Source organism: Streptomyces sp. 2-1 (assembly GCF_048564895.1).
Classification (GTDB): Bacteria; Actinomycetota; Actinomycetes; order Streptomycetales; family Streptomycetaceae; genus Streptomyces; species Streptomyces phaeochromogenes.
Window position 1 is genome coordinate 7,320,170 of record NZ_CP183383.1, and the last position, 55,372, is coordinate 7,375,541.

The 55,372-nt window shown below is 69.6% G+C and carries 55 protein-coding genes and 1 riboswitch (2 of these 56 cut by a window edge); of the genes, 26 read left to right on the plus strand and 29 right to left on the minus strand.

Translation table 11 applies throughout. The features are described from left to right. Positions 1–751, plus strand: the 3' portion of a protein-coding gene (locus tag ACN20J_RS32320; protein WP_190229740.1) for a tetratricopeptide repeat protein. 230 nt of this gene lie to the left of the window's left edge; 751 of the gene's 981 nt are visible here — the last part of the coding sequence; the start codon falls outside the window, past its left edge; its stop codon occupies positions 749–751. 150 nt (positions 752–901) lie between these two features. Next, entirely contained in the window at positions 902–1,555 is a 654-nt protein-coding gene (gene def, locus ACN20J_RS32325) for a peptide deformylase (RefSeq protein ID WP_055617767.1), read from the plus strand. 32 nt (positions 1,556–1,587) lie between these two features. Here the strand turns inward: def and ACN20J_RS32330 are convergent, their stop codons facing one another. Then, positions 1,588–2,550 (minus strand): helix-turn-helix domain-containing protein, encoded by a 963-nt coding sequence (locus tag ACN20J_RS32330; protein ID WP_189837537.1) that lies wholly within the window; start codon positions 2,548–2,550, stop codon positions 1,588–1,590. A gap of 93 nt (positions 2,551–2,643) precedes the next feature. Here ACN20J_RS32330 and ACN20J_RS32335 point away from each other — a divergent pair, with 93 nt between their 5' ends. Continuing rightward, positions 2,644–2,880, plus strand: coding sequence for a hypothetical protein (locus tag ACN20J_RS32335; RefSeq protein WP_189837538.1), 237 nt, complete (start codon positions 2,644–2,646; stop codon positions 2,878–2,880). Here ACN20J_RS32335 and ACN20J_RS32340 read toward each other — a convergent pair. The 9 genes from ACN20J_RS32340 to ACN20J_RS32380 all read right to left on the minus strand — a co-directional run bounded on the left by ACN20J_RS32340 (position 2,793) and on the right by ACN20J_RS32380 (position 14,025). After that, entirely contained in the window at positions 2,793–3,827 is a 1,035-nt protein-coding gene (locus ACN20J_RS32340; RefSeq protein WP_189837539.1) for a ribonucleotide-diphosphate reductase subunit beta, read from the minus strand. The genes ACN20J_RS32335 and ACN20J_RS32340 overlap by 88 nt on opposite strands. Beyond that, the gene (locus tag ACN20J_RS32345) at positions 3,827–6,241 is read right to left on the minus strand and encodes a ribonucleoside-diphosphate reductase subunit alpha (protein WP_189837540.1); all 2,415 of its coding nucleotides are present in this window, start codon (positions 6,239–6,241) and stop codon (positions 3,827–3,829) included. The genes ACN20J_RS32340 and ACN20J_RS32345 overlap by 1 nt, the downstream gene beginning before the upstream one ends. Before the next feature lie 138 nt (positions 6,242–6,379). Further along, positions 6,380–6,551, minus strand: a riboswitch (cobalamin riboswitch). Positions 6,552–6,583: 32 nt separating this feature from the next. Beyond that, complete coding sequence (locus ACN20J_RS32350; protein ID WP_361904178.1) at positions 6,584–7,102, minus strand: GNAT family N-acetyltransferase; 519 nt, start codon at positions 7,100–7,102, stop codon at positions 6,584–6,586. A 92-nt stretch (positions 7,103–7,194) separates the two neighbouring features. Next, entirely contained in the window at positions 7,195–8,184 is a 990-nt protein-coding gene (locus tag ACN20J_RS32355; protein WP_362001426.1) for a nucleoside hydrolase, read from the minus strand. A gap of 323 nt (positions 8,185–8,507) precedes the next feature. After that, positions 8,508–10,133 (minus strand): monocarboxylate uptake permease MctP, encoded by a 1,626-nt coding sequence (gene mctP / locus ACN20J_RS32360; protein WP_419667378.1) that lies wholly within the window; start codon positions 10,131–10,133, stop codon positions 8,508–8,510. Further along, positions 10,130–10,441, minus strand: coding sequence for a DUF3311 domain-containing protein (locus ACN20J_RS32365; RefSeq protein WP_419667379.1), 312 nt, complete (start codon positions 10,439–10,441; stop codon positions 10,130–10,132). The genes mctP and ACN20J_RS32365 overlap by 4 nt, the downstream gene beginning before the upstream one ends. A 169-nt stretch (positions 10,442–10,610) precedes the next feature. Beyond that, positions 10,611–10,823, minus strand: coding sequence for a YbdD/YjiX family protein (locus ACN20J_RS32370; RefSeq protein WP_190232205.1), 213 nt, complete (start codon positions 10,821–10,823; stop codon positions 10,611–10,613). Next, a complete protein-coding gene (locus ACN20J_RS32375) occupies positions 10,795–12,972 on the minus strand; it encodes a carbon starvation CstA family protein (protein ID WP_419667380.1) in 2,178 nt (725 codons plus the stop codon). Before ACN20J_RS32375 ends, ACN20J_RS32370 begins: the two co-directional genes overlap by 29 nt. Before the next feature lie 288 nt (positions 12,973–13,260). Then, on the minus strand, positions 13,261–14,025 hold the full coding sequence (locus tag ACN20J_RS32380; protein WP_189837546.1) for a GntR family transcriptional regulator: 765 nt from the start codon (positions 14,023–14,025) through the stop codon (positions 13,261–13,263). Positions 14,026–14,455: 430 nt separating this feature from the next. On the opposite strand from ACN20J_RS32380, the gene ACN20J_RS32385 reads away from it, so the two are divergent. The 4 genes from ACN20J_RS32385 (at position 14,456) to ACN20J_RS32400 (ending at position 19,179) form a co-directional block, all read left to right on the plus strand. After that, the gene (locus tag ACN20J_RS32385) at positions 14,456–15,733 is read left to right on the plus strand and encodes an extracellular solute-binding protein (RefSeq protein WP_189837547.1); all 1,278 of its coding nucleotides are present in this window, start codon (positions 14,456–14,458) and stop codon (positions 15,731–15,733) included. 91 nt (positions 15,734–15,824) lie between these two features. Next, entirely contained in the window at positions 15,825–16,817 is a 993-nt protein-coding gene (locus ACN20J_RS32390) for a carbohydrate ABC transporter permease (protein ID WP_189837548.1), read from the plus strand. Beyond that, entirely contained in the window at positions 16,814–17,644 is an 831-nt protein-coding gene (locus ACN20J_RS32395; RefSeq protein ID WP_189837549.1) for a carbohydrate ABC transporter permease, read from the plus strand. The genes ACN20J_RS32390 and ACN20J_RS32395 overlap by 4 nt, the downstream gene beginning before the upstream one ends. Positions 17,645–17,652: 8 nt before the next feature. Beyond that, positions 17,653–19,179 (plus strand): glycoside hydrolase family 3 protein, encoded by a 1,527-nt coding sequence (locus ACN20J_RS32400; protein WP_419667381.1) that lies wholly within the window; start codon positions 17,653–17,655, stop codon positions 19,177–19,179. 154 nt (positions 19,180–19,333) lie between these two features. Here ACN20J_RS32400 and nagB read toward each other — a convergent pair whose 3' ends face one another. Next, positions 19,334–20,119, minus strand: coding sequence for a glucosamine-6-phosphate deaminase (gene nagB / locus ACN20J_RS32405; RefSeq protein ID WP_189837551.1), 786 nt, complete (start codon positions 20,117–20,119; stop codon positions 19,334–19,336). A gap of 559 nt (positions 20,120–20,678) precedes the next feature. Between nagB and ACN20J_RS32410 the strand changes: the two genes are divergently transcribed. After that, entirely contained in the window at positions 20,679–21,776 is a 1,098-nt protein-coding gene (locus ACN20J_RS32410) for an SIS domain-containing protein (protein ID WP_419667382.1), read from the plus strand. 164 nt (positions 21,777–21,940) lie between these two features. Here ACN20J_RS32410 and ACN20J_RS32415 read toward each other — a convergent pair whose 3' ends face one another. Beyond that, complete coding sequence (locus ACN20J_RS32415; protein ID WP_189837552.1) at positions 21,941–22,693, minus strand: SDR family oxidoreductase; 753 nt, start codon at positions 22,691–22,693, stop codon at positions 21,941–21,943. A gap of 96 nt (positions 22,694–22,789) precedes the next feature. Here ACN20J_RS32415 and ACN20J_RS32420 point away from each other — a divergent pair, with 96 nt between their 5' ends. Together ACN20J_RS32420 and ACN20J_RS32425 are read left to right on the plus strand one after the other, a co-directional pair. After that, positions 22,790–23,422 (plus strand): TetR/AcrR family transcriptional regulator, encoded by a 633-nt coding sequence (locus tag ACN20J_RS32420; RefSeq protein WP_419667383.1) that lies wholly within the window; start codon positions 22,790–22,792, stop codon positions 23,420–23,422. Between the two features lie 401 nt (positions 23,423–23,823). Beyond that, positions 23,824–25,299, plus strand: a complete 1,476-nt coding sequence (locus tag ACN20J_RS32425; RefSeq protein WP_055615668.1) for a sensor histidine kinase — start codon at positions 23,824–23,826, stop codon at positions 25,297–25,299. A gap of 256 nt (positions 25,300–25,555) precedes the next feature. Here ACN20J_RS32425 and ACN20J_RS32430 read toward each other — a convergent pair whose 3' ends face one another. Together ACN20J_RS32430 and ACN20J_RS32435 are read right to left on the minus strand one after the other, a co-directional pair. Continuing rightward, entirely contained in the window at positions 25,556–25,813 is a 258-nt protein-coding gene (locus ACN20J_RS32430; RefSeq protein ID WP_016639615.1) for a WhiB family transcriptional regulator, read from the minus strand. A gap of 318 nt (positions 25,814–26,131) precedes the next feature. Then, positions 26,132–27,100, minus strand: a complete 969-nt coding sequence (locus ACN20J_RS32435; protein WP_189837554.1) for a diacylglycerol/lipid kinase family protein — start codon at positions 27,098–27,100, stop codon at positions 26,132–26,134. Positions 27,101–27,235: 135 nt separating this feature from the next. On the opposite strand from ACN20J_RS32435, the gene ACN20J_RS32440 reads away from it, so the two are divergent. After that, the gene (locus ACN20J_RS32440) at positions 27,236–27,685 is read left to right on the plus strand and encodes a hypothetical protein (protein ID WP_055615662.1); all 450 of its coding nucleotides are present in this window, start codon (positions 27,236–27,238) and stop codon (positions 27,683–27,685) included. A 169-nt stretch (positions 27,686–27,854) separates the two neighbouring features. Here the strand turns inward: ACN20J_RS32440 and ACN20J_RS32445 are convergent, their stop codons facing one another. From ACN20J_RS32445 to ACN20J_RS32455, 3 genes are all read right to left on the minus strand, one after another. Further along, positions 27,855–29,006: an RNA polymerase sigma factor SigF gene (locus tag ACN20J_RS32445; RefSeq protein ID WP_189837556.1), complete on the minus strand. Its 1,152-nt coding sequence runs from the start codon at positions 29,004–29,006 to the stop codon at positions 27,855–27,857. Then, the gene (locus tag ACN20J_RS32450) at positions 29,003–29,416 is read right to left on the minus strand and encodes an anti-sigma regulatory factor (protein WP_055512819.1); all 414 of its coding nucleotides are present in this window, start codon (positions 29,414–29,416) and stop codon (positions 29,003–29,005) included. Before ACN20J_RS32450 ends, ACN20J_RS32445 begins: the two co-directional genes overlap by 4 nt. A gap of 252 nt (positions 29,417–29,668) precedes the next feature. Then, complete coding sequence (locus ACN20J_RS32455; RefSeq protein ID WP_189837557.1) at positions 29,669–29,929, minus strand: UBP-type zinc finger domain-containing protein; 261 nt, start codon at positions 29,927–29,929, stop codon at positions 29,669–29,671. 61 nt (positions 29,930–29,990) lie between these two features. Between ACN20J_RS32455 and ACN20J_RS32460 the strand changes: the two genes are divergently transcribed. Continuing rightward, positions 29,991–31,586 (plus strand): Na+/H+ antiporter, encoded by a 1,596-nt coding sequence (locus ACN20J_RS32460; protein WP_189837558.1) that lies wholly within the window; start codon positions 29,991–29,993, stop codon positions 31,584–31,586. Between the two features lie 30 nt (positions 31,587–31,616). Here ACN20J_RS32460 and ACN20J_RS32465 read toward each other — a convergent pair whose 3' ends face one another. The 3 genes from ACN20J_RS32465 to ACN20J_RS32475 form a co-directional block, all read right to left on the minus strand. Beyond that, positions 31,617–32,552, minus strand: a complete 936-nt coding sequence (locus ACN20J_RS32465; protein WP_419667384.1) for a 1-aminocyclopropane-1-carboxylate deaminase/D-cysteine desulfhydrase — start codon at positions 32,550–32,552, stop codon at positions 31,617–31,619. 67 nt (positions 32,553–32,619) lie between these two features. Further along, the gene (locus tag ACN20J_RS32470; protein WP_189837560.1) at positions 32,620–33,210 is read right to left on the minus strand and encodes an N-acetylmuramoyl-L-alanine amidase; all 591 of its coding nucleotides are present in this window, start codon (positions 33,208–33,210) and stop codon (positions 32,620–32,622) included. Positions 33,211–33,355: 145 nt separating this feature from the next. Further along, on the minus strand, positions 33,356–33,589 hold the full coding sequence (locus ACN20J_RS32475) for a hypothetical protein (protein ID WP_189837561.1): 234 nt from the start codon (positions 33,587–33,589) through the stop codon (positions 33,356–33,358). 327 nt (positions 33,590–33,916) lie between these two features. Here ACN20J_RS32475 and ACN20J_RS32480 point away from each other — a divergent pair, with 327 nt between their 5' ends. From ACN20J_RS32480 to ACN20J_RS32490, 3 genes are all read left to right on the plus strand, one after another. After that, positions 33,917–35,323, plus strand: a complete 1,407-nt coding sequence (locus ACN20J_RS32480) for a family 2B encapsulin nanocompartment shell protein (protein WP_189837562.1) — start codon at positions 33,917–33,919, stop codon at positions 35,321–35,323. Between the two features lie 142 nt (positions 35,324–35,465). Beyond that, complete coding sequence (locus ACN20J_RS32485) at positions 35,466–36,596, plus strand: family 2 encapsulin nanocompartment cargo protein polyprenyl transferase (RefSeq protein WP_419667385.1); 1,131 nt, start codon at positions 35,466–35,468, stop codon at positions 36,594–36,596. Between the two features lie 1,005 nt (positions 36,597–37,601). After that, positions 37,602–38,210 (plus strand): GNAT family N-acetyltransferase, encoded by a 609-nt coding sequence (locus tag ACN20J_RS32490; protein ID WP_419667386.1) that lies wholly within the window; start codon positions 37,602–37,604, stop codon positions 38,208–38,210. Positions 38,211–38,294: 84 nt separating this feature from the next. Here ACN20J_RS32490 and ACN20J_RS32495 read toward each other — a convergent pair whose 3' ends face one another. Next, positions 38,295–38,891, minus strand: a complete 597-nt coding sequence (locus tag ACN20J_RS32495) for a TetR/AcrR family transcriptional regulator (RefSeq protein ID WP_190232197.1) — start codon at positions 38,889–38,891, stop codon at positions 38,295–38,297. Between the two features lie 119 nt (positions 38,892–39,010). On the opposite strand from ACN20J_RS32495, the gene ACN20J_RS32500 reads away from it, so the two are divergent. The 4 genes from ACN20J_RS32500 (at position 39,011) to ACN20J_RS32515 (ending at position 41,703) form a co-directional block, all read left to right on the plus strand. Further along, positions 39,011–39,595 (plus strand): dihydrofolate reductase family protein, encoded by a 585-nt coding sequence (locus tag ACN20J_RS32500; RefSeq protein ID WP_361988877.1) that lies wholly within the window; start codon positions 39,011–39,013, stop codon positions 39,593–39,595. A gap of 60 nt (positions 39,596–39,655) precedes the next feature. Further along, positions 39,656–39,916: a hypothetical protein gene (locus tag ACN20J_RS32505; RefSeq protein ID WP_361988880.1), complete on the plus strand. Its 261-nt coding sequence runs from the start codon at positions 39,656–39,658 to the stop codon at positions 39,914–39,916. 126 nt (positions 39,917–40,042) lie between these two features. Continuing rightward, complete coding sequence (locus ACN20J_RS32510; protein WP_419667387.1) at positions 40,043–40,456, plus strand: YciI family protein; 414 nt, start codon at positions 40,043–40,045, stop codon at positions 40,454–40,456. Beyond that, positions 40,453–41,703 carry an RNA polymerase sigma factor gene (locus ACN20J_RS32515; protein ID WP_419667388.1) on the plus strand — a complete coding sequence of 417 codons (1,251 nt, stop codon included), beginning with the start codon at positions 40,453–40,455 and terminating at the stop codon, positions 41,701–41,703. Before ACN20J_RS32510 ends, ACN20J_RS32515 begins: the two co-directional genes overlap by 4 nt. A gap of 16 nt (positions 41,704–41,719) precedes the next feature. Here ACN20J_RS32515 and ACN20J_RS32520 read toward each other — a convergent pair whose 3' ends face one another. Next, on the minus strand, positions 41,720–42,133 hold the full coding sequence (locus ACN20J_RS32520; RefSeq protein WP_189837569.1) for a helix-turn-helix transcriptional regulator: 414 nt from the start codon (positions 42,131–42,133) through the stop codon (positions 41,720–41,722). A gap of 111 nt (positions 42,134–42,244) precedes the next feature. Further along, a complete protein-coding gene (gene sodN / locus ACN20J_RS32525; protein ID WP_007491258.1) occupies positions 42,245–42,640 on the minus strand; it encodes a superoxide dismutase, Ni in 396 nt (131 codons plus the stop codon). 145 nt (positions 42,641–42,785) lie between these two features. Here sodN and sodX point away from each other — a divergent pair, with 145 nt between their 5' ends. After that, positions 42,786–43,220, plus strand: a complete 435-nt coding sequence (gene sodX / locus ACN20J_RS32530) for a nickel-type superoxide dismutase maturation protease (protein ID WP_189838441.1) — start codon at positions 42,786–42,788, stop codon at positions 43,218–43,220. On the opposite strand, the gene ACN20J_RS32535 is transcribed toward sodX, so the two are convergent. Continuing rightward, a complete protein-coding gene (locus ACN20J_RS32535) occupies positions 43,124–43,753 on the minus strand; it encodes a CGNR zinc finger domain-containing protein (RefSeq protein ID WP_189837570.1) in 630 nt (209 codons plus the stop codon). The two genes, sodX and ACN20J_RS32535, sit on opposite strands and share 97 nt — an antisense overlap. Before the next feature lie 98 nt (positions 43,754–43,851). On the opposite strand from ACN20J_RS32535, the gene ACN20J_RS32540 reads away from it, so the two are divergent. Then, a complete protein-coding gene (locus tag ACN20J_RS32540) occupies positions 43,852–44,610 on the plus strand; it encodes a class I SAM-dependent methyltransferase (protein WP_419667389.1) in 759 nt (252 codons plus the stop codon). 533 nt (positions 44,611–45,143) lie between these two features. On the opposite strand, the gene ACN20J_RS32545 is transcribed toward ACN20J_RS32540, so the two are convergent. Genes ACN20J_RS32545 through ACN20J_RS32555 form a run of 3 tightly spaced genes read right to left on the minus strand, consistent with a single transcriptional unit; the run spans position 45,144 to position 47,872 of the window. Beyond that, positions 45,144–45,935 (minus strand): amino acid ABC transporter ATP-binding protein, encoded by a 792-nt coding sequence (locus ACN20J_RS32545; RefSeq protein WP_281402278.1) that lies wholly within the window; start codon positions 45,933–45,935, stop codon positions 45,144–45,146. Continuing rightward, entirely contained in the window at positions 45,932–46,876 is a 945-nt protein-coding gene (locus ACN20J_RS32550) for an amino acid ABC transporter permease (protein WP_419667390.1), read from the minus strand. The genes ACN20J_RS32545 and ACN20J_RS32550 overlap by 4 nt, the downstream gene beginning before the upstream one ends. Positions 46,877–46,909: 33 nt before the next feature. Further along, a complete protein-coding gene (locus ACN20J_RS32555; RefSeq protein WP_189837573.1) occupies positions 46,910–47,872 on the minus strand; it encodes an ABC transporter substrate-binding protein in 963 nt (320 codons plus the stop codon). Between the two features lie 691 nt (positions 47,873–48,563). Between ACN20J_RS32555 and ACN20J_RS32560 the strand changes: the two genes are divergently transcribed. The 4 genes from ACN20J_RS32560 to ACN20J_RS32575 all read left to right on the plus strand — a co-directional run bounded on the left by ACN20J_RS32560 (position 48,564) and on the right by ACN20J_RS32575 (position 51,969). After that, positions 48,564–49,787 carry an NAD(P)-dependent malic enzyme gene (locus tag ACN20J_RS32560; protein ID WP_189837574.1) on the plus strand — a complete coding sequence of 408 codons (1,224 nt, stop codon included), beginning with the start codon at positions 48,564–48,566 and terminating at the stop codon, positions 49,785–49,787. A gap of 313 nt (positions 49,788–50,100) precedes the next feature. After that, positions 50,101–51,066: a zinc-binding dehydrogenase gene (locus tag ACN20J_RS32565; protein WP_189837575.1), complete on the plus strand. Its 966-nt coding sequence runs from the start codon at positions 50,101–50,103 to the stop codon at positions 51,064–51,066. 106 nt (positions 51,067–51,172) lie between these two features. Next, positions 51,173–51,382, plus strand: coding sequence for a helix-turn-helix domain-containing protein (locus ACN20J_RS32570; RefSeq protein WP_010984411.1), 210 nt, complete (start codon positions 51,173–51,175; stop codon positions 51,380–51,382). Next, a complete protein-coding gene (locus ACN20J_RS32575) occupies positions 51,382–51,969 on the plus strand; it encodes a Clp protease N-terminal domain-containing protein (RefSeq protein WP_361921098.1) in 588 nt (195 codons plus the stop codon). Before ACN20J_RS32570 ends, ACN20J_RS32575 begins: the two co-directional genes overlap by 1 nt. Before the next feature lie 296 nt (positions 51,970–52,265). Here the strand turns inward: ACN20J_RS32575 and ACN20J_RS32580 are convergent, their stop codons facing one another. Both ACN20J_RS32580 and ACN20J_RS32585 read right to left on the minus strand, forming a co-directional pair. Further along, complete coding sequence (locus ACN20J_RS32580; protein WP_419667391.1) at positions 52,266–53,402, minus strand: helix-turn-helix transcriptional regulator; 1,137 nt, start codon at positions 53,400–53,402, stop codon at positions 52,266–52,268. A 1-nt stretch (position 53,403) separates the two neighbouring features. Next, positions 53,404–54,516, minus strand: coding sequence for a DUF4097 family beta strand repeat-containing protein (locus ACN20J_RS32585; RefSeq protein ID WP_419667392.1), 1,113 nt, complete (start codon positions 54,514–54,516; stop codon positions 53,404–53,406). Positions 54,517–54,664: 148 nt separating this feature from the next. On the opposite strand from ACN20J_RS32585, the gene ACN20J_RS32590 reads away from it, so the two are divergent. Next, positions 54,665–55,372, plus strand: partial view of a hypothetical protein gene (locus tag ACN20J_RS32590; protein WP_419667393.1) — the 5' portion only. The gene runs 156 nt beyond the window's last position; 708 of the gene's 864 nt are visible here — the first part of the coding sequence; the start codon lies at positions 54,665–54,667; its stop codon lies off the right edge, out of view.

Sequence of the window (55,372 nt, forward strand, 5' to 3'; positions counted from 1 at the left end):
ACTGCTCGACCGGGAGACCGGGGCCCCTGATTGGTGGAACGTCGGCATCGCGGCCACCGCCCTTCAGGACTGGCCGCTCGCGCGGCGCGCCTGGCAGGCCTACGGACTGCGGGTGCCCGGCGGTGCCACCGCATCGGGCGAACCGATGGGCATGGACCTCGGCAGCGCGGCCGTACGGCTGTCGCCCGAGGGCGAGGCCGAGGTCGTGTGGGGGCGGCGGCTGGACCCCGCCCGCATCGAGGTCCTCTCCATTCCGCTGCCGTCCTCCGGGCGGCGCTGGGGCGAGGTCGTGCTGCACGACGGGGTTCCGCACGGTGAGCGGACGACCGCCGCCGGCCACTCCTACCCCGTGTTCGACGAGATCGAGCTGTGGGCGCCCTCTCCCGTGCCGACCTGGGTGGTGCTCCTGGAGGCGGAGACCGAGGACGACCGGAACGCCCTGGAGCGGCTGGCGGCAGACGCCGGGTTCGCCGCGGAGGACTGGTCGTCGTCCGTTCGGCTGCTCTGCCGGATGTGTTCCGAGTCCCGGATGCCGTCCGACGAGGGGGACGGAGAGCATCTCGATCCGCACGACCACAGTGAGCCGGGGCATCCGGGGCCCCTCGGGCACCGGACCGACGGGCAGCTGTGGGTGCCCGAGCGGGAGTGCGGGCTCGCCGCCCCCGCGTCGTTGGTGCGGGGGTTGCTGGACGGGTGGGTTGCCGACAGCCCGGATTCCAGGGACTGGCGGGATCTTGAAGAGGTTTGTTAGGGGCAGCGTCGGGGGTTTGTAGGTGGCGGCTTGCCGTGGCTGGTCGCGCAGTTCCCCGCGCCCCTAAAGGGGCGCCCCCTGTCGGGGGGCGTGCCACCGTACCCTGTTCAGCATCACAACCCTGTTTTCCGAGGAAGGCTTACGTCGGTCATGGCGCAGCAGGACACCGATCAGCAGCACGTGGGCGTGCTCCCCGTGGACGACGAGGGCTTCGTCATCGACAGCGAGGACGACGCGGGGGAGCGTGAGGCGGCCTATCGCGGGCGCGGCAGCTCGCGGCCCATCACGGTCGTCGGGAACCCCGTACTGCACAAGGAGTGCAAGGACGTCACGGAGTTCGGCGACGACCTCGCCAAGCTGGTCGACGACATGTTCGCCAGCCAGCACACCGCCGAGGGTGTGGGCCTGGCCGCCAACCAGGTCGGCGTCGACCTGAAGGTCTTCGTCTACGACTGCCCGGACGACGAGGGCAAGCGGCACGTGGGCGTGGTCTGCAACCCCGTGCTCGTCGAGCTGCCCGCCGAGCGGCGCCAGCTGGACGAGAGCAACGAGGGCTGCCTCTCCGTGCCGACCGCGTACGCGCCGCTGGCCCGGCCCGACTACGCCGAGGTCACCGGGCAGGACGAGAAGGGCAACCCGATCAAGGTGCGCGGCACCGGCTACTTCGCGCGCTGCCTGCAGCACGAGACGGACCACCTGTACGGGTACCTCTACATCGACCGGCTCTCCAAGCGCGAGCGCAAGGACGCGCTGCGGCAGATGGCCGAGAACGAGCCGCGGTACCCCGTCGTCGCGAACGACTGAACCACCGCCGCATCACGCGTACCGGCGCACGTTCAGGCGGCCTGTGTGCCCCTGAACGTGCGCCGGTACGCGTTCGGGGTCGTCCCGAGCGAGCGGACGAACTGGTGGCGCAGCGCGGCCGCGGTCCCGAATCCCGTGCGGTCCGCGATGAAGTCCATGGTCTCGTCCGTGGCCTCCAGCAACTCCTGTGCCAGCAGCACCCGTTGACGCAGCAGCCAGCGGTACGGGGTCGTGCCCGTCTCCTGCTGGAAGCGGCGGGCGAAGGTGCGCGGCGACATGTGCGCGCGAGCGGCGAGCTGTTCGACGGTCACCTCCTCGTCGAGGTGGCGCTCCATCCAGGCGAGCACCTCGCCGACCGTGTCGCACTGTGAGCGCGGCAGTGGCCGCTCGATGTACTGGGCCTGGCCGCCGTCCCGGTGCGGCGGCACCACCATACGGCGGGCGATGGCGTTGGCGACCTCGGGCCCGTGCGCCTCACGCACGATGTGCAGACAGGCGTCGATGCCCGCGGCGGTGCCGGCGGAGGTGATCACCGGGCCCTCGTCGACGTACAGGACGTCCGGCTCGACGTGGATGCGCGGATACCGCTGGGCGAGTTCCTCGGCGTGCCGCCAGTGCGCGGCGCACCGCCGCCCGTCGAGGAGTCCCGCGGCGGCGAGCACGAACACTCCGGAGCAGACGCTGAGCACCCGGGCGCCCCGATCGACGCCCCGTCGCAGGGCGTCGAGCAGCTCCGGCGGATACTCCCGGGTCGCATAGGTGTTCCCGGCCGGTACGGCGATCAGGTCGGCGCTCTCCAGCCGTTCGAGCCCGTGCTCGGTGTGCACGGAGAAGCCGGCGTGCGTGCGAAGCGTCGACCCCTCGGCGGAGGCGACCGCGAAGTCGTACACGGGCAGGCCCTGGTCGCTGCGGTCGAGGCCGAACACCTCGCAGACCACACCGAGTTCGAAGGGATGCACGCCGTTGAGCAGGACGACGGCCACGTTGGTGAGCATGCTGCCAGTGTGCATCAGATCTGGCAGGAAATCGAGGGTGTGCGGCAGTACTGCCACTCACGGTAAGGAGCATTCGGCGCGACAGTGGTGTCCATGGAAACGACACAGCTGGAAGGCCTGATCTCAATGCTCTTCGTCCTCGGAATCCTGGTCCTGCTCGTCCTCCCCTCGGTGATCGGCATCGTGCGCGACCGGCGCATCGACCGTCAGCTCAGGGAGGCCGAGCAGGGACACCGCAAGGATCAGAAGTCCTCGTCGAAGCCGACCGAACCCTCCACGGCCACCTGGTACGCCGAGGGCCGGCGCTCGAAGAAGTTGGTCAGCTCCTGAACACCCTGCAGCTCCATGAAGGAGAACGGGTTCTCGGAGCCGTACACCGGAGCGAAGCCGAGGCGCGCCAGGCGCTGGTCGGCGACACACTCCAGGTACTGCCTCATCGAGTCGGTGTTCATGCCCGGAAGGCCGTCACCGCACAGGTCGCGCGCGAACTGCAGCTCGGCCTCGACGGCCTCCCGGAGCATGTCGGTGACCTGCTCCTGGAGCAGGTCGTCGAAGAGCTCCGGCTCCTCCTTGCGGACGGTGTCCACGACCTCGAAGGCGAAGCTCATGTGCATCGACTCGTCGCGGAACACCCAGTTGGTGCCCGTCGCCAGACCGTGCAGCAGACCCCGGCTGCGGAACCAGTAGACGTACGCGAAGGCACCGTAGAAGAACAGCCCCTCGATGCACGCGGCGAAGCAGATGAGGTTCAGCAGGAAACGGCGGCGGTCGGCCTTCGTCTCCAGCCGGTCCAGCTTCTCGACCTCGTTGATCCACTTGAAGCAGAACTCGGCCTTCTCGCGGATGGACGGGATGGACTCCACCGCGTCGAAGGCCGCGGCCCTGTCCTCCGGGTCGGGGAGGTAGGTGTCCAGCAGCGTCAGATAGAACTGGACGTGCACGGCCTCCTCGAAGAGCTGACGGCTCAAGTACAGCCGCGCCTCGGGGGAGTTGATGTGCTTGTAGAGCGTCAGCACCAGGTTGTTCGACACGATCGAGTCGCCCGTCGCGAAGAACGCGACCAGCCGGCCGATCATGTGCTGCTCGCCCGGTGACAGCTTCGCCAGATCGGTGACGTCCGAGTGGAGGTCGACCTCCTCGACGGTCCAGGTGTTCTTGATCGCGTCCCGGTAGCGCTCGTAGAAGTCCGGGTAGCGCATGGGACGCAGGGTCAGCTCGAAGCCCGGGTCGAGCAGGTTCTTCTGCGCCTTTTCGGTGTTCTCGGGAGCGGTGGTCATTACTGGCAGGCCTCGCAGGACTCGGGGTTCTCAAGGGAGCAGGCGACGGCGTCCTCGTCGGGAGTCGCGGGAGTCGCCTGTACGGGGATGGGGGCGGCCGCGGCAGCGGAGGAGCCCGCGGCACGGGCGATGCGCGTCGCCGGGCGCGAGCGCAGGTAGTACGTCGTCTTCAGCCCCGACTTCCAGGCGTACGCGTACATCGAGGAGAGCTTGCCGATGGTCGGTGTCTCCAGGAACAGGTTCAGCGACTGGGACTGGTCCAGGAACGGGGTCCGGGCGGCGGCCATGTCGATCAGGTCGCGCTGCGGGATCTCCCACGCCGTGCGGTACAGATCGCGCACGTCCTGCGGCACCCAGGTGAATCCCTGCACAGAGCCGTTCGACTCGCGCAGCGCCTCCCGGGTCTGCGCGTCCCACACGCCGAGCTTCTTCAGCTCCGCCACCAGGTAGGAGTTGACCTGGAGGAACTCGCCGGAGAGGGTCTCGCGCTTGAAGAGGTTGGAGACCTGCGGCTCGATGCACTCGTAGACGCCCGCGATGGACGCGATCGTCGCGGTGGGCGCGATCGCGAGCAGCAGCGAGTTGCGCATGCCGACCGAGGTGATCCGCTCCCGCAGCGCGGCCCAGCGCTCCGGCCAGTTCAGTTCCACGTCGTAGTGGTCGGGGTGCAGCACGCCCTGCGCCGTACGGGTCTTCTCCCAGGCGGGCAGCGGGCCGTTGCGCTCGGCGAGGTCGGCGGACGCCTCGTACGCGGCGAGCATGACGCGCTCGGCGATCTTGGTGGAGAGCGCCTTGGCCTCGGCGGAGTCGAAGGGCAGCCGCAGCTTGAAGAAGACGTCCTGCAGACCCATCGCGCCCAGGCCCACCGGCCGCCACTTGGCGTTGGAGCGGCCCGCCTGCTCGGTCGGGTAGAAGTTGATGTCGACGACCCGGTCGAGGAAGGTGACGGCGGTACGGACGGTCGCGTCCAGCCGCTCCCAGTCGATGTCACCGGTGGCCGTGTCCACGAACGCGCCGAGGTTGACCGACCCGAGGTTGCAGACCGCCGTCTCCCCGTCGTCCGTGACCTCCAGGATCTCCGTGCAGAGGTTGGAGGAGTGGACCGTGTGGCCGGGCAGCGCGGTCTGGTTGGCCGTGCGGTTGGCGGCGTCCTTGAAGGTCATCCAGCCGTTGCCGGTCTGCGCGAGGGTGCGCATCATGCGGCCGTACAGGTCGCGGGCCGGGATGGTCTTCTTGGCGAGGCCCTGGTCCTCCGCCTTGCGGTAGGCGGCGTCGAACTCCTCGCCCCACAGGTCGACCAGCTCGGGCACGTCGGCCGGCGAGAACAGCGACCACACGCGGTCCTCGTTCACCCGGCGCATGAACTCGTCCGGGATCCAGTGCGCGAGGTTCAGGTTGTGCGTACGCCGGGCGTCCTCACCGGTGTTGTCGCGCAGCTCCAGGAACTCCTCGATGTCGGAGTGCCACGTCTCCAGGTAGACCGCCGCCGCGCCCTTGCGCCGGCCGCCCTGGTTCACTGCCGCGACCGAGGCGTCGAGCGTCTTCAGGAACGGGACGATGCCGTTGGAGTGCCCGTTCGTGCCGCGGATCAGCGAACCCCTGGAACGGACCCGGGAGTACGCGATGCCGATGCCGCCCGCGTGCTTCGAGAGCCGGGCCACCTGGTGGTAGCGGTCGTAGATGGAGTCCAGCTCGTCCAGCGGGGAGTCGAGGAGGTAGCAGGACGACATCTGGGGGTGCCGCGTACCGGAGTTGAAGAGCGTGGGGGAGGACGGCAGGTAGTCGAGGCGGCTCATCAGCCGGTACAGCGCGGCCACTTCGTCGAGGGCGCGGGTCGTGTCGTCCTCGGCGAGGCCGCTCGCCACGCGCAGCATGAAGTGCTGGGGCGTCTCGATGACGGACCGCGTGATCGGGTGCCGCAGCAGATACCGGCTGTGCAGCGTGCGCAGGCCGAAGTAGCCGAAGCGGTCGTCGCCCTCGAGGTCGATCAGCGCGTCCAGACGGGCCGCGTGGGTCCGTACGAACTCGGCGGTGCGGTCGGCGATCAGGCCCTCGCGGTGGCCGACCGCGACGGACTCGGAGAAGGACCTGACCCCCTGTGAGGCGGCCTCCTCGGCGATGCCGATCGTCAGCAGGCGGGCGGCCAGCTTCGAGTACACGGGGTCCTCGGAGATGAGGCCCGCGGCCGACTCCGTGGCCAGCTCGCGCAGCTCCGCGGTGATCCCGTCGGCCCCCACGGAGGACCGGCCGCGCAGCGCGGCGGCGGCGACCCTGCCGGGATCGGCGTCGGGAAGGTCGGCGGTGAGGTCGGTCAGGGTCCGCAGCAACACGGTTCCCGGTCCGTCGGCCTCGGCCCTGTCCTGCTGGTACTGGGGCGCTTTCGCTGAGACCGGATCGGCTGGCGCGATGGTCACGTGGGGCTCTCCCTCGCTCGGCACGGGGCCTGCGGGGAGGGGGGATCGGGGCACACGGGGGTACACGCTCTGCGCAGCGGTACGCCGCGTCCACCGGCCCACTCCGCGAGGCCCGGACGTCATGGCACCCGGGCCGGGCGGCCTGGGCACGCTGTCGGCAGGTCCTCGGACTGACCAGGCGCACGGCTCTCCTCTGGGGACAGACATGCACAAGTACACCGTTGCGGGACAGTTCCGGATTCGCACCGGATTCCCCTGCGGCGACAGCGAGCATGAGCATACATCTTGTGCCGGGCTCGGGAAGCACCCCCACATGTTGTGTCGTGTCGGCTTCGGAGGGTGTCAGAGTGTCAACTCGTAGGTGAGCAGCATGATGTCGTCGAGGTCCGGGATCGGGTTCCAGTCGCGGTCGGGGGCGCGGGTGAAGCCGAGGCGTCCGTAGATGCGATGGGCGCTGTGCATGGTGCGCTGGGTGGAGAGCACGACGCGTACGCAGCCGTCCGTGGCCCGGGCGCGGTCGACACAGGCGCGTACGAGAGCCTCGCCCGCCCCGTGTCCGCGGGCCTCCGTGGCGACCGCCAGCATCCGTATCTCGGCCTCGCCCTCGCGCGCGATGTCGGCCATCGGCCCGCCGGACGGGACGAAGGTCACGCCGCCGACGACCCGCTCGCCCGTGCCCGTCCCCAGGACGGCCACGAGTACGTCGGCGGCGGCGGCCCGCTTCGCCACGTCCCGCAGCTCGCCCAGATACTCGTCGCTCTCCCCGAAGTCGAGGAGCCCGTCCCCCAGATAGGCCTGCGCGGTGATCTCGCCCACAGCCTCGTACTCCTCGGGCCTCGCCCGCCTGATCACGATGTCCATGCCTGGCAGTGTGCCCGAGGGGTACGGCGTGGAGCGCCGAGTTTTTCCCGCACCCCGGCCGGGGGCATCCAGCCGGGGTCGTCCAAGGGGGCTCAGCCCACGGCCGGCCACTGCGGGAGGGTCGTGACGAAGTCCTTCGTGAAGTCGCGTGGGCCCGGGCCGAGGGCCACGCGGCCGGTGTGGCGGGTGCGGGCGGTCAGGGCGGGCGACTCGGTGTAGTAGTTCCGCTGGGCGGCCGAGGGGACGAACACGGTCTGGCCGCGGGTGAGTTCGCTGGAGCACTCGACGACGACGGCTCCCTCCGCGAGCGTCACGAACGACTCGTCCGCGCACACGCCCACGGCGAGCGGGTCGTGCAGCGGGCAGGTGTCGCCTCCGCCGTGGCGGCGGTAGGAGTCGATGTAGACCCGCAGCAGCCGGGCCGCGAGCGCCGCGCCCTCCCCGGCCGCCTCCAGCGCGGCGAGGTCGGCGGGGCCGAAGAGCCAGCGGTGCGAGGCGTCCAGGTCGACCATGGTGAACGGGATGCCGGAGGAGAGCACCACCTCGGCGGCGTCCGGGTCCGCCCACATGTTGAACTCGGCGACCGGGGTGATGTTTCCGGGCACCTGCGCGTTGCCGCCCATGAACACGAACTTCTTCACACGGCGGGCGAAGGCCGGGTCCTCCAGGAGCGCGATCGCCACGTTGGTGAGCGGGCCGGTCGCGCACACGGTCAGCTCGCCCTCGTGCTCCCGGGAGAGCCGCAGCAGCGCCTGTGCGGAGGACTCCGTCGGGTGTGCGGCGGTCGAGTCGGGCAGCGTCTCGTGGCCGAGGCCCGCGGGGCCGTGGAAGTGGTCTGCGGCCGTGTACGGGAGGCGGGTCAGCGGGCGGCCCGCTCCGCGGTGGACCGGGACGTCCGTGTCGATGCGGAGGGCTCTCGCCAGGGCGCGGGCGTTGCGGTACGTCTGCTCGACGGGGAGGTTGCCGCCCACGGAGGTGTAGGCCCTGAGGTCCCACCTGCCCGTGCCGAGCAGGTACTGGAGGGCCACGGCGTCGTCTATCCCGGGATCACTGTCAAGGACGATCGGATCGCGAACGGTCACACGGACCAGCGTAACGGCGGACTCCCGTGCCGCCAGGGGCAGTTGTCGCCCCCGCCGCCCTTACCCATTCCCGTCCCTTTCGGGGGCCAGCCCCCGAACCCCCGCTCCTCAAACGCCGGAGAGGCTGCTGAGGGTGGGTGGGGTTTGCGGGGTGGGATGTGTGCGGGTGAGTCGTGGCTGGGTGCGCAGTTCCCCGCGCCCCTTTTAGGGGCGCGGGGAACTGCGCAATCTTTTGGGGGTTCGGGGGCGGAGCCCCTGAGTAAGGGACGGGAATGGGTAAGGGCGGCGGGGGCGATAAAGCCCGGCCGCCCCCGCCCGCGGGGCTAGTGCCCGGCCCCCGCCGTCGCCGACGGCAGCTCGACCTGGACGCCCTTGTCGCCCGCGTCGGCCGTGTAGTCCTCGGGGGACGTCTCGTCGATGCCGTCAGGGGCCTTGAAGGCCCTGAGGGCGAAGGTCAGCACGACCGTCACGACCACGTTCAGGACGAACGCCGTCAGACCGATGTACCCGATCTCCCCGATCCCGGGAATCTCCTTGGCGGAACCACCGAAGTGCTTCTGGGTCGGCGAGGCGACACCGTACGCGGCGACGGTCCCGTACAGCATGCCGACCGCCCACCCGCCGAGCAGTGCCCAGCGGTGGAACCACCGGGTGAACAGCCCACCGACCAGCGCGGGGAACGTCTGCAGGATCCAGATCCCGCCCAGCAGCTGGAAGTTGATGGCCACCGTCTTGTCCATGGTGAGGACGAAGACCAGCGCACCCACCTTCACGAGCAGCGAGACCAGCTTGGAGACCTTGGTCTCCTGGGCCGGCGTCGCGTCGGGCCGGATGAAGTCCTTGTAGATGTTGCGGGTGAAGAGGTTCGCCGCGGCGATGGACATGATCGCCGCAGGCACCAGCGCACCGATACCGATCGCCGCGAAGGCAACTCCCGCGAACCACGCCGGGAACATGTCCTCGAAGAGCTGCGGGATCGCCAACTGCCCGTTGCTGACCTTGACTCCGGCCGCGATCGCCATGAAGCCGAGCAGCGCGAGCAGGCCCAGCATCAGCGAGTACAGCGGCAGGATCGTGGTGTTGCGCCGGATCACCTCACGGCTGCGCGAGGACAGCGTGGCCGTGATCGAGTGCGGGTACATGAAGAGGGCCAGGGCGGAGCCCAACGCCAGCGTGGCGTACGTCCATTGGCCCGCCTCGCCCGGTGCCAGCGCACCACGCGGCGCGCCCGTCGCCGGGTTGGTCTGGCTGTAGGCCTCGCCCGCCTTGGCGAAGATCTCGTCGAAGCCGCCCAGCTTGATCGGGATGTAGATGATCGCCACCGCGATGACGATGTAGATCAGCGTGTCCTTCACGAACGCGATCAGGGCGGGCGCGCGGAGACCGGACGAGTACGTGTACGCGGCCAGCACACCGAAGGCGATGAGCAGCGGCAGGTCCTTGACGAACCAGTTGGTGTCCTCGCCGCCGCCGACGCCCATCACGTCCAGGACGGCCTGGATGCCGACCAGTTGGAGCGCGATGTACGGCATCGTCGCGAGGATGCCCGTCACCGCGACGGCCAGCGACAGCCCCTTCGAGCCGAAGCGTCCGCGCACGAAGTCGGACGTCGTCACGTACCCGTGCTTGTGCGAGACCGACCAAAGGCGCGGCAGGAACGTGAAGATCAGCGGGTAGACGAGGATCGTGTACGGCACGGCGAAGAAGCCGGCCGCGCCCGCCGCGTAGATCGCCGCCGGGACCGCCACGAACGTATACGCCGTGTAGAGGTCACCGCCGAGCAGGAACCAGGTGACCCAGGTGCCGAACGACCGTCCGCCCAGGCCCCATTCGTCGAGACTGTCGGTCTCGGCCCGGCGCCAGCGAGCGGCCAGGAAGCCCATGACCGTGACGGCCGCGAAGAAGAAGATGAAGACGGCGAGTGCCACGCCGTTCACGCCGTCGTTCATGCGGACGCGCCCTCCTTCTGGGACTTGCGGGCGCGCTGGTCACGGTTCCACAGCTTGTACGCGATCAGCGTGAGCGCGGTCGAGATGAACACCCACAGCATCTGGTACCAGTAGAAGAACGGGATGCCGATGAAGGCCGGGTCGACCTTCGCGTACGAGCCCACCCAGAGCATCGCCACGAACGGCGCGACCAGGCAGACGGCGATCACCACGCGGACCGGTGTGACGACAGGTGGTGTCACGACCGGCGGGGTCACCGCCGGCGTTTTCCCCTCGGGCGCTCTTGGCGCATCCGGCGCTTCAGACATACGACGGCTCCGTCCCCTTGCTGATCACCTGTGCAACGCGCAGGAAATCTAAGGGACGGTTCCGCTTTATGGAACCCCTGTCCGCATAACGGATACGACGTTCCGCTCACTGCTGCTCACCGCCGCTCGCTGCCGAGCGCGGGGGCCCGACAGCGAGCGGCCATCGCGCTCAGCAGCAGCGGAAGCCCTGCCGGGGATCCTCCTCCTGACGGTCCGTGCGCATCCGCTCGAACTCCCGCCGCGACGGCACGGCCGCGTCGGGGTGCCCCTTGCGTACATGCGTGACATAGCGGTCGTACGCCGACTCGTCGGTGAGCTCCCGTACGTACCAGCGCACGCCCCTGACCGCCCGGCTAGCCGCCCGGTGCAGCGCCGACCGCATCGCGGGCCTCCTCCTTCTCCTCCTTGGTCGGGATCAGCCCGGCCGGGGCGACGATCTTCGACTCGACGTACGGCGACTCGCTGAGCGTGGAGAGCGCGGGACGGCGTACGTGCCGGATGCACACCCTCGTGGCGTCCGCGATCACGATGACGATGAGCAGGGCGAGGACCGCCGCCAGGACGCCGTCGACTGTGGAGTTCGTGACGATCGTGTGCATGTCGTCCATGCTCTTGGCCGGTGCGATGAGCTCGCCCCGGTCGATGCCGTCCTGGTAGACCGAGCGCTGCTTGAAGAAGCCGACGCGCGGGTCGCTGGAGAAGACCTTCTGCCAGCTCGCGGTGAGCGTCACCGTGGCGTCCCAGGCGAGCGGAATCCCCGTGATCCAGGCCCACTTGAGGCGTCCGGACTTCACCAGCAGGGTCGTGCAGACGGCCAGGGCGACCGCCGCGAGGAGTTGGTTGGAGATGCCGAAGATCGGGAACAGCTGGTTGATCCCGCCGAGCGGTTCATGGACGCCGACCCACAGGAAGTAGCCCCAGAGGCCGCAGACGATGCCGCTCGTGATGACCAGTCCGGGCTTCCAGCTCACATTCTTGAAGGGTTTGTAGAGATTGCCGAGCGTGTCCTGGAGCATGAAGCGGCCCACGCGGGTGCCCGCGTCGAGCGCGGTCAGGATGAACAGCGCCTCGAACATGATCGCGAAGTGATACCAGAACGCGCGCAGACCGCCCCCGGTGACCTCGGAGAAGATCTCCGAGACGCCGATCGCGAGGGTGGGCGCGCCACCGGTCCGCGACAGCAGGGACGCCTCCTCGACGTTCTTCGCCGCGGCGGCCAGGTCCTCGGGGGATATCTGGTACCCCCAACTCCCCACCACCTGCGAGGCGTTCTGGACCGTGTCCCCGATGACACCGGCCGGCGCGTTCATCGCGAAGTACAGGCCCGGGTCGATGATGGACGCCGCGATCAGCGCCATCACGGCGACGGACGACTCCATGAGCATGGAGCCGTACCCGATCATCCGGACCTGCGTCTCCTTCTGGATCATCTTCGGCGTCGTACCGGAGGCGATGAGGGAGTGGAAGCCGGACAGGGCCCCGCACGCGATGGTGATGAAGACGAACGGGAAGAGCGAACCGGCGAAGACCGGCCCGTCCCCGCGCGTGGCGAAGTCCGTGACCGGGTCCATCTTCAGCGTCGGCATCGAGATGATGACGCCGATAGCCAGCAGCGCGATGGTGCCGATCTTCATGAAGGTGGAGAGGTAGTCGCGGGGCGCGAGCAGCATCCACACCGGCAGGATCGACGCGACGAAGCCGTACGCCACCAGCCAGATCACCAGCGTCGAGGGCGCGAGCGTGAACGTGTCGGCCCACGAGGACTCGGCGACCCAGCGCCCCGCGACCAGCGCGAGCAGCAGCAGGGCGACACCGATCAGCGAGACCTCGCTGACCCGGCCGGGCCGCAGGACCCGTAGGTAGAAGCCCATCAGCAGGGCGATCGGGATCGTCATCGCGATGGAGAAGGTGCCCCACGGAGACTGGGCGAGCGCGTTCACGATGACCAGCGCGAGCACCCCGAGCAGGATGATCATGATGGCGAAGGCGGCGAGCAGGGCCGCCGCGCCGCCGAACGGGCCGATCTCCTCGCGTGCCATCTGTCCGAGGGACCTGCCGTCCCGGCGGGTGGAGAAGAACAGGACGACCATGTCCTGGACCGCTCCCGCGAAGATCACGCCGACGATGATCCAGATGGTGCCGGGCAGATATCCCATCTGCGCGGCCAGTACGGGTCCGACCAGGGGTCCGGCCCCCGCGATCGCCGCGAAGTGGTGGCCGAGCAGGACGCGCCGGTCGGTGGGGTGGAAGTCGATGCCGTTGTCGAGCCGCTCGGCGGGCGTGGCCCGGGTCCTGTCGACCTTCAGGACCTTGTAGGCGATGAACTTCGAGTAGAAGCGATAGGCGATGGCGTACGAGCCGAGGGCGGCGGCCACCATCCAGACGGCCGACACCTCCTCGCCCCGGGACAACGCGAGGACGGACCAACCGGCCGCGCACACCAGCGCGACGACGGTCCAGATGACGATGGTTTGCGGACTTGCCTTGCGAGGGCTTTCAGGAGATGCCGTCTGTGGGCTGTCGGTGCGCACGGGTCGTCCTCCCGTCCATGGGTGACGGGAGGACGGTAGAACAGGAAGAGGACCAGCGCTACACCATGCGCACCAGTCTGTGTGCGCCGGGTGAACTCCCTCGGCCTGGTTGGTGCGTCCTGGTTGGTGCCTGGGCCGGTGTGCATTGTGCGGGTGGGTGGGGCCGGAGTGCGCGGTTCCCCGCGCCCCTGAAAGCAGGGGGTTACGCCTGGCCTTTGTCTTTTGTTTTTAGGGGCGCGGGGAACTGCGCACTCCGGCCACGACTCACCCGCAGCCGCTCACCCACCCCTACTCCACAGGCCTCTTGAGCCGAGCAACGAACTTGTACCGGTCCCCCCGGTACACCGACCGCACCCACTCCACCGGCAACCCACCCCGGTCCAACGAGTGCCGGGACAGCATCAGCATCGGCAACCCCACATCCGTACCGAGAAGCCCCGCCTCCCGAGGAGTCGCCAGCGACGTCTCGATCGTCTCCTCGGCCTCGGCGAGATGAACGTCGTAGACCTCGGCCAACGCCGTATACAGCGAGGTGTACTTCACGAGCGACCGCCGCAGCGCGGGAAACCGCTTCGCGGAGAGATGCGTCGTCTCGATCGCCATCGGCTCCCCGCTGGCGAGCCGCAGCCGCTCGATGCGCAGCACCCGCCCGCCGGCGGTGATGTCGAGCAGCTCGGCGAGCGTGTCGTCCGCGGTGATGTAGCCGATGTCCAGGAGCTGCGAGGTGGGTTCGAGGCCCTGGGCCCTCATGTCCTCGGTGTACGAGGTGAGTTGGAGCGCCTGCGAGACCTTCGGCTTGGCGACGAACGTGCCCTTGCCCTGGATGCGCTCCAGGCGCCCCTCGACGACCAGTTCCTGGAGGGCCTGCCGCACGGTCGTGCGCGAGGTGTCGAACTCGGCGGCGAGGGTGCGCTCGGGCGGTACGGGTGTGCCGGGCGGCAGCGTCTCCGTCATGTCGAGCAGATGCTTCTTGAGGCGGTAGTACTTGGGCACGCGCGCGGTACGGATGGGTGCCCCACCCTCGTTCTCCGCACTGCTGACGTCGGTGCTCATACTCTGCCTTCCCGGCTCCAGGTGCCGATGGGCCGACGTGCGCGTCGGCCGCGGCTCACATCGTGGCACGGCTTCCCGTGCGAGTGTCCCCCCGCACGCTGCGTGATCCTCTCTATATACAGTCGGGGTCTCTTTTGGTCTAGTCCAAAGGGTCGGAGAGCGGTTGCTGCGGGCGCTCCGCAGGGGCTGCCGAGGTGCCCGTCGAGGCATGCCCGTTCTGTTCCCCGTGTAGTGAAAGGTCCCTGCATATGTAGGTCGCGTAACGGACGGCCGGGGGCGGCTTTTCAGCCCTTGACACCCCTCTAGGTCTAGGCCAAGCTCCCCCCTACTGGTCTAAACCATTGAGGACCAGGTCCCAGCCCCACGGGCAGTACTCGTCGTAAGTCACGCGGTGGGCAGGGGGGTTGCTGGCATCCCTGAGGAGGGTGACGTGAAGCGCAAGCTCATTGCGGCTGTCGGTGTCGCGGGCATGTTGATGTCTGTCGCGGCGTGTGGCGGCGACGACGGTGACGGTGGCGAGAAGACGGGGGCCGACGGTTTCAAGGGGCAGACCCTGACCGTCTGGGCCATGGACGGCTCGACGCCGCCCGGCTGGACCAAGGACCTCACGGCCGCCTTCGAGAAGCAGACGAAGGCCAAGCTGAAGTTCGAGACCCAGCAGTGGAACGGCATCCAGCAGAAGATCACCACCTCGCTCTCCGAGGACAACCCGCCGGACGTCCTGGAGGTCGGCAACACCCAGACCCCGGCGTACGCGGCCACCGGCGGTCTCGCCGACCTGTCGGACCTCAAGTCGGAGATAGGCGCCGACTGGACCGAGGCCCTCAACGCGTCCTCCGTCTTCGACGGCAAGCAGTACGCGGCCCCGTGGTACTTCGCCAACCGTGTCGTCGTCTACAACAAGAAGGTCTGGGCCGACGCGGGCATCAAGGACACCCCCAAGACGCGGGCCGAGTTCTTCGACGCCCTCAAGACCATCGACAAGAAGACCGACGCCGAGCCGCTCTACCTGCCCGGCCAGAACTGGTACTTCTTCGACGGTCTGACCATCGGCCAGGGCGCAGACCTGGTGAAGAAGGACGGCGACAAGTACGTCTCCAACCTCGCGGACCCGAAGGTCGGCAAGGCCATGGAGATCTACAAGGAGTACCAGGCCTTCTCCAAGGCCCCCAAGGACAAGGACGAGGCGACCCCGCAGCAGGCCGAGGTCTTCGCCAAGGGCAACGTCGGTGCCTTCATCGGCATGGGCTGGGAGGCCGGCACGGCCATCGCCGCCAACAAGAAGATCGAGAAGGACATCGGCTACTTCACCATCCCCGGTGAGACGGCCGACAAGCCCGAGGGCGTCTTCCTCGGCGGCTCCAACTTCGCGGTCGCCGCGGGCAGCAAGAAGCAGGAGCTCGCCAAGGAGTTCCTGAAGCTCGCGCTGTCCGACAAGTTCGAGGGCGCGCTCGCCAAGGAGAACGGCGTCATCCCGAACAAGGAGTCGCTGCAGACCAACCTGTCGGCCAACCCCGCCGCGGTGGCCGCCGCCCCGGCCGCGGCCGGCGGTGGCACCACGCCGCTGATCCCCGAGTGGGCCGCGGTGGAGAACGACCCGAACCCGATCAAGAGCTACATGACCGCGGTTCTGAAGGGCAAGTCGCCCGCCGAGGCCGCCAAGCAGGTCGAGGCCGAGATCAACAAGCGGCTCGCACAGAGCAGCTGATCACCAGCGCGCCGGGGGCGGCCCCTTCCGTCCCCGGCGCGCCGGCGTATCGAACGATCTGCGACTCCCGAACCTGGAAGAGATGGCGAGCATGTCAGTGCAGACCGAACGCACGGACACAGGCACGGCCGCGGCGCCCGGTGTCCGTAAAACCGACGTAACCCCGCCCGGCGACACGGGCCCGGCGAGACGGCGCGGCGGCGCGTCCGCCCCGTATCTGCTCCTGCTGCCCGCCCTGCTCGCCACGGTGATCCTGCTCGGCTGGCCGCTGGTCAAGAACGGCGTGCTGTCGTTCCAGAACCTCAACCCGCGCCAGCTGATCCTGCACCTCACCGAGTGGCGGGGGTTCGACAACTACACGGAGGTCCTGAGCGGTTCGGACTTCTGGAAGGTCGTCCAGCGGACGGTCGTCTTCACCGCCGTGAACGTCGCCCTCATCATGCTGCTCGGCACGCTCGTCGGCCTGCTCCTCGCCCGCCTCGGCAAGCGCATGCGGCTGGTGCTGATGCTCGGCCTGGTGCTGGCCTGGGCGATGCCGGTGGTCGCCGCGACCACGGTCTACCAGTGGCTGTTCGCCCAGCGCTTCGGCGTCGTCAACTGGCTGCTCGCCAAGGCGGGCTGGACGTCGATGGCCGACTACAACTGGTTCGGCACCCAGCTCTCCACCTTCTCCGTGATCACCCTGCTGATCGTCTGGCAGTCGATCCCGTTCGTGGCGATCAACCTGTACGCCGCCACGACCACCATCCCGAAAGAGCTGTACGAGGCCGCCTCGATCGACGGGGCCGGCACGTGGAAGAGCTTCACCTCGGTGACCTTTCCCTTCATGCGGCCGTTCCTGTGGGCGACGACCTTCCTCGAGGTCATCTGGGTGTTCAAGGCGTTCCCGCAGATCTTCGCCATCAACAGGGGCGGTCCCGACCGGCTCACCGAGACCCTGCCGATCTACGCGTTCGTCGAGGGCCCCGGCAACCAGCACTACGGGATGGGAGCGGCGATCTCGTTCCTGACGATCCTCATCCTGCTCGGCCTGACGGCCTACTACCTGCGTACCGTTCTCAAGCAAGAGGAGGACGAGCTGTGAAGCGCTCCCTGATGGCCCGGCTGTGGCCCAACGCGACGGCCCTCGTGCTCTTCGTGGTCTTCGCGTTCCCCGTCTACTGGATGTTCGCGACCTCGCTGAAGCCGACCAACGACATCATCGCGGACGACCCGGTCTTCGTGCCGACGAACATCACCTTCGACCACTTCCAGAAGGCGCTCGACGCCGACCACTTCTGGACGCTCGTCGGCAACTCCCTGACGGTGACCGTCCTCGCGGTGGTCTTCTCCCTCGTCATCGCGCTGCTCGCGTCCTTCGCGCTGGCCCGGATGCGGTTCAAGGGCCGTCGCGGATTCATCCTGACCTTCATGATCGCGCAGATGGCGCCCTGGGAGGTCATGGTCATCGCGATCTACATCATCGTGCGTGACGCCGACCTGCTGAACAGCCTCGTCCCGCTCACCGTCTTCTACATGATCATGGTGCTGCCCTTCACCGTCCTGACGCTGCGCGGTTACGTCGCCGCCGTGCCGAAGGAGCTGGAGGAGTCGGCGATGGTGGACGGCTGCACCCGCAGGCAGGCCTTCGTGAAGGTCATCTTCCCGCTGCTCGCCCCGGGACTGATGGCGACCTCGCTCTTCGGCTTCATCACGGCGTGGAACGAGTTCCCGCTGGTCCTGATCCTCAACAAGGACGCCGAGAAGCAGACGCTCCCGCTGTGGCTCTCCAGCTTCCAGACGACGTTCGGCGACGACTGGGGGGCGACCATGGCCGCGGCCTCGCTCTTCGCCGTCCCGATCCTGGTCCTCTTCGTCTTCCTCCAGCGCAAGGCCGTCAGCGGACTCACCTCCGGCGCGGTGAAGGGATAACGCCCCCGATGACCACCATCGCCTCCGGCACGGACACGCTGACCCGTGACGCCCTCGCCGTCCTGCAGCCCGGATTCACCGGGACCTCGGCCCCTTCCTGGCTGCTGCGGCGGCTGGGCGAAGGCCTCGCCTCCGTCGGCCTGTTCGGCCGCAACATCGCCACGCCCGCCCAAGTGGCCGCCCTGACCGCCCAGTTGCGCGCGGAACGCGACGACGTCCTGGTCGCCATCGACGAGGAGGGCGGTGACGTCACCCGCCTGGAGGTCCGTACGGGATCCTCCTTCCCCGGCAACCACGCGCTGGGCGCGGTCGACGACACCGCACTGACCGAGGCGGTCGCCCACGAGCTGGGCCGCCGCCTGGCCGCCTGCGGAGTGAACCTCAACTGGGCGCCGTCCGCCGACATCAACTCCAACGTCGACAACCCCGTCATCGGCGTACGGTCCTTCGGCGCCGACACCTCACTGGTGGCCCGGCACACGGCCGCGTACGTCTCCGGGCTGCAGTCCGCCGGGGTCGCCGCCTGCACCAAGCACTTCCCGGGGCACGGCGACACGGCGGTCGACTCGCACCACGCGATGCCGCGCATCGACGCGGAGCTTTCGGTCCTGGAGTCCCGCGAACTGGTGCCGTTCCGCGCGGCCATCGAGGCGGGCACGCGTGCCGTGATGAGCGCGCACATCCTGGTCCCGGCCCTGGACCCCGTCCACCCCGCGACCCTCTCGCGCCGCATCCTCACCGGCCTGCTCCGCGAGGAACTGGGCTACGACGGCCTGATCGTCACCGACGGCATGGAGATGCAGGCCATCTCGGCGACCTACGGCATCGAACGCGGCAGCGTCCTCGCGATCGCCGCCGGCGCCGACGCCATCTGCGTGGGCGGCGGCCTCTCCGACGAGCCGACGGTCCTGCGCCTGCGCGACGCCCTCGTCGCGGCGGTCCGCTCGGGCGAACTCCCCGAGGAACGCCTGGCGGACGCGGCGACCCGGGTGAGGGCACTGGCGGCCTGGACGGCCTCGACACAGACGACGCCTTCAACACCTTCGTCCGCACTTTCGTCAGCAGGTTCTGCAGCGGGGTCCGATGCGAGCACCGACGTCGGGCTGGTGGCGGCCCGGCGCGCGCTGAAGGTCACGCGCGGAGCGCACTTCGCACCGGTCACCGAGGCTCCGTACGTCGCCGCCTTCACGCCCGTCGCGAATATCGCCGTCGGTGACGAGACCCCCTGGGGCGTCGCCGCCGAACTGCGGCGCCTGTTGCCGGGCGCCGAGACCGGAAGCTTCACGGGGGAGCGGGCCGGGGCCGAGGCCCTCGCGGCGGCCGGCTCCCGCCGCGTGGTCGCGGTGGTGCGCGACGCCCACCGCCACACCTGGATGGCCGAGGCCCTCGACATCCTGCTCGCCGCCCGCCCCGACACCGTCGTGGTCGAGATGGGCGTCCCGCAGTCACCGCCCCGGGGCGCTCTCCACATCGCCACACACGGCGCGGCCCGCGTCTGCGGCCTCGCGGCGGCGGAGGCCATCGCGGGGGCGTGATCCGCTGGGGCCCGAGCCGACGGAACGAAGGCCCGGGTCACCCTGCGAATGACGGTGCCGGGTCCACCACGAGGGGACCCGGCACCTTCGTATTCGCGAGCACTGGTGCGTAGCCGTGGCTACCAGTGCGCATTCGTATCGTGAAGCGAGTCGGCTAAATGCCCTGCCAGTCCGGCTTGTTGGCGTACGTGTGCCGGAAGTAGTCCGCGAGCTTCAGCTTGGACGCGGCCGCCTCGTCCACGACGACCGTGGCATGCGGGTGCAACTGGAGTGCCGACGCCGGGCACACCGCGGCGACGGGCCCCTCGACGGTCGCCGCCACGGCATCGGCCTTGCCCTCACCCGTGGCGAGCAGCACCAGATGCCGGGCCTCCAGAATCGTCCCGATCCCCTGGGTGATCACGTGATGCGGCACCTGCTCGATGTCGCCCTCGAAGAACCGCGCGTTGTCCACCCGCGTCTGCTCGGTCAGGGTTTTGATCCGCGTACGCGAGGCGAGCGACGAGCACGGCTCGTTGAACCCTATGTGCCCGTCGGTCCCGATCCCGAGGAGCTGCAGATCGACCCCGCCGGCCTCGGCGAGCGCCTTGTCGTACGCCTCGCACGCGGCCCGCACGTCCTCAGCGGTCCCGTCAGGTCCTATGAACGCGTCGACGTCCAACCCCAACGGCTTCAGCACCTCGCGCCGCAGCACCGACCGGTACGACTCGGGATGCTCGGCCGGCAGTCCCACGTACTCGTCGAGCTGCGCGACCCGCGCCCGCGAGGCGTCCACGGCACCGGAATCCACCTTCGCCGCCAGCGCCTGGTAGATGGGCAGCGGCGTCGAGCCGGTGGCCACCCCGAGCAGCGCGTCGGGCTTGTGCCGGAGCAGCTCCGCCATGGCCTCGGCAATGAGCTCGCCACCCGCCTTGGCGTCCGAAACGATGACAACTTCCACGCTGGGCCTGCCGTTCTGAAAGGTGAAGGGGACACAACCGAACATGTGGTATAGACCAATCTAGCAGAACGGCCCTCCCAGGTCGCCCCTCAACCGCCCTCGACCGCCCCGCCCCAGACCGCCCGCACAACGGCATGCGAACGTCGCCCCGATCGCCCGCACCCTAGAGACGTGCCGACAAGCCGCACCCGAGAGACGCGTCGACAGGCCGCACCCGCGAACCGTGCCGACAGGACGCACCTGGAGGCGCGTAGACGAGCCGTACCCGAGAGACACGTCGACGAGCTGCACCGGGAAGCACGTCAACGGACCGCACCCGAGTGGCACCCCGACCGACGGCACCCGACCGACGGCACCGATCGCCCGCCCGACCGACGGCACCCCGACCCACGCCCCCAACCGGCACCCCGACCCACGGCAGGCGCCCGCCCCCCACCCCGAGCGGGCGCCGCGCGCCCCGGGGGAGTGGAATGGAACCTGCGCACGCGCAGCCAAGCCCCGCCACCCCCTCCCGCGGACGCAGCTCCGCCCGCCACGCAACAGCCCCAGGAGGAACGCCATGACCGCCACCCCGCCGGACCCCCAGTCCGACGCGCAGCCGGCACCCGTCGAGTCCGACCGCCCGGGCCGGATCATGGCCCGCGAGATGGCCGAGCAGCCCGCCGTCCTACGGCGGATCCTGGAGGAGGGCGCCCCGCGCATCCAGGACGTGGCCCAGCGGGTGGCCGCCCGCAAGCCCCGCTTCGTACTGCTCACCGCCCGGGGGACCTCCGACAACGCGGCCCTCTACGCCAAGTACCTCCTGGAGATCCGCCTCGGCCTGCCATGCGGCCTCGCCTCCATGTCGACCACGACGGCCTACGGCGCCAGCCCTGATCTCACCGACGTCCTGATGATCACGGTCAGCCAGTCCGGCGGCTCCCCGGACCTGGTGGCCTCGACCCGGGCCGCCCGCGAGGCCGGTGCCATCACGCTCGCGGTGACCAACAACCCGGACTCACCCCTGGCCGCCGTCTCCGAATACCACCTCGACATCATGGCCGGGCCGGAGAAGGCACTCCCCGCCACCAAGACCTACACCGCCTCCCTCCTCGCCCTCTATCTCTTCGTCGAAGGACTGCGCGGCGGCGACGGCGCCCAGGCCAAGGTGCTCCCCGACCTCGCCGAGCAACTGCTCGCCCGCCAGGACGAGATCCGCACCCTCGCCTCGCGCTACCGCTTCGCCGAGCGCATGGTGATCACCTCCCGCGGCTACGGCTACCCCACCGCCAAGGAAGCCGCCCTCAAGCTCATGGAGACCAGCTACATCCCCGCCCTCTCCTACTCCGGCGCGGACCTGCTGCACGGCCCGCTCGCCATGGTCGACAACATCTCCCCGGTCATCGCGGTCGTCACCGACGGCAGGGGCGGCGAGGCACTCCAGCCCGTGCTCGACCGGCTGCGCGGACGCGGCGCCGACCTCGTCGTCATCGGCCCCCGCCGCCAGGTCGAACAGGCCTCCGCCGGCTTCGTCCTGCCCACCGAGGGCGTGGCCGAAGAGGTCCAGCCGATCCTGGAGATCCTCCCGCTCCAACTCCTCGCCTATGAGGTCACCATCGCCCGCGGCCAGGACCCGGACGCACCCCGCGCCCTCGCGAAGGTCACGGAAACCCGCTGATCCCGAGCTGCCCCCCCCCGGCGGATCCCAAGCCCCCCGGCGGATCCCGAGCCGCCTGGCCGACCCGAAGCCGCCCCGCCGATCCGAAGACGCCCCGCCCGGCCCGGGGCGTCCGCCCGGCCCGGGTCGCCCGGACGGCCCGGGTCGCCCGGACGGCCGAGGGCTCAGGTCAGCGATCCCCCCGTCGCATCCATCCAGTGCCCGGTCACCCACCGCCCCTGGTCCGAGGCGAGGAACGCCACCACGTCGGCGATGTCGGCGGTCTCGCCCACTCTGCCGAGCGCCGATACCGCCGCGGCATTCGCCCATCCGTCGGCGCTGCCGTGCAGCAGCTCGGCCGTGTTGTCGGTGTCGACGATGCCCGGCGCCAGCGAGTTCACGGTGATGCCGCGGGCGCCCAGCACCTTGGACAGGTCCCGGGAGAAGACGTCCAGGGCGCCCTTCGTCATCGCGTAGGCGATCAGGTGGGGGAAGACCGCGGTCCGTGCCAGCCCCGAGGAGATGTTGACGACCCGGCCGCCGTCACGCAGGCGCTCCAGGCCGTGCCGGACGACGAAGAACGGCGCCTTCACATTCACCGCGAAGACCTGGTCGTACGTCTCCTCGTCGATCTCCTCTATCGGTGGCGTCGAACCGATCCCTGCGTTGTTCACCAGGATGTCCACCCCGTCCGCGTGCCGGTCGAACTCCTCCCACAGGGCCGCCGCGTCCCCCGGCAGCCCGAGCTCCGCGCGGATCGCGAACGCCGAGCCGCCGGCCGCCTCGATCGTCGCCACCGTCTCCTTCGCGGCCGCCTCGTTCCTGCCGTAGTGCACCCCAACCCGCGCCCCGTCGCGTCCGAGCCGCTCGGCGATCCCGCGTCCGATACCCCTGCTCGCCCCCGTGACGAGTGCCGTCCTGCCCGTGAGCACGCCCATGCCGGCGCCCCCTTCCCATTTGGCTAGTGGTCGCTACAAAAAGACCGTACAACGAGCCGCGGACATTTCTCTAGCATCCGCTATACAATTCACTCCATGGTGAGCAGCCACGACATCAAGGACGCCGCCGGCCGGGCCTCGAAGCCTCGCGGCCGTCCCCGCTCCTTCGATCGCGAGACCGCGCTGGAGAAGGCGATCCTCGCCTTCTGGGAGCACGGGTACGAGGCGACCTCCGTCTCGGACCTCACCCAGGTCATGGGCATCGGCGCCCCCAGCCTCTACGCGGCCTTCGGCGACAAGCGCTCGCTCTTCGGCGAGGTCGTACGGGAGTACGGCGAGAGGTACGGCTCGTTCGGCGGCCGTGCCCTCGCCGAGGAGCCGACGGCCCGGGCCGCGGTCGAGCGGATGCTGCGCGAGGCCGCCGGGGAGTACACGGAGCCGGGGCGCCCGCGCGGCTGCCTGGTCGTCCACGCGGCCACCAACTGCACCACCCCGGAGGTGGAGGAGTCCCTCCGTGAGCGGCGCAACGCGAACATCACCGCCATCGAGAGCCGCATAAGGTCCGGCATCGCCGCAGGTGAGCTGCCCGCGGGCACGGACGCGGCAGCCCTGGCCCGGCACACCGGCGCCATGATCCAGGGCATGTCCCAGCAGGCACGCGACGGCGCCACCAAGGAAGAACTGGAGGCGCTCGCCGAACTTGCCATGCGAATCTGGCCCCGCTCGTGAACCGCTCGGGGATAGGCTGCGTGGTGGATGTAGGACGTGAGTTGTTGGATAAAGAGACAACAACAAACATCCGCCAACGCATGGACAGTCGAGAGTGGTCTAGTCCACAATCGTACAAAGCTTGAGAACGCAACTTGATGATCAAGCCGTCCGTATGACCAAGCCTCCGTCTTCCCCGCACAGGAAGACGGACCGAGGAGCCGGCGCTCTCTGCCCTGACTGCACCGGATCCTCATCCTTCGGCCGAACGGGACCGCACAGCCCGTGGCCGATGTTGCTCCGGGCTGCGGTGCCGGGAGGGTTGAGGGTCCCTCTCAGGCGCCGCGGCCCGCGGGTGTTTCCGGGCCCGTGCGGGTGGCCGATTTCGGAGCATGTCGTACCCGGCGGGTACGCTCGCACACGTGCCCTCCATGAACGACCTCGTCCGCCAGCACACCGCCCTCGGTGACTCCGACCTCGAGTGGCTGCACCTGCTGGTCTCGGAGTGGCAGCTGCTCTCCGACCTCTCCTTCGCGGACCTCGTCCTGTGGGTTCCCACCCGTGACGGCACCCGCTATGTCTCGGTCGCCCAGATGAGGCCCAACACCGGCCCCACCTCGTACCAGGACGACATGGTCGGCCACCTCGTCCCGCGCGGTCGCCGCCCCATGCTGGACGCGGCCCTGGACGAGGGCCGGATCGTGCGCGAGGGCGACCCGGAGTGGCGCGAGGAGGTTCCCGTACGGGTCGAGTCGATCCCCGTGCGCAGGGAGGGGCGCGTCCTGGGCGTCATCGCCCGCAACACCAACCTCCTCACCGTGCGCACGCCCTCGCGGCTCGAACTCACCTATCTGCAGAGCGCGTCCGACCTCGCACAGATGATCGCGGCGGGCTCCTTCCCGTTCCCCAACCAGCAGGTCGACATGGACGCCTCGCCACGAGTGGGCGACGGCCTGATCCGGCTGGACGCGGAGGGCATCGTCCAGTACGCGTCACCGAACGCGCTGTCGGCGTACCACCGTCTCGGCCTCGCCGCCGACCTGGTCGGCCACCACCTCGGCAAGACCACGGCCGAACTCGCCCCGTCCCGCGGCCCGGTGGACGAGGCGCTGGCCAAGGTCGCCAGCGGCTGGGCGCCCCGCGAGTTCGAGATCGAGAGCCCCGACGGCGTCATCCAGCTGCGCGCCATCCCGCTCAAACCCAAGGGCACGCGGGTCGGTTCGCTCGTACTCCTGCGTGATGTGACCGAACTGCGGCGCCGCGAGCGGGAGTTGATCACCAAGGACGCGACCATCCGGGAGATCCACCACCGGGTGAAGAACAACCTCCAGACGGTCGCGGCCCTGCTCCGCCTCCAGGCCCGCCGTATCGAGTCCGACCGGGGCCGTGAGGCGCTCGAAGAGGCCGTGCGCCGGGTCGGGTCGATCGCCATCGTGCACGAGACGCTCTCCCAGAACCTGGACGAGCGCGTGGAGTTCGACGAGATCGCCGACCGGGTGCTCGCCATGGTCGCCGAGATCTCCCCGGGCAAGGTCGTCGGCCGGCGCACCGGGCGCTTCGGCATACTCGACGCCGAGGTCGCGACCCCGCTCTCCATGGTCCTCACGGAGATCCTGCAGAACGCGCTGGAGCACGGCTTCCGGGAGGGCGACCGCGGCACGGTCGAGGTGTCCGCGGTCCGCGGCGGCAGCACCAAGGAGGCCCGCCTCCTGGTCACCGTCCAGGACGACGGCATCGGTCTGCCCGAGGGCTTCGACCCGCACCGCTCGGGCAATCTGGGCCTGCAGATCGTACGGACGCTGGTGGAGGGGGAGTTGGGCGGAACCTTCGACATGGTCCGCGCCCCCGAGCGCGGAACGCAGGTCGTGCTGGACATTCCCGTGGTCCCCCACAAGTGACGCACAGGCAATCCGCACCATTACTCCACCAACACGCTGCGTAATCGTCACGAGTTGCCGGGAGAGGCCGACGGTCGCCGGGCATCCCACGAAGACGCAGCCGCAAACAGCAATGAGCCCCGGACCGTTTCCGGTCCGGGGCTCATCGTGTTCGTTGCTATCTGCGCATCGGGGGTACTGCGCGCTGCGGCTCGGGGGCGGGATATGCGTACTCGCTGTACGCGCCGCCAAGCTCAGGGCCGTGTGGGGTGGGTTGTCAGGCGGATGCCTGGCGAGCCCGGTTGCGGGCGGCGCGGCGCTTCATGGCGCGGCGCTCGTCCTCGCTGAGACCACCCCAGACGCCGGAGTCCTGGCCGGACTCGAGCGCCCACTGCAGGCACTGCTCCATGACGGGGCAGCGACGGCAGACGGCCTTGGCTTCCTCGATCTGCAGCAGCGCAGGACCGGTGTTGCCGATGGGGAAGAAGAGCTCGGGGTCTTCCTCGCGGCAAACGGCGTTGTGACGCCAGTCCATGGCTGCTACCTCTCCTTGGTATTACATGCACGTTGCTTGTGAATGTGAACGCTTTCACGAATCCCTCAACAAGTGAAGGGCCGACTACCAGACGGACTGGTGTGGTCCTGTGAATTGAGGAGGGGTTCCGGCGCTCTGTGGGGGCGATGTTGCGGCCCGTCCCGAGCGCCACAAAGAGACTCGCAAACCTCAGCGGCGGATACAACCCCTACCGGAAAGTTTTTTTTGATTCCTCGGTGTCGACTAGGTCACAGCCGTACTTCCATGGGGTGGATCCTGGCCTAAACGTTCGAGTGGAAGGACTTTAGCCCGTTCCGCTCACACAATCACACGCAGTGCACGACGAACGCCTGTGAACGTCACGCTCGTACGCAGTCCAAGGTGGTCGCCGTCCATCTGGAGGGGGAGTGGGACCTTCGAATGCAAGGTGAAGTCGGTCAGGTCGTGCAGGGACACCGCATGCTTCCCGTGGGGTCCGCGTTCGGGGGACGAAGTGAGCAACTGGGTGCCATACCGGGCAACCGCGGTCGTCGACATGCGGCTGAGACCGAGTACGTCGAGCCCGGTATCGAACGAGGCCTTAGGTGACGCGTACACCGGGCGATTGCCCAGATACGTCCACGGAGAGGTGTTGCAGACTATCGACAGCACCAAATCGGCCACCGGGTCGGCATCTGGCCGTTCCAGGGTGATCGTGCCGTGCCGGCGGTGGGTCTCCCCGAAGAACTGGCGCATCGCCTGGCGCAGGTAGAGGGAGTGCGTGGACCGCTTGCCGCGCTCGCGGTGCTGTTCGACGCGGCCGACCACACCGGCGTCGAAGCCGAGGCCCGCGTTGAAGGTGAACCAGCGGGCGGGGACGCCTTCGTCCTCACTGCCCGGGGTGCCCGCGGCGAGGCCGAGGCCCACCGTGCGCTGCCGGCCCTCGCGCAACGCGTCCAGGAGGGCGCCGGTGGCCTCCACGGGCTCGTTCGGCAGGCCGAGGGCGCGCGCGAAGACGTTGGTGGAGCCGCCGGGGACGACGGCGAGGCCGGGCAGCCGGTCGGGGTCGGGGCCGCCGTGCAGCAGACCGTTCACGACCTCGTTGACCGTGCCGTCGCCGCCGAGGGCCACGACCAGTTCTATGTCCTTGCTCTCCGCGGCCTGCCGGCCGAGGTCCCTGGCGTGCCCGCGGTACTCGGTGGTGACCGCTTCGAGCTTCATCTCACTCGCCAAGGCGTGGATCAAGACGTCACGCGTGCGCGCGCTGGTGGTGGTTGCTGCCGGATTGACCACGAGAAGTGCGCGCATGCGATGCAGCGTACCTACCGCGTGGTACTCGGCCCATACCGAGGTAAGGATCAGGTGTGAGGGGCACCACACAGCGGGTTCCCGGGGGTGCCCCGGGGCCGTTGGCGGGTACGGGGTGAGGGCTACCCTTCAGGGGTGAGTTCTGAGCAGAAGTCGACCCCGGACACCTCCGACGCCGAACCCCGGCCCACGCGGCTGACCGTCGCGGCGGCGCTCGCCGCGCTGGAGGGGCTCGCTCTCGTGGTCGGCGGCGGCTACATGCTGGTGATGGGTCTCACGGGGCACCCGGACGACCGCAGCCAGGCCGTCACGGGGGGCGTGACGCTGATCGTGCTCGCGTTGCTTCCGCTGCTGGCCGCGCGCGGGCTGTTGCTGCGGCGCGGGTGGAGCCGGGGGCCGGCGATCATCACGCAGATCATGGCGCTGCCCGTCGCGTACAACCTGCTTCAGGCCGACAGTCTCGCCATTCCCGGGGGGATCGCCCTCGCGGTGGTGGCGGTCGCGGCGCTGGTGCTGATCGTGAATCCGGAGACGACCAGGGCCCTGGGGATCACCGGGCCGGGTGGCGTACGGGAGTCGAAGTAGTCCCAACGGGTACGCCGGTGGTCCTGGGTGCGTCGAGGGCGTACCGGGTCCGCGGGCCGTCCGTGGCTGATCGCGCAGTTCTCCGCGTCGCTTGAAACGCGTGGTTTCCCCGCGCCGTTTGAAAGAAGACCGCATGGTGCCCGCGCCCCTGTTGCAGGGGCGCGGCCTGTTACTCCTCCACCAGGAGCTTTTCCCGGAGCTGGGCCAGGGTGCGGGCCAGCAGCCTGGAGACGTGCATCTGGGAGATGCCGACCTCCTGGGCGATCTGGGACTGGGTCATGTTGGCGAAGAAGCGAAGGAGGAGGATCCGCTTCTCGCGCGGTGGGAGGTCCTCCAGCAGAGGCTTGAGGGACTCGCGGTACTCGACGCCCTCCAGCGCCTCGTCCTCGGCGCCCAGGGTGTCCGCGACCGCCGGGGACTCGTCGTCCGTGTCGGGGACGTCCAGGGACAGCGTGGAGTACGCGTTGGCCGACTCCAGGCCCTCCAGGACCTCCTCCTCCGAGATGCCCAGCTTCTCGGCCAGCTCGTGGACCGTGGGGGAGCGGCCGTGCAGCTGCGAGAGCTCCGCGGTCGCCGTGGTGAGAGCGAGCCGCAGCTCCTGCAGCCGGCGCGGCACACGCACCGCCCAGCCCTTGTCGCGGAAGTGCCGCTTGATCTCGCCGACCACCGTCGGAGTCGCGTACGTCGAGAACTCGACGCCGCGCTCCGGGTCGAAGCGGTCGACCGACTTGATCAGGCCGATGGTGGCGACCTGAGTGAGGTCGTCCAGCGGCTCACCGCGGTTGCGGAAGCGGCGCGCGAGGTGCTCCACGAGCGGCAGGTGCATCCTCACCAGCCGGTTGCGCAGCTCCGCGTACTCCGGGCCGCTGGGGTCCAGCTTGCGCAGCTCGATGAACCTGGCCCGCGCCCCGGCGCGGTCGTGGGGGTCGTGCTGCGTACCCGACGCGCCGCTGTCGGCATTTCGTTCGTGCTCGTGCTGCTCGCTCATGATCCCGCCCGTCACCCGCCGCCGCCCTTCCGAGGACGTCCCCCCAGACTCCGTCCGGGGGGACCCCCGCTGCGCGGCAACGTCTGGATCCTGTCGCCCGTCACTGTCGGAGAGCGCCTCGCGCCCGTCCTTGCCGACCGGCTCTTCCCGCTGAGGCGCTTCTTCGGCCGCCGCGGAGGCGATGTCCTCCGGATGCGGCCGGGCCTGCTGCTCGGGGATGCCGTCGACACCTTCCGCCAGACGCCGAGGCCCGCTCGGGCCGTCCTCGCCCTTGCCGGGAAGTTCCCGTGTGCCGCGCTCTTCGTCCCGCACCGGCCCGTCCCCGTTCCTCACGCCGGCCCGGGTCCCGCGCCGCGCTGTTTGTAGAGGCTGATCGAAACGGTTTTGTCGTCGGCCACCGAGGAGGACACCTTGCCGGCGAGGGCCGACAGCACGGTCCAGGCGAAGGTGTCCCGCGCGGGGGCATGGCCGTCGGTGGTCGGGGCCGAGACGGTCACCTCGAGCGAGTCGTCGATCAGGCGGAAGACACAGCTGAGCACGGAGCCCGGCACCGCCTGTTGCAACAGGATCGCGCACGCCTCGTCCACGGCGATGCGCAAGTCCTCGATCTCGTCGAGGGTGAAGTCCAAACGCGCCGCGAGGCCGGCCGTGGCCGTGCGCAGCACCGACAGGTAGGCACCCGCAGCCGGCAGCCGGACTTCCACGAAGTCCTGGGTCGCGGGCTCGCCTGCGATCTGGGACACCCTCACCTCCAAGGTGGTACAAGCTCTTTCGGGGGCCCGAGGGTCGCCCCCCGGGGTAACGCGCAACGTGGTTCAGCGGTGACGCTATCGCGCTCTCAGGTTTCCTGTCCCCGGGACCCCAACCCCTTGCTGTCACTCATAGTAAACCTATGGATACGCACAGTGGCTAGGGGTCTGCGGGCCCAATTGGGAAGAGCGCGCGCCGGGTTGACGTACCCAACGGTCAGAGGGTCGAACCGTCCGGATCCCCCGTCACACGAGTACGTGGTCGACGAAGCACCAGCGCCAGTTCTCTCCGGGCTCGAACGTGCGCATGATCGGGTGTCCCGTCTTCTTGAAGTGCTCTGTCGAGTGCCGCAGCGGCGACGAGTCGCAGCAGCCCACGTCTCCGCAGATGAGACACAGTCGCAACTGCACGGGGTGCGAGCCGGCCGCCAGACACTCCAGGCAGGTCTCGCTCAGCGGCTCGGGTTCTGGATGCGGCAGCGCGTCGGCGTGCGTGCACTGTTTCATGATTGCCAGATTACGTCGGGCGTGCGGGAATCCGCGCGGAAACGAAGGCGGGCCGAAGCTGATGCATGTGATGCCCCTCCTCCTGCTGGTCGCGGGCAGCGCCGTGGTCGCCGGCGCGGCCCGCCGTACCCCGGTGCCCGCGCCACTGATGCTGGTCGCCGCGGGCCTGATCGTCTCGTACCTGCCCGGGGTCCCCGAATACACCCTCGACCCCGACGTGGTGCTCCCGCTCGTGCTGCCCCCGCTGCTCTACACGGCGGCCACGGACAGCTCGTACCTCGATCTGCGGGCACAACTCAGGCCGGTCGCACTGCTGTCGGTCGGGTACGTGCTCTTCGCGACGCTCGTCGTCGGCTGGGCCGCCTACATGATCGTGCCGGACCTGTCGCTGACCGCGGCACTGGTGCTCGGCGCGGTCGTGGCGCCGCCGGACGCGGTGGCGGCCACGGCGGTGGCGCGCCGGGTGGGGCTGCCCTCCAGGGTCACCACGATCCTCCAGGGCGAGTCCCTGGTGAACGACGCGACCGCGATCACCGCCTACCGGGTGGCCATCGCCGCGGCCGTCGGTGAGGGCGCGACCTGGGCGGGCGGCATCGGCGAGTTCCTGCTCGCGGCGATCGGCGGCATCGGCATCGGAGTTGTCCTGATGGTGCCGCTGCACTGGCTGCGCACGCACCTGAAGGAGGCCCTTCTCCAGAACTCCCTGTCGCTGCTGATCCCGTTCTTCGCGTACGCGGTCGCCGAGCAGGTGCACGCCTCCGGAGTGCTCGCCGTGGTCGTCGTCGCGCTCTACCTGGGGCACCGCAACTGGGAGGTCGACTTCGCGACCCGCCTCCAGGAGGAGGCGGTGTGGAAGATGGTCGCGTTCATCCTGGAGTCGGCGGTCTTCGCACTGATCGGCCTGCAGCTCCCGATCGTCCTCAAGGGCCTCGACGAGTACGAGGGAGTGAGCGCCGCCTGGTATGCGGTGGCCGTCTTCCTGGTCGTCGTCGTGTCCCGCTTCGTGTGGGTGTATCCCGCGACCTTCCTGCCGCGCATCCTGTCCAAACGGATCCGGGAACGGGAGGACGACCCCACCTGGAAGGGTCCCTTCATCATCAGCTGGGCGGGGATGAGGGGCGTGGTCTCGCTCGCCATCGCCTTTTCGATCCCGCTCACCGCGGAGGGCGGGGAGGACTTCCCGGGCCGCAATCTGATCCTCTTCCTGACCTTCACGACGGTGATCGGCACGCTGGTCGTGCAGGGGCTGACACTGCCCCCGCTGGTCCGGCTGCTGAAACTGCCCGAGCGGGACACGCAGGCCGAGACGCTCGCGGAGGCGAACGCCCAGGCGCAGGCGTCCCGGACCGCGGAACGCCTCCTGGACGAACTCCTCGACGACGAGCGCAACGCGCTGCCGCCGCCGCTCGCCGACCGGCTCCGCTCGGTCCTGGAGCGTCGCCGCAATGCCGTGTGGGAGCGGCTCGGGACGGTGAACCCCGTGACCGGGGAGACCGCCGACGACACCTACCGGCGGCTGTCGCGCGAGATGATCGGCGCCGAGCGGGAGATGTTCGTGAGACTCCGCGACGGCCGCTACATCGACGACGAGATGCTCCGGACACTGCTGCGACGCCTGGACCTGGAGGAAGCGGCGGCGTTCCGCGAGGCGACGTAGGTCCGGGACGGAGGTCAGGGGACCAGGGGTCTAGGCGGCGGTCCGGGAGTGAGGGCTGCCGGTGACGACCGCCGCGATCGTCGTCCCGCGCGCGAACGCGCCCTCCTCCACGAGGGCGACAAGTCCGTACAGCAACTTGGCGACATAGAGACGCTCCACGGGCAGGCCGTGGCGCTGCTCGAAGTCGTCGGCGAACGCTTCGAGTTCGGGTGGCGTACGGGCGTAACCGCCGAAGTGGAAGCGGTCGTCGAGCGACCAGTCGCCGCGCGGGCCGCCGAAGGCTTCGTCCTGGAGCGTACGTATCTCCGCGTCGAGGAAGCCGCCCTTCAGGACGGGTATGCCGAGGGCGCGCCTGCCCGGGCCGAGGCCGGCGGCCAGGCCCGCGAAGGTGCCGCCCGTGCCGCAGGCGACCGCGGCCACGTCGACACCGCCGTGGTCGCGCAGCTCCTCGCCCAGGGTCCGGCAGCCCAGCACGGCAAGGGAGTTGCTGCCGCCCTCCGGGATCACGTACGCGTCCTCGGCGGCGCACACGCGAAGGAGCGCGGCCAGCGTCTTCGGCTCGCTCTTGCGGCGGTACGTCGATCTGTCGACGAAGTGGAATCGCATGCCGTCGGCCGCGCACTGGGCCAGGGACGGGTTGAGCGGGCGGTCGGCGAGCTCCTGGCCGCGGACCACGCCGACGGTGGGCAGGCCCAGCAGGCGGCCCGCGGCGGCGGTGGCCCGCAGATGGTTGGAGTACGCGCCGCCGAAGGTGAGGACCGTGCGGCCCGCCGCCGCCCGCAGGTTCGGGGCCAGCTTGCGCCATTTGTTGCCGACCAGCTCCGGGTGGATCAGATCGTCCCGCTTGAGCAGCAGCCGGACACCGCGCCGCGCGAACCGCTCGTCCACGGCCTCCCGCACCGGGGACGGCAGCCGTGGCCGCAGGGCGCCCAGGCCGAGCACTTCGGGGGTATCGGGGCTGATCACCCACCCATTGTCGGACACGCGTCCGAGCGCAGCAGGACGGCGGCGGCACGGGCCCGCCACGAGCGCGCTACTTCAGTCGTTCGTGGATACGGTCCCGCATGGCCGCCATCGTGAAGCCGCGGGGGTCGATCTTGCCCGGCTGCCATTCGAGGTGGCCGATGACCGAACGTGCCGTCCAGCCGTGGTGGCGGCAGACCGCCGCCGCGGCGCGCTCGATGGCGTCGAGCTGGGCTTCGGGCCAGGGATCCTCGCCGTCGCCGAGGTTCTCGCACTCGAAGCCGTAGAAGTGGCGGTTTCCGTCGGTGTTCGCCTCGTTGTCCGGTGGGAGGGCCTTCTCCGCGATGACCGCGCGCAGGACGTCGTCGTCGCCCAGGCCCGCGTGGTTGGAACGGCCGTAGCCGACGAGGTGGACTCTGCCGTCCTTGGTGATGACACCGTGGCACAGCGGACCGGGCAGGCCGCTGTAGCCGTCACGGCAGAGCTCGACCGTGTGCTGGCTCCCCGACGTCACCGTGTGGTGGATCATCACGCCGTGGACCGGGCCCCACGGGCCCTTGTGATTGCGGTTGTGATGCTCCCAGTCGCCGACCTCGACGACGGTGATCCCTTCCGCCTTGAGCCGGCTCAGAAAGCTGCCCGCGGACATGGGTGGGGCCATGACCGCCTCCTTACAGGCCGCGACGGCCACCCTGCGCGGCCGTCTCGTACCGCTGCTTGTACCCGGATCTCCCCGGCCGGAGCCACTTCTTCGCACGGCGTGCGAGCCGATCCGGTCAGCGGGTCAGCGGTACGCGCGGACCGTCTCAGGCGCGCAGAAAGCCGTCCCCGTGCGTCGCGATGTGGCTCTCCACGGCCTGGAGGGCCTGCTGCGTGGCCTGCGGGGAGCCGCTGCCGCGCCGCTCCGCGAGGTAGGCCGCGCCGAGGCTCTTCAGCAGATCGCCGCCGGCCCGCTGTGCCTGGACGTCGTCGAGCTTCTGCTTGCCCTGCGTGAGGCCGCGCTGTGCTTGTTCCTTGGCGCGGTCCAGGAAGCCTGCCATTGCCTTCTCCTCGTCGTTCGTTTCGTCGTTCGTCCGTTTTGCCGGTTCAACGGGCGGCCCGATCTTGAAGTTCCCGATCGGGAAGCGATCGGAAAGCAGTCGGGAGGCAATCGGGAATCAGGGAATCAGTCGGAGGCAATCGGGAAGCGGCGGGAGGATCCACGTCGCCGGGCCGACTGGTTGCCAGGACATGTCGGGCCGGGCGGGGCCCTCCGTTATGCCCCGCTTTCGAAGATCCATTCCCCCTCTTTCGTGTAATAGCACCGGCACGGTCCGTGATGGAAGTGTTCTCGGTGCAGCTCATTGCACGATGGGGAGGGCAATTTCATGTCGGTAGGCGAAGAGATCCGCGCGGACCAGGATCAGCCGCAGAAGAGTCTCGGCACATCCGCGGCGCGGAACCTGGCCACGACCACCAAGTCCGCGCCACAGATGCAGGAGATCAGCTCACGATGGCTGCTGCGCATGCTGCCGTGGGTGAACGTGCAGGGCGGCACATACCGCGTGAACCGCAGGCTCAGCTATTCGGTGGGCGACGGTCGCGTGACGTTCGTGAAGACCGGTGACCGAGTCCAGGTCATCCCCGCGGAGCTCGGCGAACTGCCGGCACTGCGGACATACGAGGACCCGGAGGTGCTTGCCGAGCTCGCACAGCGCTGCCAGCAGCGGGAGTTCGACCCGGGCGACGTCCTCGCCTCCTTCGGCAGCCAGGCCGACGAGGTGTTCCTGCTCGCACACGGCAAGGTCGAGAAGATCGGCACGGGTCCGTACGGGGACGACGCTGTCCTCGGAGTTCTCGCCGACGGCGCCTACTTCGGAGAGCAGGCGATCACCGACCCGGAGGCGATCTGGGAGTACACGGCCCGCGCGGTCACGGCCTGTACGGTCCTCGCGCTGCCCCGCCAGGACCTCGACCAGATCGCCGAGCGCTCCGAATCCCTGCGCGAGCACCTTCAGCAACTGCGCGCGATTCCCACGCAGCGCGCCAACAACTACGGCGAGAAGGAGATCGACCTCGCCGCCGGCCACACCGGAGAACAGGCCATCCCGGGGACGTACGTCGACTACGACGCGGCACCGCGCGAGTACGAACTCAGCGTCGCCCAGACCGTGCTGCGCATCCACACGCGCGTGGCCGACCTCTACAACCAGCCGATGAATCAGACCGAGCAGCAGTTGCGGCTCACGGTCGAGGCGCTGAAGGAGCGCCAGGAGCACGAGCTCATCAACAACCGGGAGTTCGGGCTGCTCAACAACTGCGAGTACGACCAGCGGTTGCAGCCGCACGACGGCGTGCCCAGCCCGGACGACCTGGACGAGCTGCTCACCAGGCGGCGCGGCACCAAGCTGCTGCTCGCCCACCCGCGCGCGATCTCCGCGTTCGGCCGCGAGCTCAACAAGCGGGGGCTCGTCCCGGAGACCCTCGACATGGGCGGCAACCGCATTCCCACCTGGCGCGGCGTGCCGATCTTCCCGTGCAACAAGATCCCGGTCACCGAGGCCCGCACGACCTCGATCATCGCCATGCGTACGGGCGAGGCCGACCAGGGCGTCATCGGGCTCCAGCAGGCCGGCATCCCGGACGAGATCGAGCCGAGCCTGTCCGTGCGGTTCATGGGCATCAGCGAGCAGGCGATCATGTCCTACCTGGTGACGACGTACTACTCGGCCGCGGTCCTGGTGCCCGACGCGCTCGGGGTCCTGGAGAACGTCGAGATCGGCCGCTGGAGGTGACGTCCCGTACGGCGCGTGCCGTGTCCCCGTCCGCCGGTGGGGGCAGACCGAGGGGGTACGCGCCCGTCGCCGACGGGCCGAAGGGGTACGCGCCCGGCGCCGGCGGAAGCGCCACCGTCCGCGTACTCCGCGACGCGGATCCATGGGTGAGCTCATGACGGAGACGCAGCAGAGCCCGCTGCCGGCCGTGGAAGGACCGGAAGCGCGGGGAGAGCCGGTGCCCGGTGGCGTGCCCGGCGGGCGGCGGGGTTCGCCCGACGGGCAGGAGGCCGCCGGGATCCTGGAGCGGTCCCGGGCGTCGGTCGACCCCGAACTGCGCCGGGTCATCGAGACGTTGCCCGGTCCGTTGCGCCGGATCGCGCTTTACCACTTCGGGTGGGAGCACGCGGACGGCAGCTCCGCGGCGGGCAACTCGGGCAAGGCGATCCGGCCCGCGCTCGTGCTGGCCGCGGTCCGGGCGCTCGGCGGACAGCAGGAGGCTGCCGTACGGGCCGCCGCCGCGGTGGAGTTGGTGCACAACTTCACCCTGCTGCACGACGACGTGATGGACCGGGACACCACTCGCAGGCACCGGCCCACCGCGTGGGCGGTGTTCGGGGACGCCGACGCGGTGCTCGCGGGGGACTCCCTGCAGGCGCTGGCCCACCGGTTGCTCGCCGAGGATCCGCATCCGGCGTCCTCGGCGGCGGCAGCGCGGCTCGCGAGCTGTGTCGTCGAACTGTGCGCGGGCCAGCACACGGACACCGCGATGGAGCGTCGAGGTCCCGACGACGTCACGCTCGACGAGGTGCTCGCCATGGCCGAGGCGAAGACGGGGGCGCTGCTCGGCTGCGCGTGCGCGCTCGGGGCGCTGTATGCGGGGGCCGGAGAGGAGGACGTCGACGCTCTGGACGCGTTCGGGCGGGAGGCCGGGCTCGCCTTCCAGCTCATCGACGACGTGATCGGCATCTGGGGGGACCCGAGCCGCACCGGCAAGCCGGCCGGGGCGGACCTCATGGCCCGCAAGAAGTCCCTCCCCGTGGTCGCGGCGCTCGCCTCCGGCACACCGGCCGCGGCCGAACTGGCCGAGCTGTACCGGGTTCCGTACCGCGACGGCGATCTGGAGCGTACGGTCCTCGCCGTCGAGCGGGCGGGCGGGCGTGACTGGGCCCAGGTCCAGGCCGCCGACCGGATGGCCAGGTCCCTGCAGCACCTGTCCCGGGCCGTTCCGGATCCGGAGGCGGCGGGAGGGCTTCTGTCGCTGGCGGAGTACGTGACGCGGCGGAGCACGTGAGTTGGGGCCGTCGAGGGGAGCGACGGGTGAGGTGAGTGAGACGGGCGCCATGGGCGAGGCGGGCGCGACGAGTGAAGGGTGACCGAAGGGTGGCGCGTATGTAGAGATCGGGCGGCCGATGCCGTGCGGTGCCCGCGGGGACGCGGCAGCCGAAGCCGTACGGCGTCGGAATCGGGGGGGCAGAGGAGGGGCGGGGGACAGAGGGGGCAGGGGGCGGGGACGGTTGAGGAGGGCTGAAGAAGGCTGAGGGACGTGCGGGAGGCGCCGCCCGGGTGGGATGGCTCGGCTGGGCGCGGTGGATGAGGCCGTGCGGCGGGTGGGCTGTCGGTGCCTGGGGGTGGGGGGCGCCTGACCTGGCTCGATCGGACCCCGATCTGGCTCGACCCGATCCGGCTAGGTGCGGCGGGGCGTGGCTCCGCCTGGTTGGTCTGGCTGGGCCGTCTCGGCTCGGGGTGGCAGGCGTGTGCTGCCTGGCCGGTCTGGCTGGGCCCGACTTGGTTCGGTGCGCGGGGCGTGGCTCCGCCTGGTTGGTCTGGCTAGGACCGTCTCGGTTCGGCGTGGCAGGCGTGTGCTGCCTGGCCGGTCTGGCTGGGCCCGACTTGGTTGGGCGTGGCGGGGCGTGGAGCCGCCTGGTCGGTCTGGCTGGGACCGGCTCGGTGAGGTGCGGCACGCCGGGCCAGGCCGAGCGGCAGGCGGCCCCCCTCCAGCCCTGCCGCCTCCGCACCGCTTGCCTCCACACCGCCGGTCTCCGCCCCCGGCCTCCCCCCACACCTCACTTCCGCCACTCCACCCTGAGCGGTACGGCGTTCGTCGGCCGTAATGGGTACGAGACTCCGGGGCCCTCTTCGCCGCGCGGTGCCTGACAACGCGGTGAGGCGGAGGGGTTCCGGTTCCGGCGGGCCCCGCGCATCCCCACGGTGTGCGGGGCCCGTCGCCTTCTGCCGAAGTGATCGCTAGGCTGCAACGGCCGAGTGGGCATGGGTAGTTGAGCCAAAGGGGCGGGCTATGGGCGTGGCGATCCGCAGAGCGGGCGAGGACGACCGGGAGGCCGTGACACGGCTGCTCGACGAGGCCTTTCAGAAGGACCCGGTGAGCAGTTGGATCTTTCCCGACGCGGAACACCGGCGGCGGACGCATCCGCTGCTGATGGGCGCCTTCGTCGACGGCGTGCTCGCCGAGGGGTACGTGGACGTCACGGAGGACGGTTCGGCCTGTGCGCTGTGGCTTCCGATGCCCGCGGAGCCCGCCGAGGAGGACGAGGACGGGCCCGCCCAACTGCGCGAGGACGTCGATCCCGAGAACGAACGGGTCGAACTGATAGGCAGGTTGACCGCCGGGATCCACCCGGAGGGGCAGGCCCACGAGTACCTCTGGATGATCGCCGTCTCTCCGGGCCGGCAGGGGGAGGGGCTCGGTTCGGCCCTTGTCCAGCATGTGCTGGACCGGTGTGACGGTGAAGGTGTGGCCACGTATCTGGAGGCGAGCAGTGAGCGCAGCCGGAGGCTCTATGAGCGGCTCGGGTTCGAGTTCACGGGGAGCGCCCTTGAGCTTCCGAGCGGGCCGCTGATGTGGCCGATGTGGCGCGAACCGCTCCGTGGGGAGGCCGGTTCGTAGTCCGCGGGCCGCGGGCCGGTGGGGGCTGGGCGCCCAGTTCCCGCGCCCAGCTGACGGGGTGGCCCCCGCCGACACCTTGTCCGCTCAGTCGGCCGGCTCCGGCACGATCGTCGCGACGATCCGTTCCACCAGCCCGTCCGGGACGGTCACTCCCGGCAGTACGCCCTCCAGGACGCCCGGCAGGGTCAGGTGTTCCAGGATCAGGCCGAGCATGGCGAGATACAGGACCGTGACCGTCTCGTCGCCGCCGGGGAGGCCTGCCCCGCGGTGGAACTCCATGCCGTATTCGAGGTCGGCGCGGATCGTCTTCGTGTAGGAGGCGCGGAGTTCGGGGCGGCGCGTGGCCTCCAGGCGCATCTCCAGCAGGGCCAGATAGCCCGTGCGGTCCCGTTGGGCGCGGGCCATGAGGTCGTGCATGAACGCCGTGACCAGGGCACGGTTTTTGGGGGCCTTCATGAGCTCGGCCAGGACCTCGGGGTCCGGGGCGAGGCGTTCGTGGAGGTGGGCGTCGATCTGGCGGAGCAGGTCGTCGCGGCCGGTGAAGTAGTTCGAGGCGGTGCCCACCGGAACCCCGGCCTCACCGTCCACCGCGCGGAACGTCAGCCCGCGTGCCCCTTCGCGCGCCAGCACCTCCACCCCGGCGTCGACCAGGGCGGCCCGGCGCTCCGGATTGCTCGCCATGCGGAATCCCCTCTCTCACTTGAGCCCCGTACGGGAGATCCTCGGAAATCTCCTTGCAACCACTACAGGTGAAGCACTATGAATGGAGTGGTTCACGCATCCTACGGAAAGAGACCGGCTTGCGAAAGCTCACGTATTTCATCGCCTGCTCGATCGACGGCTTCATCGGCGACCCGAGCGGCGACGCACAGATGATGGTGGAGATGGTCGACGAGGAGTTCTTCGACTTCCTCAAGACTGAATACCCGGAGACGTTGCCGACCCACGGCCGCCAAGCGACGGGTACGGACCACCTGGCGAACCAGAAGTACGACACGATCATCCAGGGCCGCGCCAGCTACGACATCGCGCTGGAGATCGGCGTCACCAGCCCGTACGCCCATATGCGCGAGTACGTCGCCTCGCGCAGCCTGAAGGAGTCGCCCGACCCCCACGTCGAGATCATCTCCGACGACCTGGTCGGCAAGGTCCGCGAGCTCAAGGCGGAGGACGGCGATCTCGGTATCTACCTGTGCGGCGGTTCGCGGCTCGCGGGGGAGCTGGTCGACGAGATCGACGAGATCATCGTCAAGACGTACCCGATCGTGCTCGGCTCCGGCATGCCGATGTTCGGCTCCGGGTTCGCCATCGGCGAGTTCACGCTCGGCGAGGTGCGTACGTTCAAGAACGGGGCGATCGTGCGGACGTACAGCAGGAAGCGCTGATTCCGGGGCGGGTTCGTCGCCCGCCTGTCGGGGCGCGGCCTCCCGCAATACCCTGGGGACATGACCAGCGATGAGTATGTCTGTCCGGTCTGCAAGCAGGCCGTGGACACGGTCGTGCGTCGGCACAAGACCCTCGGGGTCTTCGTGCCCCTGTGGGGCGCGGGCCCCTGCCAGAACCCCCAGTGCGCGGAGTACGAGGAGGGGGAGGCCGAGAAGGCCGAGGCCGAGTCGGAGCGCGTCCTGGCGAGCGAGCCCGAGACGCCCCAGGCGGCAGCAGGCCAGGGGCCTGCGGACCAGGCGTCCGTGGAGCGGGATTCCTGAGTGCGGCGGCACGCGAGAAATCGCGCGAAAGTTTTTTCCGCGACCTTGTAGAGAACCGCGGCCCGGCTCCGACGTCCCCTGTGAGAGCCGCCCGGAGCGGGTGGCCCGAACCGAAGGAGCGGACTCATGAAGTACCTCGTGATGATCCAGGGCACGCAGGCCGACTACGAGGCGCAGAGCGGCAAGGGCTCCTCCGACGCCCCCGTCTGGACCGAGAAGGACGTCCAGACCATGTACGCGCACATGGGCGCGATCAACAACGACCTCGCCGAGACCGGGGAGATCGTCGACGCCAACGGTCTGTCGGAGCCCGCGAAGGCCCGGTTCGTCGAGCGGGGCCCGGACGGGAAGCCCGTGATCACCGACGGACCGTACAGCGAGACCAAGGAAGTGCTCGCCGGGTACTGGGTCCTGGACTGCGCCAGCCTGGAGCGGGTCACGGAGATCGCCGCCCGCGTGCTCGACTGCCCCGTCCCCGAGGGCACGAAGCAGTACCCGCTGGTCATCCGCCCGATCCCCGACTTCAGTGGGGACGTGTGAGCCGTCCCCCCAGACGCCCCTCGGGACGTACGAGCGAGGTCGAGGACCTGCTGCGCCGCCACGCGCCGCAGGTCCTCGGCGCGCTCGTGCGCCGGTACGGGCACTTCGACGCCGCCGAGGACGCCGTGCAGGAGGCGCTCCTCGCGGCGGCCGGACAGTGGCCGGACGCCGGGGTGCCCGAGAATCCGCGCGGCTGGCTGATCAAGGTCGCGTCGCGGCGGCTCACGGACGTGCTGCGCAGTGAGGAGGCGCGCCGGCTGCGCGAGGAGCGGGCGGCGGCGCTCACTCCGCGCGACGCGTTCACGGCGCCGCCGCCCGGCGCCGACCGGGCCCCGTCCGAGGACGACACCCTCACGCTTCTTTTCCTCTGCTGCCATCCCGAACTGACCCAGCCCGCGCGGATCGCGCTCACGCTGCGGGCGGTCGGCGGTCTGACGACGGCCGAGATCGCCCGTGCGCATCTGATGCCCGAGGCGAGCATGGCGCAGCGGATCAGCCGGGCCAAGCAGAAGGTGAAGGGCACGAGCTTCGGCCGCCCCGAGAACTGGGAGGAGCGGCTGCCGGCGGTCCTGCACGTCCTGTACCTGATCTTCAACGAGGGGTACACGGCCACATCCGGCGCGGCGCTCCAGCGGGCCGAACTCGCGGGCGAGGCCATCCGGTTGACCCGTACGGTGTACGCCCTGCTGCCCGGCCACTGCGAGGTGACGGGTCTGCTGGCGCTCATGCTCCTCACCGACGCCCGCCGCGCCGCGCGCACCGGACCGCATGGTGAACTGGTGCCGCTCGATGAGCAGGATCGATCGCTGTGGGACAAGACGGCGATCGACGAGGGCGTGGGCCTCGTGACGCAGGCGCTGGCCCAACCGCGGCTGGGTCCCTACCAGTTGAGGGCCGCGATCGCCGCCGTCCACGACGAGGCCGCCTCGCCCGAGGACACCGACTGGCGGGAGATCCTCGGCCTCTACGACATCCTCGTCCGGCTGGTCCCCGGCCCCATGGAACGCCTCAACCGCACGGTGGCCGTCGCGATGGTCCACGGCCCGGAGGCCGGTCTCGACGAACTCGAATCCCTGGAAGAGGAGTTGTCGACGGGTCACCGCCTCGACGCGGTCCGCGCCCATCTCCTGGAACGGGCTGGCGACACCGAGGCCGCCCGCACCGCCTACGAGTCGGCCGCCGCCAAGACCCTCAGCCGCCCGGAACAGCGCTACCTACGGGCGCGCGCGTCCCGCCTGGCGACCTGAAGCCGGTCGCTGCCACTCAAGACGGGGGTTCGGACGCCCGTATGCGCGTGGGCCGCGTGTACATCTTCGCCACGCAGGCCGGGATCGCCGCCCCCTCGTCGTGCGGCCGGGCCCGGTACGCGCTCGGCGACTCGCCCACCAGCTCGGTGAAGCGGGAGCTGAACGACCCCAGCGACGTACACCCGACGGCTATGCAGACCTCCGTCACCGTCAGATCGCCGCGCCGCAGCAGCGCCTTCGCACGCTCGATGCGGCGCGTCATGAGATAGCTGTACGGAGTCTCACCGAAGGCCGACCGGAAGCTGCGCTGGAAGTGGCCCGCCGACATCAGCGCCGTACGCGCGAGCGCGGGCACGTCCAGCGGCTCGGCATACTCGCGGTCCATCCGGTCGCGCGCCTTGCGCAGCCGGACCAGATCTTCCGGATTCATGCCCTTCAGCATGCCACGGCCCACCGACAGAGCCCCCGACAGGGAAACGAGGAAGGGGCCCGGCCAAGGTATCGGCCGGGCCCCTCCACCGCGAAAACTGAAGGCGTTGGGTCACGCCTTCTTGGTCTCCCAGAAGATCTTGTCGATCTGGGCGATGTAGTCCAGCGCCTTCTGGCCCGTGGCCGGGTCGGTCGAGCCCTTGGCGGCCGAGAGGGCCTTGAGGGCGTCGTTGACCAGCTGGTGCAGCTCCGGGTACTTCTCGAAGTGCGGGGGCTTGAAGTAGTCGCTCCAGAGCACCGAGACGTGGTGCTTGGCGAGCTCGGCGCGCTGCTCCTTGATGACGGTGGCGCGGGCCTGGAAGTGCGGGTCGTCGTTGGCGGCCATCTTTTCCTGCACGGCCTTCACCGACTCCGCCTCGATGCGGGCCTGGGCCGGGTCGTACACACCGCAGGGCAGGTCGCAGTGTGCGCTGACCTTGACCTTGGGGGCAAACAGGCGGGAGAGCATTGAGCTGTCCTTCCTCGTGATCGTCTTCTCAGGTGGGACATTACTCCGTGAGGGACGGGTTTTCGCGAGTGCCCCCATGGGCTTAGGACAAAAGTCCAGGGTGAGACTGGGACTCGTGGAGGATAGGACCGGGGAGGTGCCGGTGATGCCGGAGCTGTCGCAGGAGACCGAGCGTGGAAGGGCTGCCCTGCCCTTCGGTACGGCCGAGGTGACGGGGCCGTCCATGGTGCCCACACTGCAGCACGGGGATCTCCTCGTCGTGCAGTACGGGGCCCGGGTCAGGCCCGGTGACGTGGTCGTACTGCGTCATCCGTTCCAGCAGGACCTGCTGGTCGTCAAGCGCGCGGCCGAGCGGCGCGAGGGCGGCTGGTGGGTGCTCGGCGACAACGCGTACGCGGGCGGGGACAGTACCGACTACGGGACCGTGCCCGAGGAGCTCGTCCTCGGGAAGGTGCGGTTCCGGTACCGGCCGCTCAAAAAGGATCAGCGCTCGCCGTTCGCGGTCGCGCGCTGGGTGCTGTCGGCCGCCAGGCCGGTGCTCTCCGACCGGTCCGCCTCCAGGCGTTTGCGGGCCCGGTAGGCGGCGACGTTCGCCCGGGTCGCGCAGCGGTCCGAGCAGTAGCGCCGGGAGCGGTTCGTCGAGGTGTCGAGGTAGGCGTTGCGGCACGGCGCTGCCTCGCACAGGCCCAGGCGGTCCACGCCGTACTCGGTGAGGTGGAAGGCCAGGCCCATCGCGGCGGTCGCGGCGTACCCCGCGGTCGCGTTCGACGGGTGGTCCGCCAGGTGCATGTGCCACAGCGGGCGGCCGTCGTCGTCCCGGAAATCGTGGCCGGAGATCTGCGGGCTCACCGGGAACTCCAGGAGCAGTGAGTTCAACAGGTCCACGGCGAGCGTCTCGTCGCCGCCGTCGGCCGCCTCGAACACCGCGCGCAGCCGGGCCCGTACGCCGCGGAAGCGGGTCACGTCCGCGTCCGTGGCGCGGCGGGCCGCCTGTGAGTTGCCGCCGAAGAGATCGCGGACGGCCTCGACCGAGGTGAGCGCGTCCTTGCCCCGGGCCGGTTCCTCGCTGTTGACGAGTCGCACGGCGTAGTCCGAGTAATAGGCCAGTTCCACTTGTAGTCCTTACGGAGGCACTCTATCGTCGTGGTGCGGACAGGTAATGGCTAATTGCACTTCCAGGGTATTACACACTGGAGGGGAGAGGGGTATCCATGACGACCGACATCGGAGCCGACTGGGCTGCCTGGCAGGAGAGCTGGGACCGGCAGCAGGAGTGGTACATGCCGGACCGTGAGGAGCGCTTCAGGGTCATGCTCGACATGGTCGAGGCCCTCGTGGGCCCCGAGCCGCGCGTCCTGGATCTCGCGTGCGGTACGGGAAGTATCACGGCCCGCCTCTTCGAAAGGTTCCCGAAGGCCGTCAGTACCGGCGTCGACCTCGATCCCGCGCTCCTGACCATCGCCGAGGGCACCTTCCGCGGTGACGACCGGGTCACCTTCGTCACGGCCGACCTCAAGGATCCCGACTGGGCGGCGAAGCTGCCGTACGACTCGTACGACGCCGTGCTCACGGCCACCGCCCTTCACTGGCTGCACCGGGAGCCCCTCGCGGTTCTGTACGGTCAGGTCGCGGAACTCGTCCGTGACGGTGGGGTGTTCATGAACGCGGACCACATGATCGACGAGGCGACTCCGCGGATCAACGCTGCGGACCGGGCTCAGCGGCATGCCCGTATGGACGAGGCCAAGGCCGCCGGCGTTCTCGACTGGGCCGACTGGTGGCAGCTCGCCGCGCAGGACCCCGTCCTCGCCGGGCCTACGGCTCGGCGCTTCGAGATCTATGGCGAGCATGCGGAGGGGGATACGCCGTCTGGCGAGTGGCATGCGCGGGTGTTGCGCGAAGCGGGGTTCGCGGAGGCCCGCGAGGTGTGGCGTTCGCCGTCTGATGCGTTGGTGCTGGCTCTCAAGTAGCGGGCTTTTCTCGCCCCCGCCGCCCCTACCCATTCCCGTCCCTTTTCAGGGGCTCCGCCCCCGAACCCCCGTATCGCGCTGAACGCGCTCGTCCTCAAACGCCGGACGGGCTGATGGGGGTGGGGGGTGACCTTGGGTGGGTGGGGAAATCGGCCTGAACGGCCTTGTCCTCAAACGCCGGACGGGCTGAGTGGGCGGGCCCGGGCTGATGGGGGTGCGTGGGTTGACCGTGGGTTGGGAAATCGGCCTGAACGGCCTCGTCCTCAAACGCCGGACGGGCTGAAGTGTGCGGGGCTGGGCTGGAAGGTGAACGCTGGGTGGGCCGGACGCTGGGGCTCGGCCTTGCTTTTCAGGGGCGCGGGGAACTGCGCACTCAGCCCCCGCCGACCCGCAGACGAGACACCGCCCGGCACCAGCAGACGAGACAACGCCCGGCACTCGCAGACGGGACACCGCCCGGCGCAGGCCGAACGCGGAGGGGCGGTACGGGAAATCCGTACCGCCCCTCCGTACACCTGCCGAACCGCCGGAGGCTAGAGCACCTTCGAGAGGAACGACTGTGTCCGTTCCTGCTGTGGGTTCGTCAGTACGTCCCGCGGGTTGCCGGACTCGACGACCACGCCCTCGTCCATGAAGACCAGGGAGTCGCCGACCTCTCGGGCGAAGCCCATCTCGTGGGTGACGACGATCATCGTCATGCCGGACTCGGCGAGGTCGCGCATGACGTCGAGGACGTCGCCGACGAGCTCGGGGTCGAGGGCCGAGGTCGGCTCGTCGAAGAGCATCAGTTTCGGGTCCATCGCCAACGCCCGGGCGATGGCTACCCGCTGCTGCTGGCCGCCGGAGAGCTGCGAGGGGTAGTTGCCCGCCTTGTCGGCGAGACCGACCCGCTCCAGGAGCTGCGCCGCGCGCTCCCGCGCCTGCCCCTTGCTGACGCCCTTGACCTGGATCGGCGCCTCCATGACGTTCTCCGTCGCCGTCATGTGCGGGAACAGGTTGAAGCGCTGGAACACCATGCCGATGTCCCGCCGCTTCAGCGCGACCTCGCTGTCCTTGAGCTCGTACAGCTTGTCGCCGCGCTGGCGGTAGCCGACCAGCTCACCGTCCACGTACAGGCGCCCGGCGTTGACCTTCTCCAGGTGGTTGATGCACCGCAGGAACGTCGACTTGCCGGAGCCGGAGGGGCCGATGAGGCAGAAGACCTCACTGGGCTTCACTTCGAGGTCGATGCCCTTGAGGACCTCGACCGGGCCGAACGACTTGTGGACGCCCTCGGCCTTCACCATCGGTGTACCGGAGTCCACCTTGGTCACGTTGGCGGTCATGCGCTTGCTCCTCCGCCCGAGCGGTTGGACAGTGACAGCATGTTCGCCCTGATCTTCTGGAACGGCGTGGCCGGCAGTGAACGGCTCGAACCACGGGCGTAGTACCGCTCGATGTAGTACTGCCCGACGCTGAGCACCGAGGTCAGGACCAGGTACCAGGCGGCGGCCAGGAAGTACATCTCCACCGGTGCGCCCGAGGACTGGCCGATGTCCTGGGCGTACCGGAACAGTTCGGCGAACTGGACCACCGACACCAGCGAGGTCGTCTTCAGCATGTTGATGACCTCGTTGCCCGTGGGGGGCACGATCACGCGCATCGCCTGCGGGATCACGATCCGCCGCAGGGTCTTGCTGTGGCTCATGCCCAGGGCGTGCGAGGCCTCGGTCTGGCCCTCGTCGACCGACAGGAGACCCGCGCGGCAGATCTCCGCCATGTACGCGGCCTCGTTCAGACCGAGTCCCAGGAGCGCCGTCAAGAGCGGCGTCATGAAGCTCGACCAGTAGTCCTTGTAGATCGGACCGAGGTTGATGTACTGGAAGACCAGGCCCAGGTTGAACCAGACGACGAGCTGCACCAGGACCGGGGTGCCGCGGAAGAACCAGATGTAGAACCAGGCGATCGACGAGGTCACCGGGTTCCTCGACAGGCGCATCACCGCGAGGAGGATGCCGCCCGCGATGCCGATCACCATCGAGAGGACGGTGAGGAGCATCGTCTGGCCGACGCCCTTGAGGATCCGGTCGTCGAGGAAGTAGTCCGGTACGGCGCCCCAGTTGATCTTGCCCTGGGCGAACGCGTAGATGATCGAGACGAAGATCGCGATCGCGATGATGGCCGAGACGTACCGCCCGTAGTGGCGGACCGGAATGGCCTTGATGGCCTCCGGTCCGCCCGGGGGAGTGTCCTCGGGGCCGGCCGACTTGTCGATGTCAACAGTCACGGATGTTGCCTTTCAGTGCCGCTGGGTACGCGGTCACTTGCCGCCGTTGAGGGTGGCTTCCTTGACGGCGCCCGCCTCGACGCCCCACTTCGCGATGATCTTGTCGTACTCGCCGTTCTTGATGATCGCGTCGAGCGCGGCCTTCAGGGCGTCCCGCAGCTCGGTGTTCGACTTGGCGATGGCGATGCCGTACGGAGCGGCCTCGACCTGCTCGCCGACGACCACGAAGTCCTTGCCGCCGCCGGAGGTCTTCGCCGCGTACGCCGCGACCGGGAAGTCCGAGGAACCGGCGTCGGCGCCGCCGGCGCGCAGCCGGGTCTGGGCCTGCTGGTCGTTGTCGAAGGCCTCGATGGAGAGCTTCTTGCCGGCCGGACACTTCTTGGCCTGGTCCTTGGCCAGGTCGTTCGAGACGGTGTTGCGCTGCACGACGATCTTCTTGCCGCAGAGGTCGTCCCAGGTCTTGATGCCCTGGTCGTCGCCCTGCTTGGTGTAGATCGAGACGCCCGCGGTGAAGTAGTCGATGAAGTCGACGCCCTCGCCGACCTTCTTGCCGGTGTCGGCGTCGATGCCCTCCTGGCGGTCCTTCGTGTCCGTCATCGCCGACATCGCGATGTCGTACCGCTTGGAGCGCAGGCCGGTGAGCAGGGTGTCGAACGTGCCGTTCTCGAACTCGAACTTCACGCCGAGCTGCTTGCCCATGGCGTCGGCGAGGTCGGGGTCGATGCCCACGGTCTTGCCGGAGTCGTCCTTGAACTCGACGGGCGCGTACGCGATGTCCGAGCCGACCTTGATGACGCCCTTGTCGCGGACGGCCTTGGGCAGCTGGTCGGCGAGCGGGGCCGCGCTGGAGTCAGCGGTGTCCGAGCTGCCGCTGTCCTTCTCCTTGGTCTGGTCACCGCAGCCGGTGAGCAGCAGGGCGCCTGCGACCGCGATCGCACCGACCGCGGCTATCCGGGACTGCACGGCGGTCGTACGACGGGTGGAGCTTGCGGTCATGGTGGGTTCCTCCGGCGGGTGGGTGGTGTTGCCGATGGGTCGGCAGTAGCCGATGGGTCGACGAGAACACACACCTTCGGGTGTCGCGACCTCGTGTGATTACGGCATCTTGCCATTCGGACTCGCGCCTTCAGGGTGCCTGCCATGTCAAAATCGGATAACGGGTGACCCCCGAACCGGACCGAGTCGGTCCGTCGAAGCCGGATCTTGTGCGGAAAACCCCCCGTCATGGCCGGAAGATCTTCGGTGTACTGGGCGAAACGGGCGACCGCTTCTCCGCGTACGCGGTGCTTCGGTGCGCATCGGTGGATTGTTCGCGAAATGGGCGCGTTCGGCATATTCGGTCATGAGTCCTGTCACCGGTATGTGACCTTCGCTCTCCGGTATCCGGCCTGCATCCGACCTGTATCCGTCCGGCGTTCGGCCCGTATCCGGCTCACGGTCCTCCGGTATGTGACCTTCCGCCGTCGACGTGTGACCTTCGCGCCATGGACTCGTCTGTGATGCGGTCCGTCGGGTAAGAAGGTTCCTTACACCCCTCATCCGGGGCTCAGGGCGCGTGTGCGGCGCGCCCGTCGCGTATGACCCGTACGTATACGTACGTAACCGTCATCTGGGACATATGCGGTGCCCGCCCACTCCTCACCCGGAGCGGAACCCTCAACCATTAAGACTTAAGGGGTAAAACAAAGTGGCAGCGGAGATCGTCAATCCTCGCAGCGACAGCAGTACGGATCAGGAAGGCGGGGCGGAGCCCCTCGATTCCTTCGACCCGGCATTCGCGCTGCACCGCGGCGGCAAGATGGCCGTGCAGGCCACGGTGCCCGTCCGTGACAAGGACGACCTGTCCCTGGCGTACACGCCCGGCGTCGCGAAGGTCTGCACGGCCATCGCGGAGAAGCCGGAACTCGTCCACGACTACACATGGAAGTCGTCCGTGGTCGCCGTCGTGACCGACGGCACCGCCGTGCTCGGGCTCGGTGACATCGGACCCGAGGCCTCCCTCCCCGTGATGGAGGGCAAGGCGATCCTGTTCAAGCAGTTCGGCGGGGTCGACGCCGTGCCGATCGCGCTCGCCTGCACCGGCGTCGACGAGATCGTCGAGACCGTGGTGCGGCTCGCGCCGTCCTTCGGCGGCGTGAACCTGGAGGACATCTCGGCGCCCCGGTGCTTCGAGATCGAGCGGCAGCTTCAGGAGCGGCTCGACATTCCCGTCTTCCACGACGACCAGCACGGCACGGCCGTCGTCACGCTGGCGGCCCTGCGGAACGCCGCGCGGCTGACCGGGCGGAGCCTCGGGCAGCTGCGGGCCGTCATCTCGGGCGCGGGTGCGGCCGGGGTCGCCATCGCCAAGTTCCTGCTCGAGGCGGGGCTCGGGGATGTCGCGGTCGCCGACCGCAAGGGCATCGTGTCGACGGACCGGGACGACCTGACGCCGGTCAAGCGGGAACTGGCCGCCATGACCAACAAGGCGGGGCTGTCCGGCTCGCTGGAGTCCGCGCTCGCCGGGGCCGACGTCTTCATCGGCGTCTCCGGCGGTACGGTGCCGGAGCCGGCCGTGGCGTCCATGGCCGAGGGCGCGTTCGTTTTCGCCATGGCGAACCCGAATCCCGAGGTGCACCCCGATGTCGCCCACAAGTACGCGGCGGTCGTCGCCACCGGGCGGTCGGACTACCCGAACCAGATCAACAACGTGCTGGCGTTCCCCGGGATCTTCGCGGGGGCGCTTCAGGTGCGGGCCTCTCGGATCACCGAGGGGATGAAGATCGCTGCGGCTGAGGCGTTGGCTTCGGTCGTCGGGGACGACCTTGCCGCGGACTACGTGATTCCGTCGCCGTTCGACGAGCGGGTTGCTCCCGCCGTCACGGCGGCGGTCGCTGCGGCGGCTCGGGCTGAGGGTGTGGCTCGCCGGTAGGTCGTTGGTGTTTGTGGTTGGTGCTTGAGGTTCGGGTCCCGTCCTGGTGGGCGGGGCCCGAATTTTTTGTGCGTGGAGATTTTTTACTTCGGGGTTCGGCCGGGTGGGTGAGTACGTGGGGGTGGATGAGTGGGTGCGGGTTGGTCGGGGCTGGGCGCGCAGTTCCCCGCGCCCCTTAAAGCGGGGCTGCGCCCCTGCTTTTGCCCCCACCGGCCCGTACGCACAGTCAGTCGAAACCCACCCACCCGGCGGGACACGCGTCACACGGGGACGTGGTTCCGTCCGGAGGGCGGTGGAGCCTAGGGTCGGGGGCATGTTCGCTGCCTACGCTGCTCGTATTGACCGGGACCAGCCGTTGAACGGCCTTGAGTTGGGGGAGCGGCCCGCTCCCGCGGCACGGGACGGCTGGACGACCGTGAACGTCAGGGCCGCCTCCCTGAACCACCACGACCTCTGGTCGCTGCGTGGCGTGGGGCTCGCCGAGGACAAGCTGCCGATGATCCTCGGCTGCGATGCCGCCGGCGTCGACGAGGACGGCAACGAGGTCGTACTGCACTCCGTCATCGGGCAGACGGGACACGGGGTCGGCCCCAAGGAGCCGCGCTCCATCCTCACCGAGCGGTACCAGGGGACCTTCGCCGAGCAGGTATCGGTGCCTTCGTGGAACGTCCTGCCCAAGCCCAAGGAGCTCTCCTTCGAAGAGGCGGCCTGCCTGCCCACCGCGTGGCTGACGGCGTACCGCATGCTCTTCACCAACGCCGGTGTACGCCCCGGTGACTCGGTTCTCGTGCAGGGTGCCGGAGGCGGTGTCGCCACCGCCGCGATCGCGCTCGGGAAGGCGGCGGGGCTGCGGGTCTTCGCGACCAGCCGCGACGAGGCCAAGCGCAAGCGGGCCCTCGAGCTGGGCGCCGTGGAGGCCGTGGAGTCCGGGGCGCGGCTGCCGCAGCGCGTGGACGCCGTCATCGAGACGGTCGGCGCCGCCACCTGGTCCCACTCCGTCAAGTCCCTCAAGCCCGGCGGCACCCTGGTCATCTCGGGTGCCACCAGCGGCGACCGCCCCTCGCACGCCGAACTGACCCGGATCTTCTTCCTCGAACTCAAGGTCGTCGGCTCCACGATGGGCACGAAGGACGAGCTGGAGGACCTGCTCTCCTTCTGTGCCGCCACCGGTGTCCGTCCCGTCATCGACGAGGTCCTTCCGCTGGACCGGGCCCGGGAGGGCTTCGAGCGGATGGAGTCCGGTGAGCTCTTCGGCAAGGTCGTTCTGACCACCCCCTGATGCCGTTCCTGGGCCTGGGCGCGGGTCTTGCGCGCCCTTGGCTTCGCACGCCCTTGGGTGTCAACTGCGGTTGACATTCGAGGGTGTGTCAATCTAAGTTGACATCATGACCGAAGCAACGGATCTCGCCGAGCGCGCGGGCGACCGCGATCCGCGGATCGGGCTGCGGGCCGTCTCCGCGTTGCGGCGGCTGCTGGAGCAGCTCGAAGCGGTTCAGGTGCGCAGTGCGCGCAATCAGGGTTGGTCGTGGCAGGAGATCGCCGCGGAACTGGGTGTCAGCAGGCAGGCCGTGCACAAGAAGTACGGGAGGCAGTGATGTTCGAACGGTTCACCAAAGACGCCCGGGCGGTGGTGCTCGGCGCGGTCGACCACGCCGAGCGGCTGCACGCGGAGACGGTCGAGGAACAGCACGTACTGCTGGCCCTGCTCGACCGTGAGGCCAGCCGCGGGTCGTTCGCCCTCATGTCGCTGGGCCTCGCGGACCGCAAGGAGTCCGTCGAACAGGCACTGGCCGAGGCCCGGCGTCGCGGCGGGCTCTCCCGCGCCGACGCGGACGCGCTCTCCGGGCTGGGCATCGACGTCTCGGAGATCGTCTCCCGGGTCGAAGAAGCCCATGGTGAGGGTGCGCTGCGGTCCGGCAGGACGGGCGCCGGGCGGGGGAGGGGTTGGTGGTCCGGGCTCGTCGGCGGGCATCGACCTTTCGCTCAGGGGGCCAAGGACCTTCTCACGGAGTCCCTGCGGATGGCTCTCGCCCAGCGGGACCGGTACATCGGCGACGAGCACCTCCTCCTCGCCCTCACCGCCCGCCCCGGCGTCCCCGCGGAGGTCCTGGCCGACCACGGGGTGACATACGCGTCGCTGCGGCGGGTGTTGTACGGCGGGGGAGAGGCGAAGGCGGGCTGAGGGGGGCTGACCTTCGCTGTCGGCTGGGTGGGCCGCCACCGGATGGGGCCGGCCCGTGGTGGCCCCGCTCGCCCGGCCCGTCGTATGGGCGCGGCGGTGGGGCCGCCGAACTGGCCATGCTGGGTTCGTCCGGTGCCGAATTGGCCATGGCGGGTGGTCCGGTGCAGGACGACCACGTTGGGCCCCGCCCGTCGTAGGAGCCGGTGGTGGTGGCGGTGCCGGTGGGCCCACCGCCGGAGCCTGCCGGGGAGGGCGCCCTGGAGTTGATGCGCGCCCCCGCCCCGGCAGGCCTCCGCTCAGCCCTTGGGTGTCCGCAGCGCCGCCCCTATGTGCGCCGCCGCCGTCGACAAGTGGCGTCGGGCGTCGCGCAGTTGCTCCTCCGTCACGCCGTGGTCGCGGGCCGCGTCGCGGATGTCGTCGCGGAAGCGGTCCAGGAGGCGGTCGAGGTCGCGGGCGGGGTCGCCCGTGGAGTCCTCGTGGGCCCAGGAGGGTTCGTACTCGGCGGGGAAGTCCTCAGGAGTGACCGTGTAGTCGGGCTCCTTCGTCGCAGAGCCTGACCCAGCCCCGGTGGCTGCCCCAGTGCTTGCCCCGGCTGCTGCTCCCGTCCCCTGCCCCTTTCCTGTTCCCGGTCGGCCGAAGCCGAAGTCCTTACCGAACTCCTTGCCGAAGTCCTTTCCGAACTCGCCGAATTCCTTGGCCAGTTCGGTGATGCCCTCGCGCACGCCCGTGGGCCAGTCGCCCCGGGTGAAGTGGTCCTGCACCTGGTCCTGGACGCGCTTGGCGATGCGCTGGAGCTCCTCCTGGGCCTGCGCCCGCGCCCGCTCCTGAGCCTCCTTGGCCTGGTGGCGCGCCCGCTGGGCATCCTCGCGGGCCCGCCGGCTCTCGTCCTTGGCGCGCCGGGCCTGCTCCTTCCACTCCTGCTTGACGCGGCGCATCTCCTCCTTCGCGATGCGCCACGCCTCCTTGTCGCCGTAGTCCGTGAAGTCCCCGTGGGCGCCCTCGTGTTCCGTGCGCTCGCCCTTGGCGCCCGCTCCCGTGGAACTCCGCCGCGCCTCGCTCGCCGCCGCCCGCATCTCCCGGCGCAGATCACCCGCCGCGCCGCGCACATCGGCACGGATCTCCGCTGCGAGCTCGGCCACCGACTCGCGGATCTCCAGCTCCAGATCGACCAGTTCACCGCTGCGGTCGGCCAGCTCGGCACGGCCCGCGTCCGTGATCGCGTACACCTTCCGGCCGCCCTCGGTGGTGTGGGTGACCAGGCCCTCGGCCTCCAGCTTGGACAGCCGGGGGTACACGGTGCCGGCCGACGGCGCGTACAGCCCCTGGAAGCGCTCCTCCAGGAGGCGGATCACCTCGTAACCGTGGCGCGGTGCCTCGTCCAGGAGCTTCAGCAGGTAGAGCCGCAGGCGGCCATGGGCAAAGACGGGAGCCATGTCAGAGCCCCTTCTCGTGGGTCGGGTCGTCGGTGACGCCGGTGTCGGAATGCTCGGCAGGAGTGGGGCCGGAGTCGGGGGCCGCGGCGGGGGTCGCGCCCGAAGTGAGGGACTCGGCGGGACCGTCCGCCGGTGGGGCGGCCGGTCCGGCACCGACGCGAGGGCCGGGCACCGTGTCCTCGGGCACCGCGCTGTGCCCCTTGCCGTGCTCGGACCCGGCTCCAACAGGAACCGCGTCCTCCGGCTCATCCTCTCCGAAGTCCGTCCCCTTCTTGAAATCCACTCCCTCGTCCCATGGTTCGTCCTCCGAAGGGGGCCGTCGCAGCAGGGCGATGGAGCCCGAGACGGTCGTCGCCTTCAACTTGCCGTTCCCCGCGCCCAGCCTTCCCGTGATCTTCTTGGCGCCCCACTGGCCGCCGACCCTGAGGTCCTCGAAGGCGCTGGAGACCGTGCCGCTCGCCGAGTCCACCTGGACCTCCGCGTCGGCCGGATGAGGCAGGCGGATCGCGATCTCGCCGGAGATGCTGGTCAGGCTGATGTCGCTGGGCCGCCCCGCCGGGTCGAGGTCGACGATCACGGAACCGCTGACCGACTCGACCCGCACGGAGGGGCTGGAGCCCTCGATGACGGTCAGGTCGCCCGAGACGGAGTTGAGCCGGAGGTCGCCGGTGAGGGCCTGCGCCTCCACGTTCCCCGACACCGTGTCCGCGCGCACCGGGCCGGAGAGCCCCACGAGTGTCGTGTCGCCGGAGATGCCCTTCACGACCGCGCGCCCGTCGACCCCGGAGATCACGGCGGTGGCGCTGACGACGCCGACCTCGACGCGCGTACGTGCCGGAACGGCCAGGGAGACCACCGCACTGCGGCGCCAGCCCTTGCGGTCGAGCCATTTGAGGAAGCCCTTCCAGGGCAGGTCCTCATAGGCGACCGTGAGCGTGCCGTCCTCGTGGGTCACCACCAGAGGTGGTCCCTCTATCGAGGACACTTCGAGCCTGGTGGAACCCTCGTCGACCCCCACGACGTTCACCGTTCCATTGGCGATGCGCACATGGAGGGCCGACACCGGTTCGTCGAACGTGAGCTTGCCGGGCTCTGTGACGGACCACTCGGACATGGTGCTGACCTCCTCGGCCGGGGCGGGACACGACACGCCATATCGCGTCTTCCAATTGACACGATATATCGCGGATCCGCGAAGTCAAGGCACTCGTTCTGGTGATCTGAGGGATATCGGCCGGTACAAAACCCAATAATCTGGGCGCATGCCACCCCATGAGTCGCAGCCTCCGCAGCCTCCCCAAGCGCCCGCGCCTCCCGACCGGGCGGCCGGGGCCCTGTTGCTCTGCCGCGCGGAACCCGAGGCCGTCGGCCCCGTCGCCCGACTGCTGCGCGAGCGCATGCTGCTCGCCCGGGCCGGCCCGCGGTGGAGCGTGCTGGTTCCCGAGGGGAAGCCCTGGCTGCACGGCGGCGAGCCGGTCGGCCGCGTCCTCACCGGCTGGGCCACCGCTCTGGCCGTCGGTGCCCCCTGGCCCGTACTCGCCCTGTGGTGGAACGCCGACCACAGCGGCTGCATCCTCGCCTCGGGCTTCCGCCGCCCGGTCGGCTACGAGTGGCTCGCCAACGGCACACCCGTGGGCGAGGGCGAGGCCATGCGCGCCCTCGCCGCGCGTCTCGGCCTCGACCCTGTCCTGGACCTGCAGTCCCTCGACGGCCTCACGGAACCCGACCTCGATGCCGACGGCCGGGCCCGCCTGCTCGGCCTGCTCGCCGTTCTCACGCGCGCGGGTGTCGCCCTCCCCGCCGGGCTCACCCCGGGCGAACCCGCCGGCCGCCTCCGTGAGGCGGCCCGTGCCCAGCCCGACGCGCAGCCTCTCGAATGGTCCGGTTGGCGCCACGCCGTCCGCGCGGAACTCGATGTCGTCGAGCGGGGATCACTCGGTCCCTGGCTGCCCTGGGCCGGCACCCCGAGA

Excerpts from the sequence above, each read along its gene's own strand:
- def (WP_055617767.1), top strand. The coding sequence starts at position 902 with ATGGCGCAGCAGGACACCGATCAGCAGCACGTGGGCGTGCTCCCCGTG.
- ACN20J_RS32330 (WP_189837537.1), bottom strand. The coding sequence starts at position 2,550 with ATGCTCACCAACGTGGCCGTCGTCCTGCTCAACGGCGTGCATCCCTTC.
- ACN20J_RS32335 (WP_189837538.1), top strand. The coding sequence starts at position 2,644 with ATGGAAACGACACAGCTGGAAGGCCTGATCTCAATGCTCTTCGTCCTC.
- ACN20J_RS32340 (WP_189837539.1), bottom strand. The coding sequence starts at position 3,827 with ATGACCACCGCTCCCGAGAACACCGAAAAGGCGCAGAAGAACCTGCTC.
- ACN20J_RS32350 (WP_361904178.1), bottom strand. The coding sequence starts at position 7,102 with ATGGACATCGTGATCAGGCGGGCGAGGCCCGAGGAGTACGAGGCTGTG.
- mctP (WP_419667378.1), bottom strand. The coding sequence starts at position 10,133 with ATGAACGACGGCGTGAACGGCGTGGCACTCGCCGTCTTCATCTTCTTC.
- ACN20J_RS32365 (WP_419667379.1), bottom strand. The coding sequence starts at position 10,441 with ATGTCTGAAGCGCCGGATGCGCCAAGAGCGCCCGAGGGGAAAACGCCG.
- ACN20J_RS32370 (WP_190232205.1), bottom strand. The coding sequence starts at position 10,823 with ATGCGGTCGGCGCTGCACCGGGCGGCTAGCCGGGCGGTCAGGGGCGTG.
- ACN20J_RS32380 (WP_189837546.1), bottom strand. The coding sequence starts at position 14,025 with ATGAGCACCGACGTCAGCAGTGCGGAGAACGAGGGTGGGGCACCCATC.
- ACN20J_RS32390 (WP_189837548.1), top strand. The coding sequence starts at position 15,825 with ATGTCAGTGCAGACCGAACGCACGGACACAGGCACGGCCGCGGCGCCC.
- ACN20J_RS32400 (WP_419667381.1), top strand. The coding sequence starts at position 17,653 with ATGACCACCATCGCCTCCGGCACGGACACGCTGACCCGTGACGCCCTC.
- ACN20J_RS32410 (WP_419667382.1), top strand. The coding sequence starts at position 20,679 with ATGACCGCCACCCCGCCGGACCCCCAGTCCGACGCGCAGCCGGCACCC.
- ACN20J_RS32415 (WP_189837552.1), bottom strand. The coding sequence starts at position 22,693 with ATGGGCGTGCTCACGGGCAGGACGGCACTCGTCACGGGGGCGAGCAGG.
- ACN20J_RS32420 (WP_419667383.1), top strand. The coding sequence starts at position 22,790 with ATGGTGAGCAGCCACGACATCAAGGACGCCGCCGGCCGGGCCTCGAAG.
- ACN20J_RS32430 (WP_016639615.1), bottom strand. The coding sequence starts at position 25,813 with ATGGACTGGCGTCACAACGCCGTTTGCCGCGAGGAAGACCCCGAGCTC.
- ACN20J_RS32435 (WP_189837554.1), bottom strand. The coding sequence starts at position 27,100 with ATGCGCGCACTTCTCGTGGTCAATCCGGCAGCAACCACCACCAGCGCG.
- ACN20J_RS32455 (WP_189837557.1), bottom strand. The coding sequence starts at position 29,929 with ATGAAACAGTGCACGCACGCCGACGCGCTGCCGCATCCAGAACCCGAG.
- ACN20J_RS32460 (WP_189837558.1), top strand. The coding sequence starts at position 29,991 with ATGCATGTGATGCCCCTCCTCCTGCTGGTCGCGGGCAGCGCCGTGGTC.
- ACN20J_RS32470 (WP_189837560.1), bottom strand. The coding sequence starts at position 33,210 with ATGGCCCCACCCATGTCCGCGGGCAGCTTTCTGAGCCGGCTCAAGGCG.
- ACN20J_RS32475 (WP_189837561.1), bottom strand. The coding sequence starts at position 33,589 with ATGGCAGGCTTCCTGGACCGCGCCAAGGAACAAGCACAGCGCGGCCTC.
- ACN20J_RS32480 (WP_189837562.1), top strand. The coding sequence starts at position 33,917 with ATGTCGGTAGGCGAAGAGATCCGCGCGGACCAGGATCAGCCGCAGAAG.
- ACN20J_RS32485 (WP_419667385.1), top strand. The coding sequence starts at position 35,466 with ATGGGTGAGCTCATGACGGAGACGCAGCAGAGCCCGCTGCCGGCCGTG.
- ACN20J_RS32490 (WP_419667386.1), top strand. The coding sequence starts at position 37,602 with ATGGGCGTGGCGATCCGCAGAGCGGGCGAGGACGACCGGGAGGCCGTG.
- ACN20J_RS32495 (WP_190232197.1), bottom strand. The coding sequence starts at position 38,891 with ATGGCGAGCAATCCGGAGCGCCGGGCCGCCCTGGTCGACGCCGGGGTG.
- ACN20J_RS32505 (WP_361988880.1), top strand. The coding sequence starts at position 39,656 with ATGACCAGCGATGAGTATGTCTGTCCGGTCTGCAAGCAGGCCGTGGAC.
- ACN20J_RS32510 (WP_419667387.1), top strand. The coding sequence starts at position 40,043 with ATGAAGTACCTCGTGATGATCCAGGGCACGCAGGCCGACTACGAGGCG.
- ACN20J_RS32520 (WP_189837569.1), bottom strand. The coding sequence starts at position 42,133 with ATGAATCCGGAAGATCTGGTCCGGCTGCGCAAGGCGCGCGACCGGATG.
- sodN (WP_007491258.1), bottom strand. The coding sequence starts at position 42,640 with ATGCTCTCCCGCCTGTTTGCCCCCAAGGTCAAGGTCAGCGCACACTGC.
- sodX (WP_189838441.1), top strand. The coding sequence starts at position 42,786 with ATGCCGGAGCTGTCGCAGGAGACCGAGCGTGGAAGGGCTGCCCTGCCC.
- ACN20J_RS32540 (WP_419667389.1), top strand. The coding sequence starts at position 43,852 with ATGACGACCGACATCGGAGCCGACTGGGCTGCCTGGCAGGAGAGCTGG.
- ACN20J_RS32545 (WP_281402278.1), bottom strand. The coding sequence starts at position 45,935 with ATGACCGCCAACGTGACCAAGGTGGACTCCGGTACACCGATGGTGAAG.
- ACN20J_RS32555 (WP_189837573.1), bottom strand. The coding sequence starts at position 47,872 with ATGACCGCAAGCTCCACCCGTCGTACGACCGCCGTGCAGTCCCGGATA.
- ACN20J_RS32565 (WP_189837575.1), top strand. The coding sequence starts at position 50,101 with ATGTTCGCTGCCTACGCTGCTCGTATTGACCGGGACCAGCCGTTGAAC.
- ACN20J_RS32570 (WP_010984411.1), top strand. The coding sequence starts at position 51,173 with ATGACCGAAGCAACGGATCTCGCCGAGCGCGCGGGCGACCGCGATCCG.
- ACN20J_RS32575 (WP_361921098.1), top strand. The coding sequence starts at position 51,382 with ATGTTCGAACGGTTCACCAAAGACGCCCGGGCGGTGGTGCTCGGCGCG.
- ACN20J_RS32580 (WP_419667391.1), bottom strand. The coding sequence starts at position 53,402 with ATGGCTCCCGTCTTTGCCCATGGCCGCCTGCGGCTCTACCTGCTGAAG.
- ACN20J_RS32585 (WP_419667392.1), bottom strand. The coding sequence starts at position 54,516 with ATGTCCGAGTGGTCCGTCACAGAGCCCGGCAAGCTCACGTTCGACGAA.